Origin of the sequence: Dentiradicibacter hellwigii (genome assembly GCF_041770905.1) — a bacterium.
Classification (GTDB): domain Bacteria; phylum Pseudomonadota; class Gammaproteobacteria; order Burkholderiales; family Rhodocyclaceae; genus Propionivibrio; species Propionivibrio hellwigii.
Genome location: NZ_JBEUWX010000002.1, coordinates 1,820,791 through 1,878,461, shown reverse-complemented (window position 1 = coordinate 1,878,461; position 57,671 = coordinate 1,820,791). Strand labels below are relative to the sequence as shown.

General features: G+C 54.7%; 48 protein-coding genes (2 of these 48 only partly in view). 31 read left to right on the top strand and 17 right to left on the bottom strand.

Annotated features, from left to right (window positions below):
• The 4 genes from ABCS64_RS10785 to ahpC all read right to left on the bottom strand — a co-directional run.
• Positions 1–599: the 5' portion of a nucleotide-binding protein gene (locus ABCS64_RS10785; RefSeq protein WP_418891837.1), read on the bottom strand. The gene continues 43 nt to the left of window position 1, outside the view; only the first 599 of its 642 coding nucleotides appear in the window; the start codon lies at positions 597–599; its stop codon lies off the left edge, out of view.
• Between the two features lie 21 nt (positions 600–620).
• Entirely contained in the window at positions 621–1,595 is a 975-nt protein-coding gene (locus tag ABCS64_RS10780) for a quinone oxidoreductase family protein (protein ID WP_418891836.1), read from the bottom strand.
• Between the two features lie 253 nt (positions 1,596–1,848).
• Positions 1,849–3,408: an alkyl hydroperoxide reductase subunit F gene (ahpF, locus tag ABCS64_RS10775; protein ID WP_418891835.1), complete on the bottom strand. Its 1,560-nt coding sequence runs from the start codon at positions 3,406–3,408 to the stop codon at positions 1,849–1,851.
• Between the two features lie 216 nt (positions 3,409–3,624).
• Positions 3,625–4,194: an alkyl hydroperoxide reductase subunit C gene (gene ahpC / locus ABCS64_RS10770; RefSeq protein ID WP_479686660.1), complete on the bottom strand. Its 570-nt coding sequence runs from the start codon at positions 4,192–4,194 to the stop codon at positions 3,625–3,627.
• Positions 4,195–4,421: 227 nt separating this feature from the next.
• Here ahpC and ABCS64_RS10765 point away from each other — a divergent pair, with 227 nt between their 5' ends.
• The 12 genes from ABCS64_RS10765 (at position 4,422) to frdD (ending at position 17,908) form a co-directional block, all read left to right on the top strand.
• The gene (locus ABCS64_RS10765) at positions 4,422–5,336 is read left to right on the top strand and encodes a hydrogen peroxide-inducible genes activator (RefSeq protein ID WP_418891834.1); all 915 of its coding nucleotides are present in this window, start codon (positions 4,422–4,424) and stop codon (positions 5,334–5,336) included.
• 472 nt (positions 5,337–5,808) lie between these two features.
• Positions 5,809–7,086, top strand: coding sequence for an adenylate/guanylate cyclase domain-containing protein (locus ABCS64_RS10760; RefSeq protein WP_418891833.1), 1,278 nt, complete (start codon positions 5,809–5,811; stop codon positions 7,084–7,086).
• 805 nt (positions 7,087–7,891) lie between these two features.
• Positions 7,892–8,758 carry a CsgG/HfaB family protein gene (locus ABCS64_RS10755; protein WP_418891832.1) on the top strand — a complete coding sequence of 289 codons (867 nt, stop codon included), beginning with the start codon at positions 7,892–7,894 and terminating at the stop codon, positions 8,756–8,758.
• Positions 8,759–9,227: 469 nt separating this feature from the next.
• Complete coding sequence (gene gmk / locus ABCS64_RS10750; protein ID WP_418891831.1) at positions 9,228–9,839, top strand: guanylate kinase; 612 nt, start codon at positions 9,228–9,230, stop codon at positions 9,837–9,839.
• A 45-nt stretch (positions 9,840–9,884) separates the two neighbouring features.
• On the top strand, positions 9,885–10,091 hold the full coding sequence (gene rpoZ, locus ABCS64_RS10745; RefSeq protein ID WP_418891830.1) for a DNA-directed RNA polymerase subunit omega: 207 nt from the start codon (positions 9,885–9,887) through the stop codon (positions 10,089–10,091).
• Between the two features lie 32 nt (positions 10,092–10,123).
• Entirely contained in the window at positions 10,124–12,325 is a 2,202-nt protein-coding gene (locus tag ABCS64_RS10740) for a RelA/SpoT family protein (RefSeq protein WP_418891829.1), read from the top strand.
• 9 nt (positions 12,326–12,334) lie between these two features.
• Positions 12,335–13,588, top strand: coding sequence for a D-amino acid dehydrogenase (locus ABCS64_RS10735; protein WP_418891828.1), 1,254 nt, complete (start codon positions 12,335–12,337; stop codon positions 13,586–13,588).
• Between the two features lie 23 nt (positions 13,589–13,611).
• Positions 13,612–14,418, top strand: a complete 807-nt coding sequence (locus tag ABCS64_RS10730; RefSeq protein ID WP_418891827.1) for a TatD family hydrolase — start codon at positions 13,612–13,614, stop codon at positions 14,416–14,418.
• 176 nt (positions 14,419–14,594) lie between these two features.
• On the top strand, positions 14,595–16,391 hold the full coding sequence (gene frdA / locus ABCS64_RS10725; RefSeq protein ID WP_418891826.1) for a fumarate reductase (quinol) flavoprotein subunit: 1,797 nt from the start codon (positions 14,595–14,597) through the stop codon (positions 16,389–16,391).
• Positions 16,384–17,148 carry a succinate dehydrogenase/fumarate reductase iron-sulfur subunit gene (locus tag ABCS64_RS10720; protein ID WP_418891825.1) on the top strand — a complete coding sequence of 255 codons (765 nt, stop codon included), beginning with the start codon at positions 16,384–16,386 and terminating at the stop codon, positions 17,146–17,148. The genes frdA and ABCS64_RS10720 overlap by 8 nt, the downstream gene beginning before the upstream one ends.
• A complete protein-coding gene (locus tag ABCS64_RS10715) occupies positions 17,145–17,543 on the top strand; it encodes a fumarate reductase subunit C (protein WP_418891824.1) in 399 nt (132 codons plus the stop codon). The genes ABCS64_RS10720 and ABCS64_RS10715 overlap by 4 nt, the downstream gene beginning before the upstream one ends.
• Positions 17,540–17,908, top strand: a complete 369-nt coding sequence (frdD, locus tag ABCS64_RS10710; RefSeq protein WP_418891823.1) for a fumarate reductase subunit FrdD — start codon at positions 17,540–17,542, stop codon at positions 17,906–17,908. The genes ABCS64_RS10715 and frdD overlap by 4 nt, the downstream gene beginning before the upstream one ends.
• Positions 17,909–18,110: 202 nt before the next feature.
• Here the strand turns inward: frdD and ABCS64_RS10705 are convergent, their stop codons facing one another.
• Together ABCS64_RS10705 and thrH are read right to left on the bottom strand one after the other, a co-directional pair.
• On the bottom strand, positions 18,111–20,069 hold the full coding sequence (locus ABCS64_RS10705) for an ABC-F family ATP-binding cassette domain-containing protein (RefSeq protein ID WP_418891822.1): 1,959 nt from the start codon (positions 20,067–20,069) through the stop codon (positions 18,111–18,113).
• 97 nt (positions 20,070–20,166) lie between these two features.
• Positions 20,167–20,775 carry a bifunctional phosphoserine phosphatase/homoserine phosphotransferase ThrH gene (thrH, locus tag ABCS64_RS10700; protein WP_418891821.1) on the bottom strand — a complete coding sequence of 203 codons (609 nt, stop codon included), beginning with the start codon at positions 20,773–20,775 and terminating at the stop codon, positions 20,167–20,169.
• 146 nt (positions 20,776–20,921) lie between these two features.
• On the opposite strand from thrH, the gene ABCS64_RS10695 reads away from it, so the two are divergent.
• The 6 genes from ABCS64_RS10695 to ptsP all read left to right on the top strand — a co-directional run bounded on the left by ABCS64_RS10695 (position 20,922) and on the right by ptsP (position 27,501).
• Positions 20,922–21,560 carry a hypothetical protein gene (locus ABCS64_RS10695; RefSeq protein WP_418891820.1) on the top strand — a complete coding sequence of 213 codons (639 nt, stop codon included), beginning with the start codon at positions 20,922–20,924 and terminating at the stop codon, positions 21,558–21,560.
• A 186-nt stretch (positions 21,561–21,746) separates the two neighbouring features.
• Positions 21,747–23,015: an Eco57I restriction-modification methylase domain-containing protein gene (locus tag ABCS64_RS10690; RefSeq protein ID WP_418891819.1), complete on the top strand. Its 1,269-nt coding sequence runs from the start codon at positions 21,747–21,749 to the stop codon at positions 23,013–23,015.
• A 75-nt stretch (positions 23,016–23,090) separates the two neighbouring features.
• On the top strand, positions 23,091–24,392 hold the full coding sequence (gene gshA, locus ABCS64_RS10685) for a glutamate--cysteine ligase (protein WP_418891818.1): 1,302 nt from the start codon (positions 23,091–23,093) through the stop codon (positions 24,390–24,392).
• Complete coding sequence (gene gshB / locus ABCS64_RS10680; protein WP_418891817.1) at positions 24,392–25,339, top strand: glutathione synthase; 948 nt, start codon at positions 24,392–24,394, stop codon at positions 25,337–25,339. The genes gshA and gshB overlap by 1 nt, the downstream gene beginning before the upstream one ends.
• Positions 25,340–25,475: 136 nt before the next feature.
• On the top strand, positions 25,476–25,745 hold the full coding sequence (locus tag ABCS64_RS10675; protein WP_418891816.1) for an HPr family phosphocarrier protein: 270 nt from the start codon (positions 25,476–25,478) through the stop codon (positions 25,743–25,745).
• Positions 25,746–25,752: 7 nt separating this feature from the next.
• Positions 25,753–27,501, top strand: a complete 1,749-nt coding sequence (gene ptsP / locus ABCS64_RS10670; protein WP_418891941.1) for a phosphoenolpyruvate--protein phosphotransferase — start codon at positions 25,753–25,755, stop codon at positions 27,499–27,501.
• A 172-nt stretch (positions 27,502–27,673) separates the two neighbouring features.
• Here the strand turns inward: ptsP and mnmE are convergent, their stop codons facing one another.
• The 5 genes from mnmE to rpmH form a co-directional block, all read right to left on the bottom strand.
• Positions 27,674–29,032: a tRNA uridine-5-carboxymethylaminomethyl(34) synthesis GTPase MnmE gene (gene mnmE / locus ABCS64_RS10665; protein WP_418891815.1), complete on the bottom strand. Its 1,359-nt coding sequence runs from the start codon at positions 29,030–29,032 to the stop codon at positions 27,674–27,676.
• Positions 29,033–29,127: 95 nt separating this feature from the next.
• A complete protein-coding gene (yidC, locus tag ABCS64_RS10660; RefSeq protein ID WP_418891814.1) occupies positions 29,128–30,807 on the bottom strand; it encodes a membrane protein insertase YidC in 1,680 nt (559 codons plus the stop codon).
• 19 nt (positions 30,808–30,826) lie between these two features.
• A complete protein-coding gene (gene yidD / locus ABCS64_RS10655; RefSeq protein WP_418891813.1) occupies positions 30,827–31,036 on the bottom strand; it encodes a membrane protein insertion efficiency factor YidD in 210 nt (69 codons plus the stop codon).
• A gap of 4 nt (positions 31,037–31,040) precedes the next feature.
• Complete coding sequence (gene rnpA, locus ABCS64_RS10650) at positions 31,041–31,424, bottom strand: ribonuclease P protein component (RefSeq protein ID WP_418891812.1); 384 nt, start codon at positions 31,422–31,424, stop codon at positions 31,041–31,043.
• Positions 31,425–31,472: 48 nt separating this feature from the next.
• Positions 31,473–31,607, bottom strand: a complete 135-nt coding sequence (rpmH, locus tag ABCS64_RS10645; protein WP_418891811.1) for a 50S ribosomal protein L34 — start codon at positions 31,605–31,607, stop codon at positions 31,473–31,475.
• A gap of 201 nt (positions 31,608–31,808) precedes the next feature.
• Between rpmH and dnaA the strand changes: the two genes are divergently transcribed.
• The 3 genes from dnaA (at position 31,809) to gyrB (ending at position 37,094) form a co-directional block, all read left to right on the top strand.
• Positions 31,809–33,218 carry a chromosomal replication initiator protein DnaA gene (gene dnaA, locus ABCS64_RS10640; protein ID WP_418891940.1) on the top strand — a complete coding sequence of 470 codons (1,410 nt, stop codon included), beginning with the start codon at positions 31,809–31,811 and terminating at the stop codon, positions 33,216–33,218.
• Between the two features lie 226 nt (positions 33,219–33,444).
• A complete protein-coding gene (dnaN, locus tag ABCS64_RS10635) occupies positions 33,445–34,563 on the top strand; it encodes a DNA polymerase III subunit beta (protein ID WP_418891810.1) in 1,119 nt (372 codons plus the stop codon).
• A 68-nt stretch (positions 34,564–34,631) separates the two neighbouring features.
• A complete protein-coding gene (gene gyrB, locus ABCS64_RS10630) occupies positions 34,632–37,094 on the top strand; it encodes a DNA topoisomerase (ATP-hydrolyzing) subunit B (protein ID WP_418891809.1) in 2,463 nt (820 codons plus the stop codon).
• Positions 37,095–37,355: 261 nt separating this feature from the next.
• On the opposite strand, the gene ABCS64_RS10625 is transcribed toward gyrB, so the two are convergent.
• From ABCS64_RS10625 to ABCS64_RS10605, 5 genes are all read right to left on the bottom strand, one after another.
• A protein-coding gene (locus ABCS64_RS10625) for an IS5 family transposase (protein ID WP_418890083.1) occupies positions 37,356–38,149 on the bottom strand; the annotation gives its coding sequence in 2 pieces (ribosomal slippage) (positions 37,356–37,873 and positions 37,873–38,149; 795 coding nt in all).
• Positions 38,150–38,321: 172 nt separating this feature from the next.
• Positions 38,322–39,439, bottom strand: a protein-coding gene (locus ABCS64_RS10620; RefSeq protein ID WP_418891808.1) for an IS3 family transposase whose coding sequence is annotated in 2 segments (ribosomal slippage) — positions 38,322–39,187 and positions 39,187–39,439 — 1,119 coding nt in all. Because the reading frame shifts where the segments join, the coding sequence is not laid out codon by codon here.
• Positions 39,440–39,702: 263 nt separating this feature from the next.
• On the bottom strand, positions 39,703–42,261 hold the full coding sequence (locus ABCS64_RS10615) for a DNA topoisomerase III (RefSeq protein ID WP_418891807.1): 2,559 nt from the start codon (positions 42,259–42,261) through the stop codon (positions 39,703–39,705).
• Between the two features lie 214 nt (positions 42,262–42,475).
• On the bottom strand, positions 42,476–43,615 hold the full coding sequence (gene dprA / locus ABCS64_RS10610) for a DNA-processing protein DprA (protein WP_418891806.1): 1,140 nt from the start codon (positions 43,613–43,615) through the stop codon (positions 42,476–42,478).
• 30 nt (positions 43,616–43,645) lie between these two features.
• A complete protein-coding gene (locus tag ABCS64_RS10605; protein ID WP_418891805.1) occupies positions 43,646–44,701 on the bottom strand; it encodes a LysM peptidoglycan-binding domain-containing protein in 1,056 nt (351 codons plus the stop codon).
• A 227-nt stretch (positions 44,702–44,928) separates the two neighbouring features.
• Here ABCS64_RS10605 and def point away from each other — a divergent pair, with 227 nt between their 5' ends.
• The 3 genes from def (at position 44,929) to htpX (ending at position 47,344) form a co-directional block, all read left to right on the top strand.
• Positions 44,929–45,432 carry a peptide deformylase gene (gene def, locus ABCS64_RS10600; protein WP_418891804.1) on the top strand — a complete coding sequence of 168 codons (504 nt, stop codon included), beginning with the start codon at positions 44,929–44,931 and terminating at the stop codon, positions 45,430–45,432.
• Positions 45,429–46,397 (top strand): methionyl-tRNA formyltransferase, encoded by a 969-nt coding sequence (fmt, locus tag ABCS64_RS10595; protein ID WP_418891803.1) that lies wholly within the window; start codon positions 45,429–45,431, stop codon positions 46,395–46,397. The genes def and fmt overlap by 4 nt, the downstream gene beginning before the upstream one ends.
• A gap of 92 nt (positions 46,398–46,489) precedes the next feature.
• On the top strand, positions 46,490–47,344 hold the full coding sequence (gene htpX / locus ABCS64_RS10590) for a zinc metalloprotease HtpX (RefSeq protein ID WP_418891802.1): 855 nt from the start codon (positions 46,490–46,492) through the stop codon (positions 47,342–47,344).
• Positions 47,345–48,478: 1,134 nt separating this feature from the next.
• Here htpX and ABCS64_RS10585 read toward each other — a convergent pair.
• The gene (locus ABCS64_RS10585) at positions 48,479–49,423 is read right to left on the bottom strand and encodes a cation diffusion facilitator family transporter (RefSeq protein WP_418891801.1); all 945 of its coding nucleotides are present in this window, start codon (positions 49,421–49,423) and stop codon (positions 48,479–48,481) included.
• Positions 49,424–49,465: 42 nt separating this feature from the next.
• Between ABCS64_RS10585 and rsmB the strand changes: the two genes are divergently transcribed.
• The 7 genes from rsmB to ABCS64_RS10550 form a co-directional block, all read left to right on the top strand.
• The gene (gene rsmB / locus ABCS64_RS10580) at positions 49,466–50,863 is read left to right on the top strand and encodes a 16S rRNA (cytosine(967)-C(5))-methyltransferase RsmB (RefSeq protein WP_418891800.1); all 1,398 of its coding nucleotides are present in this window, start codon (positions 49,466–49,468) and stop codon (positions 50,861–50,863) included.
• A complete protein-coding gene (locus ABCS64_RS10575) occupies positions 50,850–51,773 on the top strand; it encodes a DUF4390 domain-containing protein (RefSeq protein ID WP_418891799.1) in 924 nt (307 codons plus the stop codon). Before rsmB ends, ABCS64_RS10575 begins: the two co-directional genes overlap by 14 nt.
• Positions 51,770–53,926 (top strand): sensor histidine kinase, encoded by a 2,157-nt coding sequence (locus tag ABCS64_RS10570; protein ID WP_418891798.1) that lies wholly within the window; start codon positions 51,770–51,772, stop codon positions 53,924–53,926. The genes ABCS64_RS10575 and ABCS64_RS10570 overlap by 4 nt, the downstream gene beginning before the upstream one ends.
• A gap of 2 nt (positions 53,927–53,928) precedes the next feature.
• Complete coding sequence (locus ABCS64_RS10565) at positions 53,929–55,194, top strand: sigma-54-dependent transcriptional regulator (protein WP_418891797.1); 1,266 nt, start codon at positions 53,929–53,931, stop codon at positions 55,192–55,194.
• Positions 55,195–55,260: 66 nt separating this feature from the next.
• Complete coding sequence (locus tag ABCS64_RS10560; RefSeq protein WP_418891796.1) at positions 55,261–55,644, top strand: DUF6394 family protein; 384 nt, start codon at positions 55,261–55,263, stop codon at positions 55,642–55,644.
• 12 nt (positions 55,645–55,656) lie between these two features.
• The gene (locus tag ABCS64_RS10555) at positions 55,657–57,531 is read left to right on the top strand and encodes an NAD-binding protein (protein WP_418891795.1); all 1,875 of its coding nucleotides are present in this window, start codon (positions 55,657–55,659) and stop codon (positions 57,529–57,531) included.
• 119 nt (positions 57,532–57,650) lie between these two features.
• Positions 57,651–57,671 carry the beginning of an IS1380 family transposase gene (locus ABCS64_RS10550; RefSeq protein ID WP_418891741.1) on the top strand. The gene runs 1,359 nt beyond the window's last position, so only the first 21 of its 1,380 coding nucleotides appear in the window; the start codon lies at positions 57,651–57,653; its stop codon lies off the right edge, out of view.

Below are 57,671 nucleotides of genomic sequence, written 5' to 3'. Positions count from 1 at the left end.
TCTTTGGCGATGCGGGCGGGCGGCAGATCAAACAGCGTCATGCCGTTGGCGGCAGCCTGGATATACAGTTGCGTATCACGCAGATAGGTCAGCGGCGGCAGGCCATACACGGAAAGAAAGCGCGTCAGTTCGCCCGCTGCACGCGTGCGCGCATCTACACGCATACCAACGATGGCGACACGGAGGCGCCCCTTGCGCACCCGTTCCATACTCAGCAGGGTTTCGAGAAATTGTCGCGTCGCCAGAATGTCGAACAGCGAGGGTTGAATCGGCACGATGACGTGCCCAACCTGACTGAGCGCATTTTCCAGCGCACGGCCATGCAAGCCCGCCGGCGTATCAAGGACGGCGCGCGTTGTACTTTCTGACGCAGGCGCCGGGTATCCCTTCTTCCCCATGGATGCTTTGCCCGGGTGCCAGTCGAGGATGGGCGGCAGTGTCGGCGGACGGATCGTTAGCCAGTCGCGTGTCGAATGCTGGTTGTCGATATCGCCGAGCATGGCGCAATAGCCGCGATGCGCGAAATAACCTGCCAAATTGGTCGCCAGCGTCGATTTTCCCGACCCCCCTTTCGGGTTAGCAATCAGAAAAGACTTCATGGTTTTCGTCCTGGTTAAATATTAGGGAAGCAGGACGGTCGATCCGGTCGTCCTGCGTGCTTCAAGATCGCGGTGTGCCTGTGCCGCATCGGCCAGCGCGTAGGTCTGGTTGATTCGGATATGGAGCTTGCCGGTGGCCATGAAGCCGAACAGTTCATCGGCCAGCGCCAGTAACTCGCTACGCTGCGTCATATAGTCCGCCAGCTTGGGGCGCGTCAGAAACAAGGAACCTTTTTGCGTCAGTAGCAGCGGATCAAATGGCGGCACGGCGCCAGACGCATTGCCAAAAGTTACCAGCATGCCGCGCCGGCGCAGGCAATCGAGCGAAGCCATGAAAGTGGCCTTACCCACACCGTCATAGACTACGGAGACGCCCACACCATCGGTGAGCGCACGCACCCGCGCCACGATATCCTCGCGGCCGTGGATGATGACATGGTCGCAACCGTGCTGGCGTGCCAGATCGGCCTTGAATTCGGTCGATACCGTACCGATCACCGTTGCACCCAGCGCTTTCGCCCACTGGCAGGCAATCAGCCCGACACCGCCGGCCGCCGCATGAATCAATACGGTATCGCCCGGCTGGACGCGGTAGGTATGGCGCAACAGATAAGCACTGGTCAGCCCTTGCAGCATCATTGCCGCGCCGGTGCGGAAATCGATGCGATCCGGCAGTTTCAGCAACACCCAGGCCGGCAAACAACGCGCCTGGCAGTAGGCGCCGACCGGCCCGCCTGCATAAGCGACGCGATCCCCCACTTTAAACTCGCTGACGCCTTCGCCGACGGCTTCTACGACCCCCGCGCCTTCTTGCCCCAGCACAGCCGGCAAAGGCAAGGGATACAGCCCGGAGCGCTGATAGGTATCGATGAAATTCAGGCCGACCGCTTCGTGGCGAATTCTGACTTCGCCAGGCGCCGGATCGCCAACGGTAACGGCCTCCCAGCGCAGCACCTCAGGGCCGCCGGTCTGATGAATGCGGATGGCAAAAGACATCAATTTCTCCGGAAAGGTTGCGGACACCCAGTTTACAGCCGTTCAACCGCCAAAGAAATATGACTGGAATCAAAAATAGTCGATGAATCTCCCGCTCGAGCGCATTGAGTCAAGCGACCGTGCGGGCAATACGGTTTGCCGCCGTACCGCCTTATGGGGAAAGAATTTCACCGACCATCAAGCTTTCCCCAGTCTTTTCGGGCAAGCTGACTCTGCACGGCAAGGTGCGGCTCGGAAGAACCGCCAAACCGGGTCAAGCCGTTGCTGCAGGAGAGCGGATCAGATGATCGAACGCCGCCAGCGATGCCTTGGCGCCTTCGCCGATGGCGATCACAATCTGCTTGAACGGCACCGTCGTACAATCGCCCGCAGCAAAAACACCGGGGAGCGAAGTCTGCCCTTTCGCGTCGATCTCGATTTCCCCGTTCTTCGACAGGGCAAGCGTGCCCTTGAGCCAGTCGGTATTCGGCAGCAGGCCGATCTGCACAAAGACCCCGGCAACATCGATGCGGTGTTTTTCGCCGTCGGCACGATCGCTGTAGACCAGCCCGTTGACCTTGCCGTGATCGCCGGTTACTTCCTCGATCTGCACCCCGGTAATCACCTCAACGTTCGGCAATTCGGCCAGGCGTTCGCACAACACGGCATCCGCGCGCAGTTTACTGCGCACCAGCAAAGTGACATGCCCGACAACACCCGCCAGATCAATTGCCGCTTCGACGCCGGAATTACCGCCGCCGACAACAGCAACGCGCTTGCCCTTGAACAGCGGGCCGTCACAGTGTGGACAATAGGCGACACCATGGCCGCGGTATTCTTTCTCTCCCGGCACGTTCATTTCGCACCAACGCGCACCCGTCGAGATAACTACACTGCGGCTCTTGAGCACACCGCCGCCTGCCAGGTGGATTTCCGCCAGGCCGTTGTCGCGTACGGTCAGGGACTTGGCCTGTTGCAGGTTCATGATATCGACACCGTAATCACGTACGTGCTGTTCCAGGCCAGCGGCCAGTTTCTGGCCATCAGTTTCTTTGACGGAAATAAAATTCTCGATAGCCTGCGTTTCGAGCACCTGTCCGCCGAAACGCTCGGCCACAACGCCCGTCCGCAATCCCTTTCGCGCCGCATAAATGGCTGCCGAGGCCCCGGCAGGCCCGCCACCCACGACAAGAACGTCAAAAGTCTCTTTTGCCGAAATTTTTTCGGCTTCGCGCGCGGCTGCGCCAGTATCGAGCTTGGCGATGATTTCCTCAAGGCTCATGCGCCCCTGCCCAAAAGGCTGCCCGTTCAGAAAAACGGTCGGCACGGCCATGATTCTGCGTTCATCGACTTCCGCGCGAAACAGCGCCCCGTCGATCATGTCATGGCGGATACCCGGATTCAGCACGGCCATCAGATTCAGCGCCTGCACAACGTCCGGGCAATTATGGCAGGAGAGCGAAATGAAAGTTTCAAAGTGAAATTCACCCGTCAGCGCCTGAATCTGCTCGATGACAGACTTTTCAACCTTGGGCGGATGACCGCCCGTCTGTAACAGCGCCAGCACCAGCGAAGTAAATTCATGCCCCATCGGCAGACCAGCAAAACGAATTCTGGCCGTGTCTCCCGGACACCCGACGGTGAAGGACGGCCGACGTGCATCCGCACCGTCATGGCGTACGGCCACCCGTTCGGACAATGCGCCGATCTCGTCGAGCATGGTGCGCATTTCCACAGATCGATCGCTGTCATCGAGAGAGGCGACGAGTTCGATCGGGCGTTGGAGGCGTTCAAGATACGCCTTGAGCTGGGTTTTGATGGTGTCGTCAAGCATGGTTCGTTTTTCCTGAAACGTATCGATCAGGCCGCGCTATTTACGTGCTGCGCACGGTCTCTAGAAGTTTGTGCCGGATATGCCGGAATTGGGACATGAAAAAGCTTGGCAGCGGAAGGTCCAAATAATCGGAAACTGCCATCCCGGCAAAACCGGAATGGCAGTTCATTGGCGGCACAGGGCGACATATGGCCGCCCGGCTGTTGAATCTGACGCCTAGATTTTACCCACCAAGTCAAGCGATGGCGCCAGCGTTTTCTCACCTTCCTTCCACTTGGCGGGGCAAACTTCACCGGGGTGCGCAGCGACGTACTGCGCAGCCTTGACCTTGCGCAGCAATTCACTGGCATCGCGACCGATGCCGCCGGCGTTGATCTCGATAATCTGAATCTTGCCTTGCGGATCGATGACAAAGGTTCCGCGCTCCGCCAAACCGGCATCCTCGATCATCACGCCAAAGTTCCGCGAGAGAACGCCCGTTGGGTCGCCGACCATGATGTATTCGATTTTGCGGATCGTATCGGAGCTGTCGTGCCAGGCCTTGTGCGTGAAATGGGTATCGGTGGATACACTGTAGATTTCAACGCCCAGCTTCTTGAATTCTGCGTAGTTATCGGCAAGATCCCCCAGTTCAGTCGGGCAGACGAAGGTAAAGTCGGCCGGGTAGAAAAAGACAACGGACCACTTGCCGCGCAGGTCGTCATCGGACACTTCGATAAACTTGCCAGCATGGAATGCGGTGGCTTTAAAAGGAAGCACTTCGGTATTAATCAGCGATTTCATCATCGTTCTCCTTGGTTGATGAAGGGGGAAATTGGGTAGGCAAATATTACGGGAGCGCATAGAATTAATCCAATTTATTATTTTTATGGGGCCAATAGCCAATGGCTATTCTGTATTTAATATTTTGGATGCCATTGCTGTTTTCGGTCCAAAACGTGTATGCCACTACATCTGTTTTTCCGCGTTAACTCTACTTTGGAACACTTTTCGCGGCTTTCCGGTAACGAGCGATGACACTGACCGAACTTCGCTACATCGTCACGCTTGCCAGAGAGCGGCATTTTGGCCGTGCCGCCGAAAAGTGCCATGTCAGCCAGCCGACCCTGTCCGTTGCCCTGAAAAAAGTCGAGCAGCGCCTCGGCATTACGCTTTTTGAGCGTTCTTCGACCGAGGTCCGCCCCACTCCGTTGGGCGAACAGATTGCCTGGCAGGCAGAACGCGTGCTGGAAGAATCGGCGCGTCTCGACGAAATTGCCGGACAGGGTAAAGACCCCTTATCCGGAACGCTGCGCCTTGGTGTCATTTTCACGATTGCGCCCTATCTGCTGCCGCGTCTGATTCCGGCGCTACATGCCCGTGCGCCACACATGCCGCTTTATCTGCACGAGAATTTTACGGTTCGGCTAGCCGAGAAATTGCGCCGCGGCGAACTCGACGTCATCATCGTCGCCGATCCCTTCAGCGAGCCGGGCATCGTTGCCAGCCCGCTTTACGACGAGCCATTTTGTGTCGTGCTGCCTTCCGGCCATCCGCTGGCCAAACAAAAGCGCCTCCCGCCGGAAGCCATTGCCGCCGAAAACCTGCTTCTGCTCGGACAGGGTAATTGTTTCCGCGATCAGGTCGTACAGGCATGCCCGAAACTTTCCGAACCCGGCGGCATGAGCGGCGCGCTGGAGGGTAGTTCGCTGGAAACCGTGCGGCACATGGTAGCCAGCGGTGCGGGAATCTCTGTCGTCCCCTGTTCGGCAGCCGAATCCTGGCCGCAGGATGAGACGCTGATCGAATATCGCCACTTTGTCGATCCCGCGCCATTCCGGCGTGTGTTGCTGGCTTGGCGCGTCACGTTTCCCCGGCCCCAGGCCATTGATGCTGTGCGTGAAGCCATTCGCAGCGCATTGCCGCCAGGCGTCCGTAGCGTGCGCTGAAACCCGATGTCTGCCCATGCCAAGCCATCCCGGGTATTCCCGACTTTTTCTTGATGCTTATCTGCCCACCAACGACCCACTTTCCGCGTTTCTTCCAGGGACATGCCTTGTGCTTTCCGGCCCAGTGCACGTATTTGAAAAAGGAAGTTCGAAGGCATTGACTGAGCCTCTGGCGGTAATTTGCGCGCAATCGTAGTACCTTCTCATCCAACAGATCGTGCTATTCACCGCCCATGCCCATGCACCGGGGAATGGCGCACTGTCGGGCAGGTTTGGTAACACTTTATCGCGGTTTTTTCTGCAGATGTATTGCGCCCGGAAGCCACTTGCCACAAAGCGCGAAAACACAGGCAGCTTAAGGCGCGGATCGTGACTTGCTTCTTTATACGGGAATGCGCACAAAGCACTTGACCCTGGACTTGCTTTGGCGTCAAATCCTCGTGACTCTACGATTCCATCCATCATAAAAACCATGCAAGCTTCAGACGAGGGGATTCTCGCGCGCCTGCGCAACAGCGGCATCGAACCGGGCGACTCGGACGAAATCCGTCTGCAAAAATCGCTGCTGGTATTTGCCACCGGCCTGATCAGCCTGGCCTCGACGCTCTGGCTGTTCATTTACTGGCAGTTCGGCCCGCAATTCTCTGCGACGATTCCCGTTATTTTTCAGTTGCTGCTCATCGGCAACCTGCTGATTTATCTGAAAAGCCGGAAGTTCGACCGTTTCCGGCTGACCCAGCTTTTGACGATCCTGTGTATGCCCTTTGCGGCGCAATGGGGCATGGGTGGTTTCATCGACGCCAGTGGCATCAGCCTCTGGGGACTGCTGGCGCCAATTGGCGCGGCGCTTATCGTCGGTGCACGCCCGTCGCTGACCTGGTTCATGGCCTATATTCTGCTGGTCGTGCTCTCGGGTATTTTCGACTTCTTTCTAGCCGAGGGCGCTGCACCACCGACGTATCGCCTCTCGATGCAGACGATGGCGTTCTTCTTCACGCTCAATTTCATCTCCGTGTCGACGCTTGTCTATCTGATGATCCGTTATGCGACGGCGGAAAAGCAGCGGGTCAGACTCCTGCTCGAAGAAGCGCACCAGCGCCTGCAAAGCGCGCAGGCACGCTCTGAACGGCTATTACTCAACGTGCTTCCCAGCACTATCGCCGAACGGCTCAAGCATGAAAATCAAACGATTGCCGACGGATTTGCCGATGTCTCGGTGATGTTTGTGGATATCGTCGATTTCACCAGAATGGCCGAAGGCATGACACCGCAGCAGGTTTTTGCCATGCTCAACGACATATTCTCCCGTTTCGATGAATTGGCCGAAAAACATGGCATGGAGAAAATTAAAACGATTGGCGACGCCTATATGGTGGCGGGCGGCATGACCAATGACCGCTGCGGCAACTACACCGACGCGCTGGTCGATCTGGCGCTGGAAATGCGCAATCTGTTGCACGAGGACTCACCGACCCGCCAGATGCATCTAGAAGTACGCATCGGCATCAGTACCGGCCCGGTCGTCGCCGGCGTCGTTGGAAAAAAGAAATTCATCTACGATCTTTGGGGCGATACCGTCAATCTTGCCAGTCGTATCACTGATGAGGGAGGCGCGGGCATGGTGCAAGTCGATGAGGCCACCTACCGGCGGCTCCGGCAACGTTTTGATTTCGACGAACCGCGGACAGTTTACCTGCAGGGTAAGGGAAATACGACGGTTTATCGCGTGATTGGCCACAAATCGGCTTAAAAAACCCATAATTCTGGGCGTTCCCCAGACTTTTTATTATTAATTACCTCTATTCGCTCATCGCCAGTTCAATGCGGCGCGTGTAGCAGGCACAAAAGTACAGATGGGCTTGTATGAGCTTACGTAAGTAGCGCCGCGACGCCTGTTACGCTAGGAGAGCAAGGGCGGCATCTGATATTTTTGATTATGGCCGCTGGTCATATGGCATGTTAGCGCCTCAGGCAACTGGATACTTTACACTCTGTAACGGAACGTCTAAATCGAACAATAGACACTTAGGGCGGTTGGTCGCTATTCTTCGCGCCATCCTATGAGTGATGTTTTGCCATACTAGTAGAAAGGATTAGGCCATGTATTCAGTCGTATGTAAAAACACGGGGCAAGTCTTGGCAAAGAATTTGACGCTGGACGAAGTCGATCGATGGGTTGCAAAAAACGAAGCGAAATTTGGTAGTATTCGTACGGTCGGCATGACGATCTTTGTTACTAATTAGCACTAGCGTTCAATACACACTCTTTTTACCCGAATTTTCTTCATCAAATAAAGCCGCCTTTGCACAAAAGCAGGGCGGCTTTTTTGTTTTCACCACCATGATTAGCGGGTACGCCTGGTAGTTAGCGATCTCGTGTAGCGGAAAACTATCTATATTCCGTATAATAATAAATACAGTTAGTTATGGCAGGCGTGCCGAATTAGTCAAACTATGTCGTCTGCTGTTGCCAAGGGTTTTCCCATACTTACTGTTTTACTGTCTGTTGGCTTTTACGCCAATCTTAATAAACTGAATTTGCCGAAAGGATTTCTATGCGTTTTTCTTCGCCTTTGCTTTTTACTGTCCTGGCAGCAGCGCTTGGACTGTCCGGCTGCGCCAATATGCAGATGGGTTCAACATCGGCCAAAACCGAAGCTACCGGATCGGCAGGAGGCGCCAATAGCCAGAATGCCAACAAACAGCTGGAACATTGTAGCGCGCCACTGGGCACCATAGCCGTTGTGGAAGATACCAATGCGCCTTGGTATGGCATCCTGACCGGCCAATATCATTTAGGATCGACGGTTCCTGTCCTTCGACTGCTGATTCAGCAATCGAACTGTTTTGTTATCGTCGAGCGTGGCAGAGCTATGGACAATATGATGGGTGAACGTCAGCTGGAACAATCCGGTGAACTGCGCAGACGTTCCAGTTTTGGTAAAGGCCAGATGGTTGCTGCAGATTATTCGCTCTCGCCATCCATTACCTTCACAAACGATAACGCTGGCGGTATTGGCGGAGCATTGGGCGGATTGCTCGGTGGTAGCCTGGGCGCAGCAATCGGCGGTAGTCTGAACGCCAAGGAAGCCAGCACCCTCCTGACATTGATCGACAACCGTTCCGGCGTTCAACTGGCTGCCGCCGAGGGCAGCGCCAAGAACTGGGATTTTGGCGCGGTTGGTAGTCTGTTTGGCGGCCGCGGCGGTGGCGGATTGGGCGGATACTCGAATACGGCGGAAGGCAAAGTGATCGTTGCCGCCTTCATGGACTCGTACAATAATATCGTCAAGGCGGTGCGCAACTATAAAGCACAGCATATCGAGGGAGGGCTAGGTACGGGTGGTCAGCTTGGTGTCCAAGGTGACGATGATGCAACGCCTGCGGTGCAGAAAAAGAGAACGTCGCGCAGGAAACGCTGATTTAGATTTGGTGTACCCATGCATGCAGCACATTAGGTGCAATATGCAGGCATAGAGAAGCAAGCAACATTAGCGCGCAGACCTGACACAAGGTTTGCGCGCTTTATCGTTTCTGTTCCCTCAAAAATCTCGTAATCGATGTAAAACACCGCGATCGCCCATGAACCTTACTCGTCGGCGATAGATTCAATTTTACTTTACCGGATCATGCCATCAGCGCAGTGCTATTTTCGGCTCACGCTTTGTAAAGCACTGGGCAGTTTTTCCGGTAATAGATTCACAGCTTGCACGCTTGACACAAATTAGGGTGTTTGGGATAGATATTTCATGGGAAAATGTATCTGGCCCTAGGGCGCGGCATTATGGTGCATACACCTGGAAAGAAACTTAAAAAACTTCAGAGAGAAGCCAAGATGCTGCCCAAAAATGGCAAAACGGCTTTAAACGGAAAATCATTGCGATTGTTGTTATGAGCGGTCATCTTTACATCGTCGCCGCCCCATCAGGTGCGGGCAAAACGACACTGGTCAGCATGTTATTGGCCAGTGACCCACGTATCTGCCTATCGATTTCAAAAACTACGCGCTCACCCAGACATGGCGAACAGAATGGGCGCGACTACCATTTTATTGACGTAGCCACCTTTCTTGCTGAAGTCGAAAATGGCGAATTCCTGGAATGGGCGCTAGTCCACGGCAATTATTACGGCACATCCCGACGGTTGATCGAAGCGCGTATGGCGGCGGGCTACGACGTTCTCCTGGAAATCGACTGGCAAGGCGCGCAGCAGGTGCGCAAAGTTTTCCCCGAAGCAATCGGCATTTTTATACTGCCCCCTTCGCTGGTGGCCCTGGAAGAACGCTTGGCGCATCGCGGAACGGACTCAGCCGAAACGGTAACGCGCCGGCTGGCCGCCGCGCGTGAAGAGATGCGGCATGTAAGCGAGTTTGGCTATGTTATTATCAATGACGATTTGCAACAGGCATATCACAGCCTAAAATCGATCATCGCCGCTTCGCGTTTGCGCTACAAGAACCAGAAAAAGTGCCACGCCGCACTATTTTCTGCATTGCTTGGGTGATGATACTGATACAAGATTTAAGAATTATTGTTATAGGACTTGCATATGGCACGAGTCACCGTAGAAGATTGCATCCATGCAATCCCAAACCGCTTCCAAATGACGCTGGCTGCGACTTACCGCGCTCGTCAGATTACCTCCGGCGCAACCCCCATGGTTGAGGCCGATCGGGACAAGCCGACCGTCATTGCCTTGCGTGAACTCTCCCAAGGTTTATATGGACTGGAAATGCTCAACCGCAGCAAAACCTGAATCTCGGAGCGCGAGATTAACCGGGAGCAGCCATGTCTGAGGATGCCAGAGGGCACGCCTCTATCAAGGCTTCTGCACCGCCCGGCCGGACAGGTGCGTCGGAATATCATCCCACAGATCCGGCGGTGCGCAGTTTTATAGCGTCCCTCTCCTATCTCAAACCGAACGAGGTTTCCCAGGTCATCGAAGCCTATCGCTTCAGCGAAAAGGCGCACGCGGGGCAAAAACGGATTTCCGGCGAACCGTATATCACGCACCCCCTGGCTGTCGCCAAAACCCTGGTGGAATGGCATATGGATCTTCAGGCCATCGTTGCCGGATTGTTGCACGATGTCATGGAAGATACCGCCGTCACCAAAAATGAAATCGCGGCGCGATTTGGCAAGCCAGTCGCCGAACTGGTCGACGGGCTGTCCAAACTCGAAAAAATTGAATCGCAAACCTATCAGCAGGCACAAGCAGAAAATTTCCGCAAAATGCTGATGGCGATGATGCGCGATCTGCGCGTCGTGCTCATCAAACTTGCCGATCGTTTGCACAATATGCAAACCATGAGCTTTTTGCGTCCGGACAAGCGGCGGCGCATTGCCAAGGAAACATTGGAAATTTACGCGCCCATCGCGATACGGATCGGCCTGAACCATGTCGGACGGCAACTCCAGGATTTATCGTTCCAGCACATTTATCCTCGCCGCTTCCAGGTACTGACCAAGGCGCTCAAAGCCGTGCGCGGCAACCGGCGCGAACTGCTGGCAAAAATCCTCAATGGCATCCGCAATAAACTGCGTGAGGCAAAAATCGAGGCGGGCGTTTTTGGCCGGGAAAAAAGTTTGTACTCAATCTACCACAAAATGGTCGAGAAGCACCTGAGTTTTTCACAAGTCCTTGATATTTATGGATTCCGTATTATCGTCAACGATACGCCAACCTGCTATCTGGCGTTAGGCGCGCTGCATAGTCTGTACAAACCCGTTCCTGGAAAATTCAAGGATTACATCGCCATTCCCAAAGAAAACGGCTACCAGTCCTTACACACGACACTGATCGGTCCTTACGGTACGCCGATCGAAATACAGATTCGCACACAAAGCATGCATCATGTCGCCGAGGACGGCATTGCTTCACACTGGCTCTACAAAGATAGCGAGGAAAGCGGTGCGGAGCTGCAAATCAAAACGCACAAGTGGCTGCAATCCCTGTTCGAACTGCAAACCTCATCGGGCGACTCTTCCGAATTCCTGGAACACGTCAAGGAAGATCTCTTTCCCGACGAAGTGTACGTTTTCACGCCGAAAGGGAAAATTCTGTCTTTGCCACGCCAGGCTACGGTCATCGATTTTGCCTATGCCGTGCATACCGACATCGGGCATCGTTGTGTAGCCGCTATGGTTGGTCATGAGTTGATCCCGCTGTCCGCCGAGCTCTCCAACGGTGACCAGGTCGAAATCATTACGGCGCCGAATGCCACTCCGAATCCGGCCTGGCTCGGCTATGTCAAAACCAGCCGCGCGCGAAGCAAAATCCGGCAGTTTCTCAGAACCCAGCAACAGGAAAGCGCCAGCCTGCTGGGTAAAAACCTGCTGGGTCAGGCGCTACGCGCGCACGGCATTTCTCAGGACAAGATTCCGACGGCCGCCTGGGACGATCTGGTCAATAAGGCAGGGAAAAAATCAAAAAATGATGTTTATGCCGACATCGGGCAAGGCAATACGCCGGCCACCGTCTATGCACAACGCCTGGCCAACCACGAACAGGTATATGCAGACGGGGAAAGAACGCCGGCGTCATTGGCCATTCGCGGCAATGAAGGTGCGGCCATTCAACTGGCGCCATGTTGCTGCCCGATTCCTGGCGACCCGATCATCGGCCTGCCGCACAAGCACAGCGGACTGATCGTTCATAGCCACACGTGCCCCGAGATTCGCGGAGTACAAGGCAACGAAGCCAACGACTGGATTCAGATGAGCTGGGCGCCCGAACCTGGGATCCTGTTCGATACACGCATCAAGGTCACGATCCGCCACCTCAACGGCATGCTGGGACGTATCGCCACCGCCATCTCACAAGCGGGTGCCAGCATCGAGCAGGTCAATATGGACAACCAATATCACGGCCTGACTTCGGATCTGCATTTTCTCATTCAGGTAGCAAACCGCCAGCATCTGGCTCGACTCATACGCCAATTGCGCCGCATCCCCGAAGTTATCCGCATTGCCCGCGAACAACAGGAGTAAAGAGACGGCATGAAAGTTCTGGTTCTCGGCGCGGGAGTCGTTGGCGTCAGCAGCGCCTGGTACCTCGCCCGCGCAGGACACCGCGTCACGGTGATCGACCGGCAAGCGGGAGCGGGGCTGGAAACGAGCTTTGCCAATGGCGGCCAGATTTCGGTTTCCCACGCCGAACCCTGGGCCAACCCACATACCTTGCGGCGCGCGCTGGGCTGGCTGGGGCGTGAAGATGCGCCGTTGCTTTTCCGCCTTCGCCCCGATCGAAAGCTGTTTGACTGGAGCTGGCGTTTTCTGCGCGAATGCACGTCTGCCCGGGTGCGCGCCAATGTGCGCGACATTCTTGCGTTGGCGATCTACAGCCGTCACAAGCTCGGCGAACTGCGCCGTGAAACGGGCATTGAATACGAACAGCGCGAGTGCGGCATTCTGCACGTCTATACCGACGCCCGTGAATACGCGGCAGCGATCGAAGCCGCCAACGTCATGCGCGCGTTCGGCTGTGACCGGCGTCCGGTTGATGCCGACGAATGCGTTGCCATCGAGCCGGCACTGCATGCGGCGCGACCCATGCTAGTCGGCGGCGACTATACAAAAGAAGATGAATCTGGCAATGCCCTGCTGTTTACCCAGCGCCTGGCACAGCGATGCGCCGACGCAGGCGTCGAATTCCTTTTCGATGCGCGGATCAGCGCGCTGCAAACCGGGCGCGACGGCAATCTGCGCAATACCGTCCTGCAGACGGCGGACGGCAATGCAGAAGCGCTTGCTGCGCAGGCTTACGTCGTTGCCTGCGGCAGCTACTCGCCGCCATTGCTCGCGCCGCTGGGCATCCGTATCCCCGTCTATCCGGCCAAAGGCTATTCGGCAACCGTCCCTTTGTCGGCGGACAGCGTTGCGCCCCAGGTTGCCATGACCGACGACGGCCATAAAATCGTTTTTGCGCGCCTGGGCCAGCGTTTGCGCATTGCCGGCACGGCCGAATTCAATGGCTACAATATCGAACTCAACAAAGCGCGCTGCCAGGCGCTGATACGGCGCACGCAAGCCCTGTTTCCCCAACTCAACCCGGCAGGAGAGCCGGAATTCTGGTGCGGTCTGCGCCCGGCAACACCCTCTAGCGTACCGTTAATCGGGCGCACGAAAATCTCCAACCTGTTCCTCAACACAGGGCATGGAACACTCGGCTGGACGATGGCCTGCGGGTCGGGACAAGTACTCGCGGACATCATTAACGGCAAAGAGCCGGCCATCCCTTTACGCACGATCTAGCTGACTCCTGTTCGCACAAACCGATGTGGTTCGACACGCATTGCCATTTGGACGCCCCTGAATTTGACGCCGACCGTTCCGACGTCGTCGCAGCGGCGAGGGCAAACGGCGTAAGCCGTTTATTGATTCCCGCCGTCAGTCGGGATAATTTTCTTGCCGTGCGGGCATGTTGCCGCCGTTTTCCCGGATGCTCGCCCGCCTACGGCATTCATCCCTTATACGTTCATCAGGCGCACGAAGCGGATCTACCGGCGTTGCGCGACTGGCTGCGTACAGAATCTCAGGGTGATTGCCCGGCAAGAGCCATCGGGGAAATCGGACTGGATTTTTTTGTGCCAGACTACGATGCCGAATGGCAAACCTATTTTTTTGCCAGACAACTGAATATCGCCGAGGAATTCGGCCTGCCCGTTATCCTGCATGTGCGCCGCTCGATCGACACCGTACTCGGATATATCCGGCGCTCAGGCATCCGGCGCGGCATCGCTCACGCTTTTAATGGCAGCCGGCAGCAAGCCGAGCAGTTCATCGCCCTTGGCTTCAAGCTCGGTTTCGGCGGCGCCATGACTTATCCGGGTTCAACTCGCATCCGCGCATTGGCCGCCAGCCTGCCGCTTGAAGCGATCGTACTGGAAACCGACGCGCCCGATATTCCGCCCGTCTGGCTGAGGGACGCCCACTCATCCGACACGCCGGCCAAGCCGCGCAACTCGCCCGAACAGATACCGCGTATTGCCGGCGTATTAGCTGAACTGCGTCACGAACCCGCCGCCCATATCGCCGCCGTGACCCGCGCGAATGCGAACGCCGTTTTTGGCTTTACCGCGTAATTTTGGAAAGCGGGCGTTTTTTCGCAAAAACCATCGCAAGATGGTTGTCGGGAAAATGAGAAAGCGCCATAATTCATGCGGTTTTCCGAATGCTACCGAGTCTCCCCAAGACCGTCCCGACAACGGGGTAGCCGCAAGTTCCGACACAATCCCCTTTTCACACGAAAGGATCATGCGTGAATACCTATAAAGCAGACGTGGTTGTTGTTGGCGGAGGAGGTGCGGGATTACGTGCGGCAATCGCCGTCGCCCAGGCCGATCCCGCGCTGAAAATCGCACTGGTATCCAAAGTCTATCCGATGCGCAGCCATACCGTATCCGCCGAAGGCGGGGCGGCAGGCATCAAGAAGGAAGAAGATAACCTGGACCACCACTTCCACGACACTGTCGGCGGCGGCGACTGGCTGTGCGAGCAGGATGTTGTCGAATATTTCGTTGAGCAAGCACCCATTGAGCTGACACAGCTGGAGCACTGGGGATGCCCATGGAGCCGTACGCCGGAAGGAAAAGTCAACGTCCGCCCCTTCGGGGGCATGAAGATCGAGCGGACGTGGTTTGCCGCCGATAAATCCGGCTTCCACATCCTGCATACCCTGTTCCAGACATCGATCCAGTTTCCCTCAATCAAACGTTTCGACGAATATTTTTGTATTGATATTCTGGAAGACGAGGGGCGCTGCCAGGGGATCGTCGCCATTGAAATGGCAACTGGCGAATTCACCCTTATCCAGGGAAAATCGGTCATTATCGCCACCGGCGGCGCAGGACGCATCTTCCGCGAAAGCACGCTGGGCGGCATCGTGACCGGAGATGTGCAGGGTGCGGTTTTCCGCCACGGCGTACCCTTGCGCGATATGGAATTTGTGCAGTATCACCCGACCTGCATGCCAATCACCGGCCTGCTGTTCACGGAAGCCTGCCGCGGCGAAGGTGGTTATCTGGTCAACAAGGATGGTTACCGCTATTTGCAGGATTACGGTCTGGGTCCCATGCAGGACAAACCAAAGAATAAATACATGGAACTTGGCCCGCGCGACCGACTCAGCCAGTCCTTCTATTTCGAGATGCAAAAGGGGCGCGTTTTCGATGATCCGGTACTCGGCAAACACGTACATCTTGACCTGCGCCATCTCGGCAAGGCGCGCCTGCATGAGCGTTTGCCGCTGATCTGCGAAATGGCCGCAACCTTCTTGGGCATCGACCCGGCCATCCAGCCGATTCCGGTACGCCCGGCAGTGCATTACACGATGGGTGGCATTGCCACCGACAACAAATGCCAGACAAAACTGCGCGGCCTGTACGCTATCGGGGAATGCTCGAACGTCGGCCTGCACGGCGCCAACCGGCTTGGCTCCAACTCGCTGACGGAGCTCGTCGTCTTCGGCAAACTGGCAGGTGTAGAAGCCGCGGAAACCGCCAAATCATTCGAATTCGGGGATACCAATACGCTGCTCAAGCAGGCCGAAGCCGCCCGTAACCGCGTGCTTGCGTTCAAGACACAAACCGCCTACGGTGCTAAAGAGCGCGTTGCCAACATCCGCAAGGAAATGGTGCAGGCAATGGAAGAAGGCTGCGGCATTTACCGCGAACAGGCCACCATGCAGAAAACCTGCGACAAGCTGGCCGAACTGCGTGAGCGTTTCCGGAACATTGAACTGGACGATAAGACCAGCGTTTGGAACACCGACTGGCTGACAGCGATCGAACTCGACCACCAGCTCGACGTGGCGCAATCCATCGTCTATTCAGCCATCAACCGCAAAGAGTCGCGCGGCGCCCACCAGCGGCTGGATGGTTATGGGCAGCGCGATGACGTTAACTTCCTCAAGCATTCCGACGCATACTATGTGCCCGGCGCCGCACCGCGTCTTGAATACACCGACGTGAAGATTACCAAATCACCGCCTGCTGCGCGCGTTTACGGTGCGGCAGGCGAAAAAGCCGATGCGGAAAGGAAGGCTGCCTATGTCTGAACAGAAATTCATTGAAATCGAGGTGCTCCGCTACCTGCCGGAAAGCGACGAAGCGCCGCATTCCGAAGTCTACAAGGTGCCTTTCACCAACGATATGTCGGTATTGCAAGGCATCCAGTACATCAAGGACAACTTCGATGGCACGCTGACTTTCCGCTGGTCGTGTCGCATGGCGATCTGCGGCAGTTGCGGCATGATGATCAACGGCATTCCCAAACTGTCTTGCGAGACTTTTATCCGCGACTATTACCAGGAAGGCCAAACCAACCGGATTACCGTCGAGGCACTTTCACATTTCCCGATCGACAAGGATCTGGTCGTCGATTTTTCAGGGTTCATTGACAAACTGGAAAGCGTCCATCCTTACATCATCCCCAAAGAACCCAGAACGCTTGAGGAGGGGGAATATATCCAAACACCCGCGCAGGTGCAGGAATATATGCAATTCACTTCGTGCATTAACTGTACGCTGTGTTATGCCGCCTGCCCGCAGTACGGCCTCAACCCCGACTTTATCGGCCCTGGCGCGATTGCGCTGCTGCACCGCTACAACATGGATTCACGCGATGGCGGTAGCAAGCAGCGTATGGAGTTGCTTGCATCCGAGGAGGGCGTTTATGTATGTAGCGCCGTCGCCTACTGCTCAGAGGTGTGCCCCAAACACGTCGATCCGGGCAATGCCGTCAATCTCAACAAGATCGAAGCCGCAAAGGACTACTTCCTGCGCTTTCTGTCGCCGAAAGGGGGTGCCCAGTGAGCAAACGCAAACCGTATGTTCGTCCGATGGAGGGGTGGTGGAAGAAGAATCCCTTCTACGTCGAATATGTGATCCATGAAAGTACAGCGCTGTTCGTCATTGCCTACGCTATCGTCCTGCTGGTTGGGCTGGTGCGCCTGAGTCAAGGCGAAACCTACTGGAATGATTGGCTGGCCGCGCTGAAAAGCCCGGTATCGATCATTTTTCACCTGATCTTGCTGGTTGCGATTGCTTACCATGCCTATACATGGTTCAAGATCATGCCGATCACCATGCCGCCCGTTCGGATCGGCGGTAAAAAGCTCGCGCCCGGCACCATTATCGCAGGCGGGCTGACGGCCGCGGTTGTCGCCGCTCTCGGACTGATCGCCCTGGTTGGGAGGATTGCTGCATGAAAAAAATTCGTAAGCGTTCCAATGCCCCCATTTTCTGGGGACTCTTCGGTGCCGGCGGCATGCTCTCTGCACTATTCGGCCCGGCGCTGGTTTTCATTACCGGTATTGCTGTTCCATTGGGCATCCTGTTACCGCAGGATACGATGAGCTACCCAAAGGTCCTGGCTTTCGTCCAGAACTTTTTTGGCAAGGGCTTCATCTTTGCCGTCATTTCCCTGTTCATGTGGTTTGCCGTACATCGCACCTACCACTCGCTCCACGAGTTTGGCATCCATGCCGGCATGGGCGCCAAGCTGCTTTGCTACGGATCGGCGTTCATTGCAACCGTCATTTCGGGCGTGGTATTGCTGAAAATCGGTTTCTGAAACAGAAATGATTCCTTCCAATTTCTATCAGCAAAAACAAAAAAGCCAATAACACACCTGCCCGCCCCGCGTAGACCCGCACGGGGCGGGTATTTTTATAGACGAAGCAAGCAACTATTTCTACAGGGCGCGCAAGCGATGATCGGCTTGCATGCGGAATAGCGCAGCGTGTCTTGGCGGTAAGTGCGCTGCATACGCTTTCCTACGATGACGCCGCCTCAATTCGCTCGATTTCTTCGGCAAGTGTTAGCCAGCGCTCTTCCTGGGCATCGAGCGCTTCATTCAGTGCCTTGAGTTCATTGCCCAGTACGGTAATTTCATCGACCGGCAGGCTTTCTTCAGCAAAACGGGCTTCAATCGCCTGTTTGTGCATTTGCAGGGTATGTAACTGACTGTCGAGTTTTTCCTGCGCGCGCTTGAGCGACCGCAGCTGCGCCGCGGTCTGACGAGCCGCCGCATATTCCCGTTTTCGCACCGCTGACGTTTGCTCTGCCTGCCCGTTTTGCATACGCGCCCGTTTTTCCGCCTCACGCTGCCGGCGCGCGTCATCAAGGAGAAACTGCTGGTAATCGTCGAGATCACCATCGAACGGGGTAACGCGCCCATGCGCCACAAGCCAGAACTCGTCACATACCGCACGCAATAGCGCACGGTCGTGGCTGACCAGAATCATCGCCCCTTCGAATTCGTTCAGTGCGACGGACAGCGCCTCGCGCGTGGCCAGGTCGAGATGGTTGGTCGGCTCATCAAGCAGCAGCAGATTCGGCCGCTGCCAGGCAATAAGCGCCAGCACCAAACGCGCTTTCTCACCGCCGCTCATCGTACCGACCGGCTGATACGCCATATCGCCAGTAAAACTGAACGTGCCCAGATAATTGCGCAACGCTTGTTCACGCCTCGATTCCCCCTCAGGCAATACGGTGTGAGCAAGCCGTGTCAGATGTTCGATCGGTGAATCCCGTGGCCGCAGCACATCCAACTCCTGCTGGGCGAAGTAGCCGATCGACAGCTCCTTGCCTTCGACCCGCCCACCCGACAGCAGCGGCAAGGCGCCGACCAGTGTTTTGACCAAAGTCGATTTACCTTGCCCGTTGGCGCCGAGGATACCGATGCGCTGACCGGCGGCGATCGTGCAACTCACCTGGCGCACGATAAGGCTCGGCGGTGTGTCTGCCGAAGCACCTACCGGCGGCAGATAACCGCAGTCGACATCGCGCAGCACCAGCATCGGATTGGGCAGTCCGGTCGGAGTATTGAATGCAAAGGAAAATTCAGCCTCGGCCAATACCGGCGCGAGGCGCTCCATACGTTCGAGCGCCTTGACCCGGCTTTGTGCCTGGCGCGCCTTACTCGCCTTGGCTTTGAAGCGGTCGATAAATTTCGTTAGGCGGGCAATCTGTGCTTGCTGTTTCTCATAGGCCGCTTGCTGCAACAGCATCTGCTGTGCGCGCAAGGCCTCGAAATCGCTGTAGTTGCCGCCATAACGCGTCAGCTTTCCGCGCTCGATATGCAAGGTGACGCGCGTTACGGCATCGAGGAACTCACGGTCGTGGCTAATGACGAGTAGCGTGCCTTCGTAGCGCTTGAGCCAGCTTTCCAGCCAGACCAGTGCATCGAGATCGAGGTGGTTGGTCGGCTCATCGAGTAGCAGCAGGTCGGATGGACACATCAGCGCCCGCGCCAGTTGCAGGCGCATACGCCAGCCGCCGGAAAAACTATTGACCGGCCGGTTCAGCTCGTCCATGCGGAAGCCCAACCCCAGAATTAACGCCTGCGCCCGGGCATGCGCATCGTGTGCGCCTGCGTCGGTCAGCGCCGTATAGGCATGCGCCATGCGTTCGCCATTACCGGAAGCCTCCGCAGCGTGCGCCTCGGCCTGCGCCGCCATCAGGAACGCATCCCCGGCAATGACGAAATCCGTCGCGCTCTGCGCTGTTTCCGGCATCTCCTGGGCAACTTGCGCTAGCCGCCAGACAGACGGTACCAGGCATTCACCGGCATCTTCGTGCAGCGTACCGGCAAGCAAAGCGAACAACGAGGACTTGCCCGCACCGTTGCGGCCAACCAGGCCAATCTTCTCGCCGGGGTTAATGACGGCAGAAGCCTCATCAAGCACCCGCCTGGCGCCACGCCGTAACGTAAGATTCCTGAGGACGATCATGGAAGCGGCGCACAGCCTGCACCGATACGCAGCAAAAATACAGACGAGACGTCCGAAAATTCAGGGCAGGGCGAGAAACACAACGACAATCCCAACCTCAAATGCGCGCAAATGCTTTATCGATTTCGGCACGCAGCGCATCATAGTTTTCAGTGACCGGATATTGCGGAAATTCGCGCACAACATTTTCCGGCGGATGAAACAGGATGCCCGCATGCGCCACACCGAGCATTGCCGTGTCGTTATAGGAATCGCCCGCGGCGACGACGGTGAAATTCATCTCACGCAGGCGCACCACCGCTTCCCGTTTTTGTTGCGGCATACGCAGGCGATAGCCGGTCAACATGCCGTCAGCGCCCGCTTCCAGGCTGTGGCAGAAGAGCGTCGGCCACGCCAGCTGGCGCATCAGCGGATGCGCAAATTCATAAAAAGTGTCGGAAAGAATGATGACCTGGTAATCCTCACGCAACTTATCGAGAAATGCCCGCGCCCCCGGCATCGGCCCCATGCTGGCAATGACATTCTGGATATCGGGCAAACCCAGCTGGTGCTGGCGCAGCAGATCGAGGCGGTATTTCATGAGCTTGTCGTAGTTCGGCTCATCGCGCGTCGTCCGCCGCAGTTCAGGGATACCGGTACGTTCGGCAAACTCAATCCAGATTTCTGGAACCAGCACGCCTTCCAGGTCGAGACAAACGATTCTCACAACACACTCCGAATCAAAAAGAAATGAACGAAACGAACGACAAGGCGCCATTCTAACAAACGCGCCGCCGCGCAACAGGCCTCTTGACGCCATTTACGGCCATTCCATGAGACAATTCGCCCTGTGCCATAAAGGGGAGATACTTTATGAGGTTTGAGCAGCATCGATCTCAACGAAATGCATCTGGTCATTTATCCGCCCTGCCGCCGGCACTGCTGGGCATACTGGTGCTACTGGTTACGGCCTGCTCACCAGCGGTTAAGCAAAAAGAAGCCGCGACCATTCCGCAAACGACGGAACAGGCCAACGCCCAGCGCGAACGCGCCGCGGCGATGCAGCAGGCGGCAGAAGAACGCCTGGAGGCCGAGCAGGCGGAGTGCTACAAAAAGTTCTTTGTCAGCGACTGTTTGCGAGACGCCAAGACGCGTTATACCGAAACCATTCTCCAGGCGCGCGACATCGACATTCCAGCGCGCGATTTTCTGCGCAACGTCCAGCGCATGGAAATCGAGCGCAGGGAGGCCGAGCGAAATACCAATAATCAGGCGCGCGAAGCAGAACAACAAAGACAAGCAGCAGAATACCGCCGCAAGGAACAGGAACGCGCAGCCGAACGCGAACGTCGGCAGGCCGACAAAGCCGCCCAGGCAGCCGCCTATCGCCAAAAAGCCGCCGAAGAAGGGCGTAGCCGGCAGGAGCGGCAGGCACGTCACGCCAGACGCGATGCCGAGCGCCAGGCTGAGCGCAAACGGCGGCAGGCCGAACGCGAAACACGCGTACAATGAATGGGCAGTTGACCGCGCTTCGGGCCAGGCCGGACACGGCGCCGAATGCGTTCCTGCGCTTTGCCATTCCTGTCATTCCTGTCACTCCCGCCATTTCCACCATTCCCCACGCTTCTCCATTCCGCCTAGACCGGGCATCCGGACGCCAGTCAGCCGACGTGCATCAGTGAACGAAAAGCCGCCGCCATGTCCCGCACTTTCGTCAAACGCTTGCCCAACGATACCGAAGGTTTTGGACTCGGCCAGTTTTTCACGCCGCCTACCATCGTCGACTGTATGCTGAAACTGGTACGCAATCACGGGCGCGTACTGGAACCTGCCTGCGGCAATGGCGCTTTTCTCGCGCATCTCCCCGGCGCCGTCGGCATCGAGATCGATCCCGATTTCGCGCCACCCGGAACACGGGTCATGGATTTTTTTGAACTCCCGGAAGAAGAACGCTTCGCCACAATCATCGGCAATCCGCCATACGTCCGTTACCAGGATATTCCACAGTCCACGCGCTACCTGACACGCAACAGCGTACTCGACGGCCGCGCCAATCTTTACCTCTTTTTCATCGAAAAATGCCTGTGCCATCTGGCACCGCGTGGCGAGCTGATCTTCATCACGCCACGCGATCTGCTCAAAGCCACCTCGGCCATCCCACTCAACCGCCGGCTTTATGAAGCCGGCACAATCACCGACTTCATCGATCTGGGCGATCTGCACCTGTTCGATGAAGTCACGCCAAACTGCGCTATCTGGCGCTTTGAACTTGGCAATTACGATCGGCGCACGCGCTACAGCGCGCTTGGCGCCGGGCAGCCGGCCACTTGCCTTGCGCAATTGCAGCGGGAAATACGGCGTTTTGCCGAAAACAACGGCCAGCTGCTTTTTACCCGAAACGATTATCCCCTGTCGCTGCGCGACATCGCCTTCGTCAAAGTAGGCGCCGTCTCGGGGGCCGATGCGCTCTACGCCAGCGAAACGCACGGCAACCGCGATTTCGTCTGCTCATCCACCGTTGCCGACGGCAAAACGCGCCGGATGATCTGGTGCGCACCGGACGCACCGCCGCCCGCCCTGCTGCCGCACAAGGCGCACCTGCTGGCCCGGCGCATCCGCAAATTCGACGAAAGCAACTGGTGGCACTGGGGGCGCGGTTATTATCAATCCGCCCTGCCGCGGGTTTACGTCAATAACAAGACACGCCGGCAGCAACCCTTTTTCGTGCATGATTGCCCGCATTATGATGGGGCGGTATTGGCAATTTTCCCGCATCGGCCAGAAACCGACGTCCGGCAGCTGGCGTCAGCGCTTAACGCCGTCGATTGGGCGGATCTGGGCTTCGTCTGCGACGGTCGCTTTCTCTTTACGCAACGCAGCCTGGAACAGGCGCCGTTGCCTGCGTTCTTTCGCACCTTTCTGCCAAATGACAGCGAAACATCGGGACCGGAAAAATCGAAGTCATGAAAGACATTCAAGCGCAAGCGCATTTTCCGATTTCGTCCGCCCCTCCCGTGGATTAGAAAAGAGACAGGAGAAATCATGGTACCCCACCTCACCACCGCATTGAACGGCCCGCTGCTTGAACTCGAAAAACGTTTTCTTGATGCTGCGCCCGACATCGAGCGCTGGTTGCGCAGCCAGTGGCAGGAACATACGCCGCCTTTTTACGGCTCGGTCGATCTGCGCAACGCCGGCTTCAAGCTGGCGCCTATCGACATGAACCTCTTTCCCGGCGGCTTCAACAATCTGTCGGCCGATTTCATGCCGCTGTGCGTGCAGGCGGCGATGAGCGCCATTGAAAAAATCTGCCCAAACGCCAAAAGTCTGTTGCTGATTCCCGAAAACCACACGCGCAACCAGTTCTATCTACAAAACGTGGCGCAGCTCGTCAACATTTTCCGCATGACTGGCCTGAACATCCGCATCGGTACGCTGATTCCGGACATCCAGGCGCCAACGCCGGTCGAGCTGCCCAACGGTCAGTCGCTATTGCTGGAGCCGCTGGTGCGTAGCGGCAACCGCCTGGGGCTGAAAGATTTTGATCCCTGCGCGATTTTGCTCAACAACGACCTGTCCGCCGGCATTCCCGACATTCTGAAGAATCTCGACGAACAATTCGTGCTGCCGCCCGTACATGCAGGCTGGGCAATGCGTCGCAAATCCAATCATTTCGCGGCTTACGACGAGATCGCGGACGAATTCGCCCAGCTCATCGGTATCGATCCCTGGCGGATCAATCCGTATTTCTCCGTTTGCAAACACATCGACTTTCACGGGCGTCAGGGCGAAGAATGCCTGGCCGATAGCGTTAATGTCGTCCTGGCGCTGATTCGCCAGAAATATCAGGAATACGGTATCGAGGAGACGCCGTTTGTCATTGTCAAAGCGGACGCCGGTACTTACGGCATGGGCGTCATGACGGTCAGGAGCGCCGACGAAGTGATCGGCCTCAACCGCCGTCAGCGCAACAAAATGTCGGTCATCAAGGAAGGGTTGAACGTCAGCCAGGTCATTATCCAGGAAGGCGTGCATACCTTCGAGCGCGTCGAGAAGGACGGCAAGGCCGGCGTTGCCGAACCGGTGGTGTATATGATCGACCGCTTTGTCGTCGGTGGCTTTTATCGCGTTCACGGCGAGCGCGGCATCGATGAAAACCTCAACGCGCCGGGCATGCATTTTGAACCGCTGGCTTTTGAGACCTGCTGCTCGCTGCCCGATTGCCAGCAGACCCCGGATGCACCGCCCAACCGTTTTTACGCCTACGGCGTCGTCGCGCGGCTGGCTTTGCTGGCGGCCGCGCTGGAAATCGAACGTACCGAGCCGTCGGAGGAGGCACTCTGATGCGCATCGCCTTCATCATCGACCCGCCGGATACACTCAACCCGGCCAAAGATTCAAGCATCGCCATGATGCGCGCCGCACGCAATGCGGGGCACGCCGTCTGGGTCATCGAACAGCCCGCCCTGTATGCCGCCGTCCCGCATGGCGTCTGCGCCGAGGCCGCCCATCTGGAAATTTCCGACAACGACGCCTGCTGGTATCAAGAGATCGCTCGTGAGACGTTATCGCTGCATGATTTTTCCGCCGTACTGATGCGCAAGGATCCGCCTTTTGACATGGAGTACGTTACCGCCACCTGGCTGCTCGAACGCGCCGAGGCAGAAGGGGCGCGCGTATTCAACCGCCCGGCCGCCCTGCGCGATCATTCGGAAAAGCTTGCCATTCTGGAATTTCCGCAGTTCACCGCCCCGACGCTGGTTGCGCGCGAAGCCGCGCTGATCCAGGCGTTCATCGACGCACAGCGGGATTGTGTCCTCAAACCGCTCGACGGCATGGGCGGCAGCCAGATATTCCGCGTGCGCGCCGACGACCCGAACCGTAATGTCATCATCGAAACACTGACCCGGCTGGGACGGCGCACGATCATGGCACAACGCCACATCCCGGAAATCAGCCAGGGCGACAAACGTATCCTAATCGTCGACGGCCAGGTCGTCCCGTACTGTCTGGCGCGTATCCCGAAAGCCGGAGAAACGCGCGGCAATCTGGCGGTCGGCGGGCGCGGCCTTGTACAGCCGCTCAGCGCGCGTGACCGTGAAATCGCCGAGGCACTGGCGCCGATGCTCACCGCACGCGGGTTACTGTTCGTCGGCATCGACGTGATCGGCGACTATCTGACCGAAATCAACGTCACCAGCCCGACCTGCATGGTCGAGATCGCCCGGGATAGCGGCTTCGACGCCGCAGCACTGTTGATCGCCGCACTGGAGCGCCACTGCACCCCATAGAACGACATCATGGTATCGGCAAGAATGCAATCCCTGAGTAGAATAGCTTTGGCTGGCGCGTCGTCAATGGCGACGCACAGGAACAGGAGCGGATATCACCACCGCGCCAATCACCGATACGAGGACATTTGTAAATATGGCACGCGCTGAAGTTCAGATCATCAACAAACTCGGGCTGCACGCCCGTGCATCAGCCAAGCTGACGCAACTGGCGTCCGGTTTCAGCGCCGACGTCTGGATGGAGAAAGGCACCCGTCGCGTCAACGCAAAAAGCATCATGGGCGTCATGATGCTGGCAGCAGCTAAAGGCTCGACCGTCATCATCGAAACCATCGGCGAGGATGAACAGCCAGCGCTTGAAGCGATCATCAAGTTAATCGGCGATAAATTCGGCGAAGGCGAATGACGTGACAATCAGCTTTACTCTGCACGGCCTGGCTGTTTCCAGCGGGATAGCCATCGGGCGAGCACACCTGGTTTCACAGGCGACACTGGAAGTGTCGCACCTGTTCATCACACCGCGCCAGATCGACAAGGAGATTGCCCGTTTTGAAGCGGCAATGGCCAAAGTACGCGCAGAACTCGAATCCTTACGCGAGGACGCCGGCAACATGACAACCGACGTCAGCGCCTTCGTCGATCTGCACGTGATGATTCTTTCCGACGCCGACCTGTCGGAAGCGCCCAAGCAAATCATTCGCGAGCGCCGCTGTAACGCCGAATGGGCCATCGTCCAGCAGATGGAGCTGCTGGTCGAACAGTTCGATGCCATCGACGATCCTTACCTGCGCGAACGCCGCTACGATGTCTGCCAGGTCGTCGAGCGCGTCGTGCGCGAACTGACCGGCCGCAATTCGGCCAGCAACCGTATCGCCAAGGCGAATCGCAGCGAGCCGCTGATCGCCGTCGCTCATGATCTCTCGCCGGCGGACATCGTGGCCTACAAGGATCACAATTTCGTTTCCTTCATCACCGATGTTGGCGGCGCTACGTCTCATACTGCCATCTTGGCGCGCGGCATGAGCATCCCGGCGGTACTCGGCCTGCACACGGCCCGTCGATTGATCCGCAACGGCGAGCAATTAATCATCGACGGTGAGCGCGGCGTCGTTATCGTCAATCCTGATTCGCGCATTCTCGAAGAATATCAACTCAAGAAAAGCGGGTTCGAGATCGAACGCGCCCGGCTCAAACTGCTCAAGTCAGCACGCGCCACCACGCTCGATAAGGTCAAGATTGAGATGTTGGCCAACCTCGACGAGCCGGGTGAAGTCAATGCTGCGCTGGATGTCGGCGCGGAAGGCGTCGGCCTGCTGCGCACGGAATTTATTTTCCTCGGGCGCGGCGGCATGCCCAGCGAGGAGGAACAGTTCGAGGCATACCGCAAAGTCGTCAAGGGTATGGATGGGAGACCGGTGACGATCCGCACCTTCGACCTAGGCAACGACAAGCATCTGGATTCGCCGCAAATGACGATCGGGCGAAAACACATCAACCCGGCATTAGGGTTGCGCTCGATCCGCCTCTCACTGGCCGAACCAAAATTCTTTCATGCTCAGTTGCGCGCTATTCTGCGCGCCTCAAAATACGGCAAGGCGAGAATTCTGATTCCGATGCTTTCGCACGAACACCAGATCAACCAGTCCCTGGCGGCCGTCGAACAGGCCAAAGCGAGCCTGCGCGGCGAACGAATCGCTTTTGACGAAACCATCGAAATCGGCGGCATGATCGAAGTGCCAGCGGCAGCGCTGACTGCCAGCCTGTTCCTGCGCAAGCTGAATTTTCTCTCCATCGGGACCAACGACCTGATCCAGTATACGTTGGCCATCGATCGCAGCGACGAGCAGGTTGCCCATCTTTACGACCCGCTGCATCCAGCCATTCTCCGGCTATTGGCGTATGTCATCGGCAGCGGCAATAAAGCAGGGGTGCCGGTATCGATCTGCGGCGAACTGGCGGGCGATCCGCACATGACACGCCTGCTGCTCGGCATGGGGCTGCGTGGATTTTCGATGTTCCCGGCACACATCCCCAGCGTCAAACAGCGGATCAAACAAAGCGATGCCGGTGCATTGGCGCACAGCGTCCGCCGCATTCTCAGGCTAGACGAAACCTCGAAAATCCGCGAACAGGTCGATCGCCTTAATACCGAATCCGTCTGACCCTAAAGCGATGCCAATCCTATGTACAGCGCTGATTTGATCGGTACTCGTAAATAGATTGAGTATCACCCGGTACGCAATTTTCTTGGCGAGACCTTACCATTAATGCGGAAATTTCTTCCTCCCATGGAAAATAACTTCCAAGAACTATCGAAACACAATGGAAGGTCGCCTATTTTCCGATACAGAATTGGCTAAATATTTTGCCCAACAGATCGTCGGTGGTAAAAGCGCCAGTGATCGAAGCGAGTGCGCGTTGGGCAAGGCGCAGTTCTTCCGCAAACAGTTCGAGTTGCGGCAATTGGCTGCATGCCTGGGCAAGATGTTCCCGGGTTTGGGCCAGCGCCTGCAAATGGCGTTCGCGGGCAATGAAAACATTTTCGGCTGGATGCCAGCCGGCAATGCGCAGTAGCTCGCGGCGCAGCAATTCGACGCCCTCTCCCGTTTGGGCGGAAAGAAACAATGAGACGCTATTGCCGTTTTCCTGACGTTCGGCACGGCAATCGTCTTTTTCGACAAGATCGATCTTGTTGTGAATGATCAAATGCGCAGGTTGCTGCGGCAGGCGCGCAAGGATTTTTCGGTCGCTTTCGCTAACGCCCGATCGGCTGTCGACAAGCAGGATAATGGCATCGGCACGGTTGATTTCTCGCCAGGCGCGGTCAATGCCGATCCGTTCGACTTCATCATCCGTATCACGCAGGCCGGCGGTATCGATGATATGCAGCGGAATGCCCTCGATATGCAGAGTTCCACTGACGATATCGCGCGTGGTGCCGGCGATTGGCGTAACAATGGCCAATTCGTCGCCAATCAGACAGTTGAGTAGACTTGATTTACCGACATTCGGCTGGCCAACGATGACAACATGTAATCCTTCTTGCAGCAAACGGCCTTGCCGGGCGCGGTCAAATACGGCATCGAGGTGATTTTGTAACTCTTCGAGCTGGCCAAATGCATTGGCAGACTCCAGAAAATCGATTTCCTCGCCGGGAAAATCAAGCGTGGCTTCGGTAAGTGCTTGCAACCGGGTTAGCGCGTCGAGTAATTCATCAATTTCCCGTGAAAATTCGCCTTGTAAAGAGCGTGCGGCGCTGCGGGCGGCGGCGGCACTGGCGGCGTCGATGAGATCGGCAACCGCTTCGGCTTGCGTTAAATCGATCTTGCCATTGAGGTAGGCGCGTCGCGTAAATTCTCCCGGCTCGGCAAGCCGGGCGCCCAGATCCAGGCAGCGCCTCAGCAGCAAATTGAGGACAATTGGCCCACCGTGACCGTGCAGCTCAATGACATCTTCGCCGGTAAAGGAATGCGGTGCGGGAAAATAAAGTATCAAGCCGCTGTCAATCGGCGATTGATCAGCGGCACGAAAGCTGGTTAGTGCCGCCATACGCGGCGACGGGAGACTACCGCACAGTTGCCGGGCAAATTCGGCGAGATTCTGCCCGGATATCCTGACGATACCGACACCGCCCCGCCCGGCAGCGGTTGCAATGGCGGCAATGGTTTCGGACGGATAGCGTAGGGTGTTCATGCATCTTTGTCAGTACAAAAAAACGGGCGGCTAAAGCGATGCTTCAACCGCCCCGATTTTTTCACCATACGTTCCAGAACAGCCGTCCCGCTGCTTCAGGCCTTGGTATCGTTGGCCGCCTTGTTGCCGCTTTCGATCATCCGCGTGATCTGCCATTGCTGGACAATGGAAAAAATGTTATTGACGACCCAGTACAGAACCAGCCCAGCCGGGAAGAAAAGGAACATAAAACCAAATATCAGCGGCATCATCAGCATGACCTTGGCTTGCATCGGGTCAGGCGGCGTCGGGTTTAGTTTGGTCTGGATAAACATGGTGACAGCCATGATGATCGGTAGAACGTAGTACGGGTCTTTGGAAGAGAGATCCTTGATCCAGAAAATCCACGGCGCATCTCGCATTTCAACCGCGCCCAGGAGCGCCCAATATAGGGCGAGAAATACCGGAATCTGGATCAGGATCGGCAGACAGCCGCCCAGCGGATTAATTTTTTCGGTACGGTAAAAATTCATCAGTTCCTGGTTGAGGCGCTGTTTGTCATCGCCATAGCGCTCTCTGAGCGCATTCATACGAGGTGCCACCGCCTTCATTTTAGCCATCGACTTATAACTTGCCGCCGAGAGCGGGAAGAACAGCAGCTTGATGATGATAGTCAGGATGATGATTGCCCACCCCCAGTTGCCGACCAGTTTGTGGATCATTTCTAGACACCAGAAAATCGGGGCGGCGACGATGGTTAGCCAGCCGTAATCGACCACCAGCGCCAAACCTTTTGCACCGATACCGCCTTCTGCAACCGGCTTGGCAAGCTGATTGAGGATGGACTGAATCTGCGGCCCGGCGTAGAGCGAAACTGATCGGCTAGTTTTTTCGCCCGGAGCAACCTGCGGCATCGGCACGATCACGCCTGCTGAAATATCGGCGCCCAGCTTGCGAACGAAATATTCGCGGGGTAGATTTTCTTGCGGAATCCACGCTGAGACAAAATAATGCTGGACCATGGCAATCCAGCCGTCATTGGCTTTCTCGATAAATTTTGCCTTGCCTTTTTCGATGTCTTCAAAACTGATTTTTTGGTATTTTTCCTGCTCGGAATACACAGCCGGGCCGGTAAAAATTTTCGCCATGCCGCTCTCCCCATCAGGCGTCACCGTATCTCGCTGTAATTGATAGTAAGCATGAGCGGAAAGTGTTTTTTGGCTGCCATTGTCAATTTCTTGCGTGACATCGATCAGGTAGCTGCCACGAGTAAAGGTGTAAATTTTGGTGACCTTAACGCCGCCTGTTGTCGCTTCCAGACGCAGTTGCACGGTTTTATCATCAGCACCCAGCTCGCGTGGCCCGGCAAGCGCTGAGAATTGTGTTTTGTGATTCGCCAGTCCTTCACCGATCAAGCCACTTTGTGCGACGTAGTGATGTTTCGGCTCAAACAACGCAAATACCTTGTTTTTATCGTCGACAGTTTTATAGTCGTTGAGTAGAAGCTCGACAATGTCGCCGCCTTGAAGAGAAATTTTAGCCGTCAGCAAGTCAGTCTTGATGGTAATCGCTTCCGATACTTTATTTTCACCGGCGGGCAAAGCTTCGGGAATGGCCTCGGGCGCCGGATTCCCGGACGGAGCAGATGGCGTGGGCACAACACTACCTTGAGTTGCCGTTTGCGTTTGCGCTTGCGTTACCGGCGCGGGAAGACGATTTTGCTTTTGCCATGCATCCCACAACATAAATAGGGAAATAAAAAAAATCACTAATAAAATCAGTCTCTTATTATCCATTGAGGTCTATTTTCGGAAATCATGGAACAGGGTCGAAACCACCCGGATTCCACGGATGGCAACGAAAGATACGGGCGACTCCCAAGCAAATTCCTTTAAAAACGCCATGCTTTTCAATGGCTTCTGATGTGTATTCAGAACAGCTTGGAACAAACCGGCAACGTTGTCCGAGCATCGGACTGACGACCAGACGGTAAAAACGAATCATGAGCAGAATCATGTTTTTCATTGGTTTACCAAGAATTCGACATGGTTTTTTGCATCAGATTGCGAATCTCCTTTGCCAGCGCTTTTCGATCGAGCGAGTCGGGGCGATTTACCAATCGTAAAACCAAGTCTCTTGGCATCAGACGGGGACGCAGCACACGGAAGCTTTCTCTTGCAAGACGCCGTATTAGATTACGATCAATGGCGCGACGTAACAATCGCTTGGCAACAACCAGTCCGAGCCGGGCACCATCTCCCACATCGGAAGAAGAACGGATCCGGTAATGCAACAGGAAATGCTGACTTTTCAGAGCTTTCCTGAAACCAAAAACGGATGAATATTCATCCGTTTTTGTCAATCGATACTGTCGTGGAAAACCCAGCCTGTCTGGGGCTAAGGATGGGACCATAGCTTCCGATTTTGACTCGTGCAGTTGTTTGATCCGCAGATACTAAGCCTAGACCGCTAGGCGATGGCGCCCCTTGGCGCGCCGAGCGCGGATGACAGCCCGACCGCTGCGGGTTGACATGCGGACAAGAAAACCATGAGTGCGTTTACGGCGGATGACAGATGGCTGATAAGTACGTTTCATGAGCAAACCTTCAGTTTTCGTTACAGTGAAAGTTTCGCATTAAACATTGATAGTTCATTGTTTGTCAAGAATTATTTAAAAATCCTAAATTTTTTACCATGTCACCTTGTGGATAACTATTTTCTAACAGGTTAAAATAATAGGACTGGTTTGGATACCCCAGCCGAGTTATCTCGTGGACCAAGAAAACACTTATCCCTAATGCATGCGATTAATAGTTTTTGGGCTTTTTGTTTGAATCAGTTCGAACAAGAACTTCCTCCCCAGCAATTTAATACCTGGATACGTCCGCTTCGTCTCGAAGGCGAGGGGGAGCCTGAAAATGGTTTACGCCTATTAGCGCCAAATGGTTTCATTCTCAAATGGACAAAGGAACGTTACCTTACTCGCATTGAAGAATTAGCCCTGACTTTTTTCTCTTCCCCCGTTTCAATTTCCTTACTGGTGGCAGAAAACTCCATCAGACCACCATTGCTAGAAAAACATATAGTATCTGATACTGCTTCCACCATTAAATCTACTATCGTTGATGTAATTACGACAGAAAAAAACGAAAAAATGTCTGTTGAAAAACTGGCTTTTTATGAAAAAACCCGTTTAATTCTTAATTTTACCTTTGAAAACTTAATTGTTGGCAGAGCAAATGAACTGGCACGTGCAGCTGCAATACAAGTTGCTCGTAATCCAGGTGATTCAACATATAATCCATTATTTATTTATGGTAGCACTGGTTTGGGTAAAACCCATCTTATGCATGCCATTGGTAATTATATTTTACAATATAGCCCACAAACTATTGTACGTTATGTACATGCGGAAGATTATTACTCTGATGTAGTTCGTGCTTATCAGAAAAAATCTTTTGATAGTTTCAAGAAATATTACCGCTCACTTGATGTTTTACTTCTTGATGATGTTCAATTCCTAAATGGAAAAAACCGGACACAAGAAGAACTTTTCTTTGTTTTTAATACACTGATTGAATCTCATAAACAAATTGTTATTAGTTGTGATACTTACCCAAAAGATATTTCAGGCCTTGATGATCGGCTGATTACTCGCTTTGACTGGGGGTTGACTGTTCAAATTGAACCACCAGAAACTGAAATGCGGGTAGCAATTTTAAAAAAGAAGGCAGAAATTGATAAGATTACTTTGAGTGATGATGTTGCTTTTTACATCGCTAAACATTTACGGTCTAACGTCCGAGAACTTGAAGGTGCTTTAAAAAAAGTAATTGCATTCGCTTCGTTTCATATGCGAAAAATTGATCTTGATCTAGCTAAAGAGTCACTTAAAGATTTAATTGGTGCAGTTAATCGGCAGATTACTATAGAAAATATTCAAAGAACAGTTGCTGAATACTTTAAAATAAAAGTTTCTGATTTATTTTCATCAAAACGTTCACGCTCAATTGTTAGGCCAAGACAAGTAGCCATGTGGCTTGCTAAAAATCTTACCTCAAAAAGCTACCCATCAATTGGTGAATCTTTTGGTGGTCGTGATCATACGACCGTATTACATGCTGTCCGAACAATCGAAAGTTTACGTACAGAAGATAATAATCTAAATCATGATTTACATGTTTTACAACAGATATTGAAAGGATAAATAAAAAATTATGCACTATGTGAATAAGCTAATACTTTAGTATGTGTATAACATGTTAATATAGAAAAAATTATTCAAAAAAATATATTTATCCAATATTTATCCACAGTAATATACATGAGTTTTTCATGTTTATATCTAGTTTATAACTAATTGAATTATAATGTATATATTTAGATATTCACAGTTTTTACCGATACTTAATTAATATAGGATTTATATATATATGTTACTTATCAAAAGTCAGCGTGATATGCTTTTATCTCCATTATTGTCTGTTTCTGGTATTGTTGAAAAACGGCATACTTTACCTATACTTTCCAATGTTTTACTGGAAAAAATAGGAGATCGATTAACTTTTTTAGCAACAGATATAGAAATCCAAATAACAACAATAATGAATGGGGCAATAGGAGAAAACGACGGTGCTGTGACAGTTAGCGCTAAAAAACTTCAAGATATTCTTCGTTTACTCCCAGAAAATAGTGAGGTTAGTTTAAGTCTTGATGAGAATCGTTTGTTGATCCGAACAGAGAAAAGTCGTTTTAGTTTACAAACATTGCCTGCATCAGACTTTCCGCGTATGGTAATTTCTGAGGATAACTCCAAGAAAATTACAGTAACACAGAAACAATTTCGCCATTTACTTGGACAAACGCAATTTGCTATGGCGACCCAGGATGTTCGCTATTATCTTAATGGTTTACTATTGCTTATTGACGGAAAGAATTTACGGGCTGTGGCGACTGATGGTCACCGCTTAGCTTATGCTAGTATGGTATTAGATATTGAAGATGAATTTGAGTTACCTTACAAAGAATTTATTTTGCCGCGTAAAACAGTGCTTGAACTTAGTCGTCAGCTTGATGATTCTGATGAACTTTTACATATTGAACTGGCAAGCAACCAAATTCATTTTCAATTTAAACAAATTGACCTTGTTTCTAAATTAATTGATGGAAAATTTCCTGATTATGAACGTGTAATTCCTGCTTCATTAAAAAGTACAATTGTGCTTAATCGTACTGAGTTATATCAGTCAATGATTCGTGCTGCTATTTTGACTAATGAAAAGTTTCGTGGAATTCGTCTTTTACTTTCCAATGGCCTTTTAAAAATAGTTGCAGCAAATACTGAACAAGAAGAAGCTCAAGAAGAAATTGAAGTTGAGTTTAATGGGGACTCGCTAGATGTTGGTTTTAACGTTGGATATTTGCTTGATGTTCTTAACAATACAACCGAAGAAATGATTGAATGGGGGTTTAATGATGCTAATTCAAGTTCATTGATTACAATTCTTGGTAACGATTATTTTAAATATGTTGTAATGCCTATGAGAATTTAGCTTTTTATGTAATCAAGTAAAATCTTACGTGAAATGATTTAGATAAAGGTATAAAAGGAATAGAAGATATGAGTCGGCAAGATGCTTACGATGAGTCAAGTATTCAACAATTGGAAGGTCTTGAAGCCGTTCGAAAACGTCCTGGAATGTATATTGGCGATACTTCGGATGGTACGGGCTTGCATCATATGGTGTTTGAAGTTGTTGATAATTCTATTGACGAAGCGCTTGCTGGTTACTGTGATGATATTGTTATCACAATTCATGCCGATAATTCAATTTCTGTGGCGGATAATGGGCGTGGAATTCCTATTGGCATTAAGTTTGATGATAAACATGAACCGAAACGTTCAGCGGCAGAAATTGTTATGTGCGTATTGCATGCAGGGGGAAAATTTAATCAAAATTCTTACAAGGTTTCTGGTGGTCTGCATGGTGTTGGTGTTTCTTGCGTTAATGCGCTTTCCAGATGGCTGCGTTTGACAATTGCTCGGGAGGGTAAAAAATATCAGCTTGATTTTGAACGGGGTGTGGTTGCTGATCGATTGATTGAGATTCAAAATGGTGTTGAGGTATCTCCTCCCCGTATTCTTGGCGACACCGAAAAACGTGGTACAAAAGTGCACTATATGGCTGATGAAGCGATTTTTGGTCCAATCGAATATCACTACGAAATTATTGCTAAGCGTTTACGTGAACTTTCATTTCTTAATAATGGGGTCAAAATTCGTTTGATTGATCAACGCACAAGAAAAGAGGAGAATTTTGCATTTTCTGGCGGTGTCAAGGGCTTCGTTGAGTACATTAATCGTGCTAAAACAATAATTCATCCAAATATTTTTTATGCTTTTGGTGAATCTGTACTACCAGATGGCGGCATAATTATTGTTGATGTGGCTATGCAATGGAATGATACTTATGCTGAGCAAGTTTTGTGTTTTACGAACAATATTCCACAAGCAGATGGGGGAACACATTTGACAGGTCTGCGCATGGCGATGACCCGTGTCATCAACAAATATATTGATGAAAATGAAATTGCTAAAAAAGCAAAAGTAGAAATTACAGGTGATGATATGCGCGAAGGTTTAGCCTGTGTGCTATCGATTAAGATGCCAGATCCAAAATTTGCTTCTCAGACAAAGATGAAGTTGGTTTCATCGGAAGCGCGCCCAGCAGTTGAGGAGGTTGTTGCTCAGCGTTTGTCTGAGTTTCTTGCTGAAAGGCCGGCAGATGCTAAGGTCATTACTGGAAAAATTATCGAAGCAGCGCGTGCTCGGGATGCAGCTCGTCGAGCACGTGAAATGACGCGGCGAAAAGGCTTACTTGATGGTGTAGGTTTACCTGGAAAACTGGCAGATTGTCAGGAAAAAGATCCTGCACTTTCTGAACTTTATCTTGTTGAAGGAGATTCTGCAGGAGGTTCGGCGAAACAGGGGCGTGATCGGAAGTTTCAGGCGATTCTTCCGCTGCGGGGCAAAGTGCTTAACGTTGAAAAAGCGCGTTTTGAGAAACTTATCTCTAGCGAAGCTATTGCTACTTTGATTACTGCTTTAGGGACTGGTATTGGCAAAGATGACTATAAACCGGAAAAACTGCGTTATCACCGCATTATTTTAATGACCGATGCGGATGTGGATGGGGCTCATATCCGTACTCTGCTTTTGACATTTTTTTATCGGCAGATGCCGCAGTTGATAGAAAACGGGCATATTTATATTGCTCAGCCACCACTATATAAAGTTAAGCATGGCAAGAGCGAAAGTTATCTTAAAGATGATCAGGCATTGAATCAGTATATGCTTAATATTGCCCTTTCTGAAGTTAGACTGATCCCTAAAGCAGGTTCTTCGGAAATCGTAGGTAAAGCCCTTGATACACTGGCGCGCGAATATCTGCTTGCTATGGCCATTATTAACCGTCTTTCGCATTTTATAGACTATGACGTACTTCATATTCTAGTCGATGCCGATATTGATATTGTTTTAGGAAGTCGAGAAAGTGCTGAAAATACCGCACAAATGCTTTCGCAGGCGCTTAAAGAAAAATCTGGCATTCGGGTTTTTGCTTATTACGATGAAACAAAAGAATCTTGGCAGCTTTGTTCGGAAAGAAATCATCACGGAAATCTTAAACTTGGCTTTATTGATGAAGATTTTCTAGCGAGCGGAGATTATCGTCATTTACGCAAGATTGCGAAAATGTTATCCGGGCTATTTGGAAAGGGCGGGTATGTTGTACGTGGCGATAAAAAACAACTTGTTTCAAATTTTTCTGATACGATGCGTTGGCTGCTTAATGAAGTAGAGCGTAGTATTAGTAAGCAACGCTATAAAGGTTTGGGAGAAATGAACCCAGAACAACTTTGGGAGACGACAATGGATCCTAAAGTGCGAAGGTTGTTGAGAGTCAAGATAGAGGATGCTATTGGCGCAGATGAAATCTTTGCAACTTTAATGGGTGAATCTGTAGAACCGCGGCGTAATTTTATTGAGGTTAATGCTTTATCAGCGGGGAACATTGACGTATAAGACTCTATTTTGCTCCTAAAAATCCTAAAAACCGAGATTTTATGATTAGTTTCACATTGATCCTAAAACTAAAGTTTGCGCCTGCTGCTTTATATGTGTAGTGAAATGATACTGTATGTTTCACGTGAAACATACAAGATATAAGTTAGTTTTTGTTGGCAGATAAATTAAATCTTAAAATTGGTTGTAGTCTCTTAACAGGTTTTCCTGTCAAAAGCCGGGATACTGGGTAAAATATATGCGAAGGTTCTTAGAACGTGTTCATAGTCTTCGTAGCAGGATTCCCAAGAAAGCCAAAACTACCATTTGCAGACTGGTACTCAACTTACGCTCGCAGTTTTTCCAAAGCCGTCTGTTCTTTTCCAACCAGGAAAAACTGCGCTCTACTACCCATCGCTTTGGCAATACCGCAAAACGCTGCAATTCGTTTCGTTTGGCAATCTCTACTTCCGCACCAATCAACTCCTGTACCGACGAAGCAAATGCCTGACCCGTGTAACCTCCGTCGGCAAGGACTTTTTGTACCGCACCAAGATTATCTCTGTCACGTTCCAATGCCACCAGGCCGCCTTTTCTATCCGTAACATCCGCCGTCGTTACCGCAAGGGCATGCGGCAAACCTTGCGTGTCAACCGCTATATGTCGCTTGATACCGCTAACCTTCTTGCCCGCATCGTAGCCTTTTTCCATGGCGGTATCCGTGTTCTTCACGCTCTGCGCATCAATAATCAGGAAAGTGGTTGCTTCATGGCGTCCCTGCTTGCGACGTGCTGCGGCCACCTGATTTTTTTTAACGCTTCCTCAAGGAGACTGATGCCACTTTCGCGGGGCTCACTCCATCTTTGGAAGTAGGAATGAACGGTGCGCCATTTGGGAAAATCGCCCGGTAAGGCACGCCAGGCACAGCCGTTGCGTAGAAGATAGAGAATGGCACAAAAGACATCGTACAAGTCCACTTTGCGCGGTGCTGTGCGTCTGCGAGCACTTTCCAAAAGAGGAAGAAGAGTAGCAAATTGTGTGCGACTTATATCGCTTGGGTAGGCTTTTCTGTTCATAACGATACTTTACAGCAGAGACTATGAACACGTTCTTAGTAAGCAAACGTGTGTTCAACACATGCTAACTTCCTGAGATGCCAGACAAAAACAAGTACTACCGCCATTCAAAGATCAGTGAGGCTAAGTTTCGATATCTTTTGCGCCTCTTGGCCATGCGTAGCCTTCCCCGTCAAGTAGACGGTTGTAAAGGAGAGTTTTCCCGTTCGCATTGTTGGTGGAAGACACTCGGTGGCAGGTTGCCGAGCGACTCATGCGGGCGTTCTTCGTTGTAGCTTTGCAGCCAAAGGTCGGTGATGTCACGCACCTGCTCAAGATCCTCGAACAGGTGCGCGTCCAGCACTTCGGTGCGATAGGTTTTGTTGAATCGTTCAATGTAAGCATTTTGGTTCGGCTTGCCCGGTTGGATGTAGCGCAGCTCGACGTGATGCTTGCGACACCATTCCACCAGGCTTTGTGCGGTGTATTCAGGGCCGTTGTCACAACGAATGGCCTGAGGCAGGCCACGCCATTCCTTTAACTGCTCCAGTGCACGAATCACGCGCTCGGCCGGCAGGCTGGTGTCAATCTCAATGGCCAGGGCTTCGCGTACGCCTTCGTCCAGTACATTGAAGGTGCGGAAGCGACGCCCACTGTAGAGCGTGTCGGCCATGAAATCCATCGACCACAGGGCATTGGCTTGCATTGGCGCCTCCAGTGTCTGTCGCTCCCGCATCGGCAGGCGCTTCTTCGTCCGCCGTGGCAGATTGAGTTTGAGTTGGCAGTACACCCGCCAAACCCGCTTATGGTTCCAAAGGTGGCCATCCAGCCGCAGGCGCCGGAAGCACTTCCAGAAGCCCCATCGCCCATGCCGTGCGACCAGCCCTTGCAATGCCTCAATGACTTCAGCATCCTTCGTAATCGTCTCCGTCACCGGCCTATACCACGAGGCCTTTGCCAGACCGCTGGCGCGGCACGCCCGTTGCACCGACAAGCCATGCTCGACCACCAGAGCCTGCGCTAGCTCGTGCCGCTCTAGCGGTCCCAGTGCTTTTTTGCGATCACATCCTTCAAGGCATGAATCTCCAGCGCCTGCTCGGCATACAAACGCTTGAGTCGGCTGTTCTCGGCCTCAAGCTCGCGCATCCGCGCCAACTCCGCAACATCCATGCCGCCATAGCGGCTCTTCCACTTGTAGTACGTCGCCACACTGATCCCGTGGCTGCGCACCAGATCATTGATGGCAATGCCTGCATCGCCCTCCTTCAGGATCCCCACAATCTGGGATTCGGTGAACTTGCTCTTGCGCATCAGAACTCTCCTTCAGTCATCTTCATAGACTGCCAAAAGTTCTCCTTTAAAAATGTCTCAACTCAGGGGAAGGCTACGCCTTATGGAGCTTAAGCTTAACAAAATTGTTAGCTAACTTGTTGAAATAAATAGAAATAACAGATACTCAAACTATTTTTGGATTACGTAAAAAACTCTTCCCTAGATTCTGCACTACTTTTCACTAGCCTTTTTGGCTCCAGATATAGGTATTGGCTTGCATTCAATCAAACGCTATATCTAGATCAAACTTTAAGTGCCTTACTCTTTACGTTTTTCGCATTTTTTTCTTTATCAGCTAGTAATGGCGCTTTAGTTTTTTCCTTCTTTTCAAACTCAAAACCAATTTTACCGTCAGTACCGCGTACCAGATACGCAGAAAATTTCCGTCGTGTACGTGCGGAAATAAAATTTTTGAGTAAATCAGTGCGCCCTGTTGTAAGTAGTTTATGCATCTGTTCTGGGGCAATGGGCTGTTGCAATATGACTTTTCCTGAGCGGAAATCACATGTCCGATTTTTTCCTATCGATTTTTCACAAACGTAAGCTGTGCCGTACTCGAATATATTGGCATTACATTTGGGGCATATGCCAAGACTTGTCTGGTTAGAAAAATCAACGGGTTCAGCGTTTTCATCATCTTTATTGCCAGTTTGCCCAAAATCAAATTCCGGTACGTTATCAGCGTTCAAGCGAATTGTGGCGTTGAACGGTCGTCCCATCTTGTTGCGGAAACCCGTCAATGGGCCAATAACGCGCGCAGTGATCAATATTTCAATTTCATCAGGCTCGAACTGGCGCCCGGCGACAATTTTCCACAAAGCAAAATCACATTCCTGGCACTGAAACTTCTTGTATGTTTCTTTGATATGCCCACCGCACTTAGGACAAGGTGCGCTCAGTTCCCCAAAGTCGCCGGGAATCGTGTCGCTGTCATAGGTTTTAGCGCGTTTGACGATCAATTCTGTCATCGCAGAAATTTCTTTCATGAAGGCTGGGCGCGACATTTCGCCGCGTTCCATGCGCGCAAGCTTATATTCCCACTCTCCAGTCAATTCGGCAGCGGTCAGTTCTGGAATACCCAGGCCATTAAGCAGCGTCATCAACGAAAATGCTTTAGCTGTTGGCTGTAGTTCCCGCCCTTCACGGTGAACATATTGTTCGATTAGTAAGTTCTCGATAATTTGGGCACGCGTTGCAGGCGTACCCAGACCGCGCCCCGCCATGGCGGCTTTCAGTTCTTCATCATCAACTGTTTTGCCTGCACCTTCCATGGCCGAAAGTAAAGTGGCCTCAGAATAACGGGCGGGCGGGCGCGTTTGATTCGAGTTAATACTAACTTCGTTAGTGCGTACGATTTCCTTGGCCTCAACTGGAGCCAGGTTACCATCCTCCCCTTCCTGACGATCCCGACCATAAACCGTAAGCCAACCAGGCGTAACCAATACTTTGCCTTCACTTTTAAACGGTTCGCCTTCTACGCGGGTAATCCGGGTGGTCAGCAAATACTCGGCCGCTGGATAAAAAACTGCGAGAAAACGTTTGACGACAAGATCGTAAAGTTTTTGTTCTGGTTCAGAAAGGTGTTTGGGTGCCTGTGTTGTCGGAATGATGGCAAAGTGGTCGGAAATTTTTGAATTATTAAAGATACGTTTGTTGGGTACTACCCAATTTCGCGCCAGAATCTGGTGTGCGAAGGGTGCATAGCGAGCAATTAATGCTTCGTCATGGCTTTTACCAACCCCTTCTCCAGTAAGCGTTATCAGCGTATTTTTGACGGTTGCTAAATAATCTTCGGGCAAGGCGCGTGAATCCGTGCGTGGATAGGTCAGCACCTTGTGTTTTTCATACAAGGCCTGCGCCAACGCCAGTGTTGATTTAGCAGAGAAACCGAAGCGGCTATTCGCGTCACGCTGTAGACTGGTCAGATCGTAAAGTAATGGCGAGAGTTGGGTCGATGGTTTGGATTCTTCGCTAACCTGGCCAGATTTACCTTCACATTTCTTTTGCAGATCAAGGGCTTGAGTTTCATCCCACAAGCGATCAGCACGCGCATGTTCGTCGTTTTCCTTCCCCTTGAATGCCTCGGAAAACCATTTTCCCCGGTATTCGCCAGCCAGACAAACAAAGGTCGCCTCAACCTCCCAGTAAGCGCGTGGCTTGAATTTACGGATTTTTGCCTCGCGGTCAACCAATAGCGCTAACGTCGGCGTCTGTACGCGACCCACCGTCGTCAAATGAAAACCGCCTGTTTTGGAGTTGAAAGCCGTCATGGCACGAGTGCCGTTGATGCCGACCAGCCAGTCGGCCTCAGAGCGGCAAGCAGCCGCGTCCGCCAGTCCGCGCATATCAGCGCCCGGACGCAATCTGGAGAACCCGTCGCGGATCGATTGTTGCGTCATGGACTGTAGCCAAAGCCGTTCGACAGGTTTATTCGTTTTGCTATAGCGGACGATATAGTTAAAAATTAGCTCGCCTTCGCGGCCTGCGTCACAGGCATTGACAAGGCTCGTTACATCCTTGCGCTTGATCAGTTTGATAAGCAGTTTGAGACGGGATTCCGTTTTATCGATTGGTTTGAGATCAAAATGTGGCGGAATGACTGGCAAATGGGCAAAAGACCATTTGCCGCGCTTGACCTCATAATTTTCTGGGCAAACCAGTTCGAGCAAATGACCAACCGCCGAGCAGATGACCGCCGTCTCGCTTTCATAATAATCATCGCGCTTAGTGAATCCACCGAGTGCTCGGGCGATATCGCTGGCAACCGAAGGTTTCTCGGCAATAATCAGTTTTTTAGTCATGGCGTAAAGCTGCTGCGCAAGAAAATATAGAATGCATTCATCATGTCGGTACGAACAGACCGCATGATAAGAGCGGACGATAGCGATTGGCAAGCGCTGGAAATCTGGGGCTTTCGGATTGCTGGCTTCACCTAGGCTTCCATAAAACTAGAGAGTGGCAGTGCATGTTTACAAAGTGTTTACACGGATTTTCTGACCGTTGAAAAAAGCGCCACTATGCCGATATGCGCTGAAATCGTCCGCCGGGCAAATTGGCGAGATGGCCATCAAGTTCGAGCTGTAGCAATCGCTGCGAAAGTATTTCGATAGACAAGCCACTCCGTGCGGCCAGTTCGTCGATGCTGCATGGATCAAAGCCAATGAGCGCCAGCAGTTCATCTGCATCTGTCTGTGCTTCCTGGCCCGTAGCTGTAACTGTAACCGAAGGCGTCAGGGGAGGAGAAGCGCTTGCTTGGCCTTTCTCGCTGGGCTGATAGTGCCAATCCAGCTCCTCCAAGATATCCTGCACCGTTTCGACAAGCTTTGCGCCTTGTTTGATAAGTTTATGGCAACCACGCGCTTGGGGAGAGTGGATCGATCCGGGAATGGAAAAAACCTCTTTACCTTGTTCGCCTGCCAGGCGTGCAGTGATTAATGAGCCGCTCTCAGCCGCAGCTTCGACGACAAGTACGCCGCGTGCCAAACCGGAAATTAGGCGATTACGGCGAGGGAAATTGTGGGCCACAGCGGGCGTTCCCAAGGGAAATTCCGAGATAATGCATCCTTGTTTGACGATCCTTCGGGCAAGGTCAAGGTTGCGCGCCGGATAAATGCGGTCGATCCCCGTGCCGATGACTGCAATCGTATCCCCTTGAACAGAAAGCGCGGCCAGATGTGCTGCCGTGTCGATACCCAGTGCCAGACCGCTGACAATGATCAGTCCTGACTGCGCCAGGGCGGCAGAAAAATTCTCGGCATTTTTGATTCCTTGCGGCGTTGGGTTACGGCTGCCCACAATCGCTAATGCTGGGCGTTGCAGCAGGTCCAGCCGACCACGTACATAAATCAGTGTTGGTGGATCGCCAATGTCAAGCAATGCACGGGGGTAGGCGGTATCGGCCAACGTCACAATATGCTGGTCGGATGCCTGTGCCCATTGACGAGCAGCGGCAACTGCCTGGCTATTATCGGCCTCAAGCAATAGACGGGCGGTTTTGCTGCCGACGACAGAACGCAAAGCATCGTACCTGGCAGAAAAAACCGCCTCCGGTAACCCGAAGGCGGTGAGCAGTTTGCGCTGTGATTCGCTGCCGACGCCAGGTATAAGTGTTAAGCGCAACCAGGCGTCGAGCGACGGATCCTCAACGAGCGTCATCGGCGCACAGAATCCATAAAGCAGCGCTGATTATGGCGTTCTGACAAAATCGTTCTGTTCGATGATGCCATCAGACTGCATTACCAGCGCATACGAAATATGTGCAAATGTACGGAAGATAAAGATTAACCCAGTTCGCGTTGCCGGAATTTGAACGCTGACTTTATTGTCGTTTTCATCGCGCTCCGTAAAGGTCAGATTGCGTTCGAGCGCCAGTACATGACCAATTTCTAGGCCGTCGCGTGCGCCGCGATTGATGGCAATAATCGAACCTTGTCCGCCCGTGCCCACGCCGCCATAAACAGAAATGATGCGGCCTTCAATCTGCACATCCGGCCGGTGTGGAACATAATCAATAAATGGTGGCCTGGTTGCCGGCGCAAGGCGATCACTGACCCCGATTTCCTGTTTGATTGTCTGGATCTCAAGCGTTGCCGGTTCCCCGGGACGTACCTGCTTGGCCGTGCCCAGGTGGAATGCTTCGTAGCCAAGTACGGTTTTTCCATCTTCTGGATCAAACAGCGGCCGGCCTTTGCGGTAGACATTCCACATCGCTGTGTCGGGATCGATATTGTTGGCGTAAACCAGATCGCCATTGCCGACATTGACGCGCTCGTTCTGAGTTGCAACGATACGCGGCGCATTGGTGAGCTTGTCGATTTCGTCAGCCTCGACGACCAGCGGTGCGGCCAAAAACGGTTCGATGACGTGTGCCGGAATGGGCGGAATTGCGCCCGAATCATTGGGGGTTTCATAGATTTTGGGCCTTAGCTTGACCGTTTCCCTGCGCAGATACGGTCTGCCGGAAGCATCTCGACTCAGAATGATGACATCCCCCGGATAAATACGATGTGGGTTGCGGATCTGTTTACGGTTCATCCGCCAGATTTCCGGCCAGCGCCAAGGGTGTTTAAGGAATTTTGCAGAAATATCCCATAATGTGTCGCCCTTAACGACAACATATCGTCGGGGCGCCGCTTTGGCGAGTTCGATCGGTTTGTCAGCCGGTTCGGCTGGTTTTCCCTGAGCCACGCACAGTGTGGCGGTCGCAGCGAGCAGGAGCGCAGATATAATGCGGCGTATCATCGTGTTATCCTCACTAGACAATCGGCAATATCTTGAAAACCCTCAATGCCTTTATTCGCTAGCCCATTCCTTTGAAGTTTCCCCTTTTGAACAAATGCCTATGAAATTTTCGGCGATTTTTGGGGAGACTCCGGTGGAAATCTGGAATCCGGCAAATATGGCAGATGTCATTCTTAGATATTCCATTGGATTCTGCACGCAATTATTTATTTGAGCAAGCTTTTTATATGGCCTTACTTCCCATTCTTCGTTTTCCCAATCCCCGACTCAAGAAAATCGCAGCGCCCATAACGCATTTTGACGAAGCACTTCGCCGCCTCGCAGAAGATATGGCCGAGACGATGTACGAAGCGCCGGGTATTGGCCTCGCGGCAACGCAGGTCGACGTGCATCAGCAGCTTATTGTCATTGATGTTTCCGAAACGCGGGACCAGCTTCAGGTGTTCATCAACCCCGAGATTCTTTCCAGCGAGGGCGAACAGATCGGCGAGGAAGGTTGCCTGTCGATCCCCGGTGTGTACGAACAGGTCAAACGCGCCGAACACATTGTTGTTCGCTATTTTGACCTCGACGGTCAGGCGCGGACGCTGGCGGCCGATGGTCTGCTTGCGGTCTGCATCCAGCATGAGATCGATCATCTGAAAGGCATCCTATTCATTGAACGCCTCTCGCCGCTCAAACTCGGGCGCATCAAAACCAGATTGGCTAAACAGGCGCGAATTACCGCATGAATCTGATTTTTGCCGGTACACCAGAATTCTCGGCGCATGCGCTGCGCGCTATCGAGGCTGCTGGGTACCAGATCGCACTGGTGCTGACCCAGCCAGACCGACCGTCCGGTCGAGGAATGGCCGTGCAGGCCTCGCCGGTCAAGCGCTTTGCACTTGAACAGGGCATCGAGGTTTTCCAGCCGGTGAGTCTGCGCGATACCGCTGCGCAGGAGCAGCTTCGTACCGTGGGCGCCGACGTTATGGTGGTTGCCGCCTATGGGCTGATTCTGCCGCAAGCCGTGCTTGACATTCCGCATTTCGGCTGCCTCAACATTCACGCTTCGCTGCTGCCGCGCTGGCGTGGCGCAGCACCCATTCAGCGCGCGATTCTTGCAGGCGATACAGAAACCGGCGTCTGCATCATGCAGATGGAAGCCGGCCTGGATACCGGCCCGGTGCTGCTTTCGGAGGCTTTGACCATTGCGCCGAATGATACTGCCGGCAGTTTGCACGACCGTCTGGCCGATCTGGGCGGGCGTCTGATCGTCGATGCCTTGGCGCATTTGCCTATGGCAATGCAACCGCAGTCCGGACACGGTGTGACCTATGCCGCCAAGCTGGAAAAGTCAGAGGCTGTGCTTAATTGGCGTCTGCCCGCCGTAGAACTTGCCCGCCAGGTGCGCGCCTTTAATCCGTTTCCCGGTGCGCTGACGCATCTGGACGGCGTTCCGATCAAGATTTGGCGCGCAGAAGTCCGCACTGCGGCGGATGTGGCGGAATGTGCCCAAGGCAGCAGTCATGGGGTGGTGCCTGGCACGGTGCTGTCTGCCGATAAGGAAAACGGCATCCTCGTGGCTTGCGGCGAAGGCGCGTTGTGTTTGCTGGCGCTGCAAAAGGCCGGCGCAAAACGCCTGTCCGCCGCCCAGTTTCTGGCCGGGACGCCGGTAGCGCGCGGCGCAGTATTTTCGTCGCCCGCCCTTTCATAAGCCGTCCTCCGAATCCCTTGAATTTTTGAAGTTTCCCCCCATTTTCTGACAGGTGCGGCAGATTCCGCCGCTTGAACGACGGAGAAAAACACATGTTTGGCAACTGGCTGAAAACCTCGATCCTGATGGCGGCGATCATGGCGCTGTTTGGCATCATCGGTGGTTATGTCGGCGGCTCGCAGGGCATGCTGATGGCGCTGCTGTTCGGCGGCGTGGCGAATATTTTTGCTTACTGGTTTTCCGACAAAATGGTGTTGCGTATGTACAACGCCCAGGAAGTCGATGAAGCCTCGGCGCCGCAGTTTTACGGCATCGTGCGCGAACTTGCCCATAACGCCGGATTACCGATGCCGCGTGTTTACCTGATCAACGAAGCGCAGCCCAATGCTTTTGCCACGGGCCGCAATCCTGAGCATGCTGCAGTGGCGGCGACGACCGGCATCCTCCAGCTGCTCTCGGCACGTGAGCTGCGCGGTGTCATGGCGCATGAACTGGCGCACGTCCGCCACCGCGATATTTTGATCTCGACGATTGCCGCAACGATGGCTGGCGCGATCTCAGCGCTGGCCAACTTCGCCATGTTCTTTGGCGGGCGTGATTCCGAAGGACGCCCGGCCAATCCACTGGCCGGCATCCTGGTGGCATTGCTTGCGCCGATGGCGGCGAGCCTGATTCAGATGGCGATTTCGCGCGCCCGCGAATTCGAGGCCGACCGCGGTGGCGCGGAAATCAGCGGCGATCCCAATGCCCTGGCCGACGCGCTGGCCAAGATCGATGCCTATGCCCGGAATATTCCCATGCCGACGGCTGAAGAGCACCCCGCAACGGCGCAGATGATGATCATGAACCCGCTCTCCGGCGGCGGCATCAGTGGGCTGTTCCGCACCCATCCGGCGACAGAAGAGCGCATCGCTCGTCTGCGAGCGATGGCTGCCGGCGGCCACTGAGGGGTGCGCTGGAGCCCGCATGGATAAAGGAACTCAGAGCATACCTCGCTGAGAAGCCCTAAATACGCGGGCTAGCGGGTAGGCGCTCGGAAGAACCTAAAAACAAGGATTGAAAGGATTGTTTAACTGTAGGCGCTGGCTCCGCCCGCGAGGCTTCTTTGGGCGGTGGCTGCAATGCTGTGCTGCCTCCATCCACGAAACTTCTCTTGATGCCGTTGCGCTGTGCGGCAGCGCGCCCCGCTGACTTTCTTTGCCTAGCCAAAGAAAGTCAGCAAAGAAAGGCGACCCTGAGGCGCAGAAAACTCCTTGTCGCGGGTTGGAGTGGCACTTGTGCGGTGGGCTTGATTAACTCGCTGCGCTCAAACAATCAAGCCCTTGTTTCCGCCAAGCTGCCCCGCGCCTACGGCTGCGCCTAAGGGGTTTTTGGGCGCTTCGTGGTTATCGAATATGCAACTGGGCATGCTCGGAAATCCGCACAAATAGACCAGAAAACATAAAATGCCCTAAACCCCTCTAAATACGCGGGCTTCAGGGCATCAAAAAACATAAACCAAAAAATAGCGTCTTCCTTTGTGAAAATACGGCGTTGCTGTGTTGGCCTGGCCTTGCCGTACTAGGCGTACTGTCTGTGGCGCGCCGCCTTGTCTTTTGGCAAAGTCGAGCCGCTATAGATATAGATTGTCTGGCTTTAAAAAGGGCTGCCCGCAACCCCTTGTGGATAGGGCGTTTCCAGGCAGTCTCCTCTGGAACCCTTATAAATAAAGGGCTTCAGGGCAGGGGTGCCGGAGATGCCCTGTTTACGCGGGTTTGCGGGTAGGGTGCCCGGAGATGCCCTAAATACGCGGGCTTGCGGACAGCCCTCTTTTGGGGAAGGCGTCACGGAACCGTCGCATCGGCGGTCGATGGTTTTTAATTCTCCCCCTGTCGGGGAGATGCCTCGAAGGGGCAGAGAGGGAAACACACCGAAGGCTTGGCTTTTGTTATTTCAGATGGAATTTGATTTTCCCCTGTGCTCTTTTTGCTTTTTTATCCTCTCACCAAATTCCTCTCCCAAAGGGCGAGGGGCTTTTCGGGTGCTCCGAACCCCGCGTGGATTGGGCGTTTGCGGGGCGTCTTGATACAGCTGGCACGGTCTTAGCGGTCAAGCCCCTGGTCGATGTGCGAGGCGGGGTCTTCAAACGGCTCGAAATGCGTGATAACCGTCGTCTGCGGCAATGCGGCGCGGATTTCGGCTTCTAGGCGCTCGACGTATTCATGACCGCGCAGAATCGTCCACGCGCCCGGCATGAGGATATGCACCGAAACAAAACGACGCGCCCCCGATTCGCGTGTGCGTAGGGCGTGGTAATCGAGCCCCTCGCTGCGATAGCTGTCCAGAATGGCGGTGATCTTGGCGTATTCCGCCGCCGGCAGAGACTGATCCATCAATCCCTGGATCGCTCTTCGGGTTAACGTCCAGCCGGTGCGGATGATATTGGCGGCGACCAGGAGCGCAATGACCGGATCGAGCCATAGCCAGTGCGTCAGGCTTACGGCGCCGACGGCGGCAATGACGCCGGCCGAAGTCCAGACATCGGTCAGCAGATGCCGGGCGTCAGCTTCCAGCGTCAATGAGCGGTATTTGCGTCCGGCGGAAAGCAGCGTCAGCGCCGTTGCCAGATTGAGTACGGAGGCGATGGCGGAAACGGTTAGACCGAGCCAGGCCTGCTCGAGCGGTTGCGCGTTGCGCAGGCGCTCGACGGCGCCCAGGGCGATAGCGACCGCTGCGGCCAGGATCAGCAAGCCTTCAAAACCGGCGGAAAAATATTCCGCTTTGCCGTGACCGTAGGCGTGCGCTTCGTCGGCCGGCTGTTCGGCAAGCGAAATCATCGCCAGCGCCATCATTGCACCGGCCAGATTGACCAGCGATTCCAGCGCATCGGAAAGCAGGCCGATCGAACCGGTGAGCCACCAGGCCAGGGCCTTGAGCAGGATGGTGATGAACGCTGCGGCGATCGATAGCCAGGCGAAATGTTTGGCGGACGAGAACATCATGCCGCTATTATCGCCGCCGGAATGCCGTCGTGTCATTTCCGTCATGCTAAACTTCCCGTGTCGAAACAATGTTCAGGATGACGAACGTTGTCCTCACTGCCGAGAAAATTCAAGATCATCAAGGCGGCTGCTGTCGCTGGGATGTCGCCGCGGACGGGGGGAAAAACATGCACGCTGGCGCCGGATTCGCTTGCGTGCAGCCTGTGGTTTGCGGCACAGGCCCTGGTTGGCGTCAGCGGCGGCAAGAATCTTACCGAAGCGCTGGCTGCCGTAACGGATGCGCCGCCGGCCGCGCGTGCGGCGGCCCAGGACATTGCCTACGGCGTGTTGCGCCGGTATGGCTGGGCCGAATTCCTGCTTGTCCGTCTGCTGCGAACGCCGCTTAGCCATGCGGGAATCGAGGCGTTACTGCGCGCTGCGCTTTATCGCCTGGAGACCCGTCCGGATGCCCGGCATACCGTTGTCGATCAGGCCGTGCAGGCGGCGGGCGAGCTGGCGGGCAGTCCTCTCAAAGGGCTGGTCAACGGCGTGCTGCGCAACTATTTGCGGCAACGCGACATGCTGCTGGCCGCCGCCGCGTGCGACGAAGTGGCTAAAAACTGGCATCCGCGCTGGTGGCTGCAACGCTTGCAGCGACGCTGGCCGGCGCAATGGGAATCCATTGTTGCCGCCGACAATGCGCCGCCGCCGATGACCTTGCGCGCCAATGGCCGGCGTGGCACGGCGGCATCTTATCTGGCGCGTTTGCAGGCGGCCGGGCTGACAGCGCACCTGCTGGGCAAAGCGGGCGGGAGCGCTTTGCGGCTGGAACGCCCCGTGCCCGTCGATGCGCTGCCCGGTTTTTTCGAGGGCGAAGTTTCCGTGCAGGATTTGGGCGCGCAGCGCGCTGCCGAACTGCTTGCGCCGACGGCGGGCATGCGGGTGCTCGATGCCTGCGCCGCGCCGGGCGGAAAAACCTCGCACCTGCTCGAACGGGCCGACCTCGACCTGCTGGCGCTCGATGCCGACAGTACGCGTGCAGCACGCATCACCGACAATCTGCGCCGTTTACAGCTTTCTGCCGAAGTGTGCGTCGGGGATGCCGCTCATCCGGCCGATTGGTGGGATGGCCGTGCCTTTGATGCGATTCTTGCCGATGTTCCCTGCTCCGCGTCCGGCGTAGTGCGCCGGCATCCCGACATCAAGGCGTTGCGCCGGGAAAGCGATGTGCGCCGCTTTGCCCGCGAGCAGGCGACCATTCTCGATGCGCTCTGGCCGCTGCTTCGGCCGGCAGGGCGTCTGCTCTATGCGACGTGTTCGCTGTTTGAGGAGGAAAATAAGGGGCAGGTCGATGCTTTTCTTTACCGTCATGCGGACGCGCGACAGCTGGCGGAAGAATACTGGCTGCCGTGCCCGGAAAACGATGGTTTCTACTACGCGCTGCTGGAGAAGCAACATGCGCCGGAAAATCAAGGTGTTCAGGAGGGCGCGCGTGAAACCGGCTGAGGGCGGGCGGCAATGCCGGCAGCAACATCGGCCACGGTATTGGCAATCGTGGCTGGCCGTGCTGATTCTGGTTTGGGCCATGTGCCTGATGCCGCAGGCGCAGGCCGCGGGCATTGCCGTGTTTACGCCGCGCATCAAGGCTGACGGCGAGGGCTACGGTCTTTCCGCCGATTTTATGATCGACCTGCCGCCGCGCATCGAAGAGGTCATTAATCGCGGCATCGAGCTCCATTTTGTCGTTGACTTTGAATTGACGCGCAGCCGCTGGTACTGGTTCGATGCGCGTATCGCCCAGCGCAGCCGCACGTACCGGCTCTCCTATCATGCCTTGACGCGCCGGTATCGTTTGTCTACCGGCGGGCTGCATCAGGGGTTTGCAACGCTGAACGAGGCTTTGCGCGTGCTGGCGCGGCTGCGTAACTGGCCGGTTGCCGATCAGGGCGATTTATCGCCGGATGTCGTTTATCTGGCGGCCTTACGCATGCGGCTGGATCTGTCGCAGATGCCCAAGACGTTCCAGGTCAGCGCGCGCGCCAAGTCCGAATGGAATCTGGATTCCGGCTGGCTGCGCTGGCACTTTCAACCACCGGCTGCCGATGTGGCCGGCGCACCGGCAGCGGACGCCGGCCCGATTCAAGGCGGCAAGGCGCCGATCCATGCCGATCAGGCCGCAGGTGCGGCGGAACTTGTCGGGGAAGCGACCAAGGAACCCGATAAAGTGCAGGACAAAACACTGCCTGCCGACCCGCCGACAGACGTTCCCGCCGTGCCTGCCGAGGCCGATTTTGCCGGCGCTGAGGCGCCTGCGGACGGCGCACGTTCTCCTGATCTGCCGCCTGCACCACAACAGGAACAGCAGGAAAAACAGGAGGCGCAAGAGACGCCGAAAATGCGGGAGAGCGCCCCATGAAAACGCTGATCATCCTTACCGCTGCATTCGGCGGCATTCTATTGTTCCTGCTTGCCTCGGCGAGCGCCGATACGGCGCTGTTCGTTCGCCATTATCCGTGGTTGCTGGGGCTGAACGCCATTGCCGCCCTTTCCCTGTTCGCGTTGATTACCTGGCAGGTATATGCGCTGTGGCGGGAACATCATGCCAAGGTTTTTGGCTCGCGCCTCAAGTTGCGCCTGATGCTGATGTTCGTCCTGATCGCCGTGTTGCCCGGCATGCTGGTTTATGGCGTGTCAGTGCAGTTCGTCACCAAAAGTATCGATGCCTGGTTCGATGCGCGCGTCGAAAAAGCGCTTGAATCCGGTCTCGACCTCGGGCGTGAGGCGATTGATGCCATTCGTGACGAACTGATCGAAAAGGCGCGCAGTATGGCGCTTGAAATGAGCGAATCGGGCGAAATGCAGACCCATCTGGCGCTTGGTCGTCTGCGCGAACAAGCCGCCGTACAGTCAGCGGCGCTTTATGCTGCCAATGGGCTGTTACTGGCAACGGCCACCAGCGAGCTGGCTTCGCCGCCCTTGCCGCAGCCGTCCGCCGAACTGATCAGCCGCGTGCGCAACGGCCGCGTGTATAGCGAAACAGAATCGGGCGAGCGCGACAGCATTCTGATTCGCGCCTACGCGCCGGTTAGCGCCAATGGCCTGGGTGGGGAAACACGCGTGCTGCTGCTCATGCAGAGTGTGCCGGAGGGACTGGCCAGCAACGCCGGGCAGGTGCAGGCGGTTTACCGCGACTACCAGGAACTCTCCCTGGGCCGCCAGGGATTAACGCGCATTTATGCGCTGACGCTGACGCTGACCGTGCTGCTCGCCTTATTCACGGCGATTGCTACGGCGTTTGTGCTGGCGCGCCGGCTGTCGGCGCCGTTGTCGATTCTTGCTGAGGGCACGCAGGCCGTGGCGTCCGGCGATTTTACGCCGCGCCAGGCCATTTACAGCCGCGACGAACTGAGCGTGCTGACCCAGTCTTTCAGCCAGATGACGCGCCAGCTCAACGATGCGCACCGGGAAACGGAGCGCCACCGCGCCGAACTCGAATCGGCACGCGCCTATCTGGAGTCCATCCTGTCGAACCTGTCCGCCGGTGTGCTCGTTTTCGATGCGCATTTTCTGCTGCGCACCGTCAATCAGGGGGCGAAAACGATTCTGCGCGATAGTTTGGACGATCTGTACGGTAAGCCGGTCGATGCCTGGACGCGGCAGTGCCCGCTGGGCGGGGCGATCCGGGACGCTTTTGCCAAACATGGACACGCGGAGTGGCAGACGCAGATCGAACTGGCCCGCCAGGGCGAGCTGCCGCAGATCCTGAACCTGCGCGGCACGCAACTGCCCGAGGATAGTGGCGGCGGCTATGTGACTGTTTTCGACGACGTAACCCGCCTGGTTGCCGCCCAGCGCAGTGCCGCTTGGGGCGAAGTGGCGCGCCGCCTGGCGCATGAGATCAAAAATCCGCTCACGCCGATTCAGCTTTCCGCCGAGCGCCTGCAACTCAAGCTGGACGGTAAGCTGACGGGCGGCGATGGCGATATGCTCCAGCGCTCGACGCAGACGATCATCAATCAGGTCATGGCGATGAAGCGGATGGTGAATGAATTTTCCGACTACGCGCGCCTGCCGCCGCCTGATCTGACGGCGCTTGATCTGAATGCGCTGATCGGCGAAGTGCTCGGGCTGTACGAAAATTCCGTAGCATGCATCGAGCCGGCGCTGGCCGGGGATTTGCCGCTGGTGCGTGGCGATGCGTCACAATTGCGCCAGATCATCCATAATCTGCTGCGCAACGCCGAAGATGCGCAGGAAGGCATGGAGAATCCGTGGATCGGCATCCAGACCTGCTGCGACGGTTCGATGGTCGAGTTGAGAGTAGCGGATAATGGCGCGGGTTTTCCGCCGGAAATCATGGCGCGTATCTTTGAGCCGTATGTGACGACCAAGGCGCAGGGAACAGGATTGGGGCTGGCTATCGTCAAGAAAATCGTCGATGAACATGGCGGTGTGATCCGCATCCAGAACCGGCGGCCGTCGGGCGCACAGATCAGCATTCTGTTACCCTTGGCTTCGTCGGCGGAGGCGAAAGCTTTTATTGGAACTGAAACATCCATAGAGAATTGAATATGGCGCAAATACTGGTTGTTGATGATGAAATGGGCATCCGTGAGCTGCTCTCGGAGATTCTGGCCGACGAGGGGCATAACGTGACGCTGGCAGAAAATGCCGCCGCCGCACGCAGCGTCCGCGCCGAAAAGCGTCCGGATCTTGTTTTGCTCGACATCTGGATGCCCGATACCGATGGTATTTCGCTGCTCAAGGAATGGTCAGCCGCCGGCTTGCTGACGATGCCGGTCATCATGATGTCCGGGCATGGCACCATCGATTCGGCGGTGGAGGCGACGCGTGTAGGCGCCGTCGATTTTCTGGAAAAGCCGATCGCCTTGCAGAAACTGCTGGCGACCGTCAAAAAAGCGCTCAAGCACGATGTGTCGCCCAATCGGCAGCCGCTGACGCTGGAAGCGTTTGCCCGATCGTCCCTGCTCAAGGATTTCCGGCGGCGGCTCGAACAGGCGTCCGGAAAAACCTCCGTGCTCCTGCTCAAAGGAGCTTGCGGCAGCATGGCCGAAATCTGCGCGCGTACGCTCCATGCGCCGAAAACGCCGTGGCTCGACCTTTCCTCGTCGAGCGCGCCGCTGACGCAGGAAATGCTCGAGGACGCCAGCGGCGGCATTCTTTTCATTGCCGACCTGATGCTGCTGGGCAAATTGCAGCAGAAGAATCTGAGCTTTGCGCTGGAGCGGCTGGAAAAATACCACCTGCAACTGGTTGCGGCGCTGGCGCGCCCGCTGTCCGCGCTGACCGAAGCTGGCTGGGATGCGGCGCTGGTTGCCCGCCTGGGCGAAGTCTGGCTGGGGCTGCCGCCGCTGGCCGGCCATACGGACGAAGTGCCGGAAATCGCCGCGCTGCTGCTCACCCATATGGTTGAACGCAATGAGGTGCCCGCCCGCACGTTTTCCAGCGGCGCGCTCAACGCACTGCGCCTGCACCGCTGGCAGGGCGACTGGGTCGAACTGCTGGCGACCGTGCGGAATCTCGCGTTGTCGGCGCTGGATGAAGAAATCACGCAGAATGACGTGGAACCGCTATTGCAGCGCGAAGCGGGCGAGGCGCCGGAGCCGCTGCCCATCATGCCGCTGCTCGATCAACCGTTGCGGGAAGCGCGCGAGGCCTTTGAACGCCTGTATTTCGAGCATAATCTGAAAATCGAGAACGGCAACATGACGCGCGTCGCCGAGCGCACCGGCCTGGAGCGCACGCATCTGTACCGCAAGCTCAAGCAACTCGGCCTGAATCCGGGGCGGCGCAACGAGGAGGCGCAAGAGGCGTAATTTCACTGGATAGCCGCCGCGTGGCGGTTCCGGGACGCCGGAAAATGTGTTGGGAGGGAACGATCCATGAATCTGGAAAAAGTGGTTTTCGGTTTTGTCATTATCCTGGCCTGTACGCTCAATTTTGGCTTTTTCATCGGGGGAGTCGACAGCATTCATGAGCATGATGCCGGCCATCTGTTCGGCGCCGTCGTGGTTAACCTGATCGCGCTGATCATGAAATTCGGCGATCGCACGCATCTGGGCGCTACGCACCTGGCCACCAGCCTGGTGGCCATGCTGCAATTGCTGGCGGCCTCGCTCGTCTGGATGTGGCACGTCAATATCCAGCATCTGACAATGACCGGCGAAACCATGTCGAGCATTGTTTCGCTGAGCGGCGGCGCACTGCTTGCCAACGCCATTTCGGTCATTCTTCTGGTCAGCGAAACCCTGTACCAGTCGCGCTGATCCGGCGGGCGCATGAACGAAGTTTCCTTCGTTATCCTGCGGCGTTTGCGCCGTCCACTCATTGCGCTGGTCATCGCCTATGCGATTTCCGTGTGGGGGATGGTGGTCATCCCTGGCATTGATGAAAACGGCCTACCCGATCATCTGAGTTTCTTTCATGCCCTGTACATCGTCAGCTATACCGCGACGACCATCGGCTTCGGCGAAATTCCCCATCAATTTACCGATCTGCAGCGCGCCTGGATCATCGTTTGCATCTATCTGTGCGTCGTGGCCTGGGCCTATACGCTTGGTAGCGTCTTCCACCTCTCGCAGGATCCCACCTTTCGCCGGGCGATCAGCCGCCGGCGCTTCATGATCCGCGTGCAGCGCCTACAGACGCCGTTTGTCCTGATTGCCGGTTATGGCCAGAGCGGCATCATGCTGGCGCGCATGCTTGATCGCATGGGTTACCGCATCGTCATCATCGAACAGCGGCACGAACGCGCGTCGCGCATCGAGATCGATGAATTCGAGCGGCGCCCGATCTTCTGGGACGGCGACGCCCGCCTGCCCGACGTGCTGGTCGACGCCGGCGTGACGCATCGCCACTGCATAGCGATGGTGGCGATGGCCGGCAACGACGAAACCAACCAGTCGGTGGCCATCGGCGGCACGGTGCTCAATCCCTCGCTACGCATCATCGCCCGAGTGCACACGCCGATGGCGCAGGCAAACCTGAAGTCTTTCCGCAACATCGAGCTGATCAATCCATACGAAACATTTGCCAGCAATATACGCCTCGACATGGGATCGGCGACAAAGCTGCGCGCCATCGAATGGCTTTCCGGACTGCCGGGCGGCGAATGCCCCGAATCGCTGAATCTGCCGAAAGGATACTGGGTCGTCTGCGGGTCGGGCGCCTTTTCGCTCTATGTCGCCGCAGCGCTCGAACAGGCCGGCGTCAGCTATTCGCTCATCAACATCGATACGGCGCACAAAACCGAGGATGATCTCGTTCGGCTGACAAGCTTGCAGGAGATGGAAGACGATGAATTGCACCAGGCCGGCATCGAAAGAGCCGTTGGCTTGGTGGCCGGCACCGACTCCGTCGCCGTTAACCTGGCGCTGATCAACCGCGCCCGTCTGGTCAATGACAATCTCTATGTAGCAATTCGCCAGACGCATGTCGTCAATGCCAGCCTGGTGGACGCTTCAATGGCTAATCTGCGCTTCGTCAAAGCCGAAGTCGTCGCCCATAAGGCGCGGCAGTTGCTCACCTCGCCGCTGCTGATTCGCTATCTGCGCCATCTTGAGTGCGATGACGATACCCTGGCGCAGCGCACGATCGAACTGCTGCAAACGCAAGTTGGCGAGAAGGTCCCGTTTATGTGGGCGTTTAACTGTTTTGCTTCCTATGCCGGATTGCGCGATGCACTGTCGCCGGATATTGATCCGCCGTTATCGATCGCCGACCTGCTGTCGCATCCGACAACGCCCGCCGAGCGCCTGCCCGCCTTCGCCTTGCTGCTGCTGCGCAACCAGACGGAAATCCCCCTGCCGCCGGAAGACACCGTGCTGCGCTCCGGCGATCGTATTCTGTTCGCCGGCCAGCGCGGCGTGGCGGACTTGCAGCGCCGCTTCCAGATCGAACCCGGCGTGCTGGAGTTTGTCCGGACCGGCGTTGAAGTGCCGCGCAGCTGGCTGTTCCGTTATTTCCGTTCGGCGAAAGAACGGCGGCTTCGGTGGGAACGCCTGCAACAACGCCTTGCCGCAGCGCGGCGCGCCAGTGCTGAAAATGCTGAAGACCCAGAAGAAACTGGTGAGGCCAATGACGCCGATTTTACCGATGAGGATCGCCGCAGCGATGGGGCGGAATCTTCCGGGCAGAGCGCGGACGATCGCTGAGTATCCTGGCGCAGCCCGGCCTAGCCCGCATTTCTCACAGATAGAAGGTGCATCGCGGCCGGAGATATAAGAAAGTTTTTTTGCGAGAACGACTTAACCATATCTCTGAGGAAGCCGCGATGCCGACACAGTGTACCGTA

Excerpts from the sequence above, each read along its gene's own strand:
- ABCS64_RS10560 (WP_418891796.1), top strand. The coding sequence starts at position 55,261 with ATGAATCTGGAAAAAGTGGTTTTCGGTTTTGTCATTATCCTGGCCTGT.
- mnmE (WP_418891815.1), bottom strand. The coding sequence starts at position 29,032 with ATGAACACCCTACGCTATCCGTCCGAAACCATTGCCGCCATTGCAACC.
- dnaA (WP_418891940.1), top strand. The coding sequence starts at position 31,809 with ATGCATGCGATTAATAGTTTTTGGGCTTTTTGTTTGAATCAGTTCGAA.
- ABCS64_RS10730 (WP_418891827.1), top strand. The coding sequence starts at position 13,612 with ATGTGGTTCGACACGCATTGCCATTTGGACGCCCCTGAATTTGACGCC.
- rpoZ (WP_418891830.1), top strand. The coding sequence starts at position 9,885 with ATGGCACGAGTCACCGTAGAAGATTGCATCCATGCAATCCCAAACCGC.
- ahpF (WP_418891835.1), bottom strand. The coding sequence starts at position 3,408 with ATGCTTGACGACACCATCAAAACCCAGCTCAAGGCGTATCTTGAACGC.
- frdD (WP_418891823.1), top strand. The coding sequence starts at position 17,540 with ATGAAAAAAATTCGTAAGCGTTCCAATGCCCCCATTTTCTGGGGACTC.
- ABCS64_RS10675 (WP_418891816.1), top strand. The coding sequence starts at position 25,476 with ATGGCACGCGCTGAAGTTCAGATCATCAACAAACTCGGGCTGCACGCC.
- gshB (WP_418891817.1), top strand. The coding sequence starts at position 24,392 with ATGCGCATCGCCTTCATCATCGACCCGCCGGATACACTCAACCCGGCC.
- rpmH (WP_418891811.1), bottom strand. The coding sequence starts at position 31,607 with ATGAAACGTACTTATCAGCCATCTGTCATCCGCCGTAAACGCACTCAT.
- gmk (WP_418891831.1), top strand. The coding sequence starts at position 9,228 with ATGAGCGGTCATCTTTACATCGTCGCCGCCCCATCAGGTGCGGGCAAA.
- gyrB (WP_418891809.1), top strand. The coding sequence starts at position 34,632 with ATGAGTCGGCAAGATGCTTACGATGAGTCAAGTATTCAACAATTGGAA.
- ahpC (WP_479686660.1), bottom strand. The coding sequence starts at position 4,194 with ATGATGAAATCGCTGATTAATACCGAAGTGCTTCCTTTTAAAGCCACC.
- ABCS64_RS10760 (WP_418891833.1), top strand. The coding sequence starts at position 5,809 with ATGCAAGCTTCAGACGAGGGGATTCTCGCGCGCCTGCGCAACAGCGGC.
- yidC (WP_418891814.1), bottom strand. The coding sequence starts at position 30,807 with ATGGATAATAAGAGACTGATTTTATTAGTGATTTTTTTTATTTCCCTA.
- ABCS64_RS10555 (WP_418891795.1), top strand. The coding sequence starts at position 55,657 with ATGAACGAAGTTTCCTTCGTTATCCTGCGGCGTTTGCGCCGTCCACTC.
- ABCS64_RS10740 (WP_418891829.1), top strand. The coding sequence starts at position 10,124 with ATGTCTGAGGATGCCAGAGGGCACGCCTCTATCAAGGCTTCTGCACCG.
- ABCS64_RS10565 (WP_418891797.1), top strand. The coding sequence starts at position 53,929 with ATGGCGCAAATACTGGTTGTTGATGATGAAATGGGCATCCGTGAGCTG.
- ABCS64_RS10690 (WP_418891819.1), top strand. The coding sequence starts at position 21,747 with ATGTCCCGCACTTTCGTCAAACGCTTGCCCAACGATACCGAAGGTTTT.
- rnpA (WP_418891812.1), bottom strand. The coding sequence starts at position 31,424 with ATGGTCCCATCCTTAGCCCCAGACAGGCTGGGTTTTCCACGACAGTAT.
- gshA (WP_418891818.1), top strand. The coding sequence starts at position 23,091 with ATGGTACCCCACCTCACCACCGCATTGAACGGCCCGCTGCTTGAACTC.
- ABCS64_RS10585 (WP_418891801.1), bottom strand. The coding sequence starts at position 49,423 with ATGACGGAAATGACACGACGGCATTCCGGCGGCGATAATAGCGGCATG.
- yidD (WP_418891813.1), bottom strand. The coding sequence starts at position 31,036 with ATGAAAAACATGATTCTGCTCATGATTCGTTTTTACCGTCTGGTCGTC.
- ABCS64_RS10570 (WP_418891798.1), top strand. The coding sequence starts at position 51,770 with ATGAAAACGCTGATCATCCTTACCGCTGCATTCGGCGGCATTCTATTG.
- ABCS64_RS10780 (WP_418891836.1), bottom strand. The coding sequence starts at position 1,595 with ATGTCTTTTGCCATCCGCATTCATCAGACCGGCGGCCCTGAGGTGCTG.
- ABCS64_RS10720 (WP_418891825.1), top strand. The coding sequence starts at position 16,384 with ATGTCTGAACAGAAATTCATTGAAATCGAGGTGCTCCGCTACCTGCCG.
- fmt (WP_418891803.1), top strand. The coding sequence starts at position 45,429 with ATGAATCTGATTTTTGCCGGTACACCAGAATTCTCGGCGCATGCGCTG.
- ABCS64_RS10735 (WP_418891828.1), top strand. The coding sequence starts at position 12,335 with ATGAAAGTTCTGGTTCTCGGCGCGGGAGTCGTTGGCGTCAGCAGCGCC.
- ABCS64_RS10755 (WP_418891832.1), top strand. The coding sequence starts at position 7,892 with ATGCGTTTTTCTTCGCCTTTGCTTTTTACTGTCCTGGCAGCAGCGCTT.
- htpX (WP_418891802.1), top strand. The coding sequence starts at position 46,490 with ATGTTTGGCAACTGGCTGAAAACCTCGATCCTGATGGCGGCGATCATG.
- ABCS64_RS10605 (WP_418891805.1), bottom strand. The coding sequence starts at position 44,701 with ATGATACGCCGCATTATATCTGCGCTCCTGCTCGCTGCGACCGCCACA.
- def (WP_418891804.1), top strand. The coding sequence starts at position 44,929 with ATGGCCTTACTTCCCATTCTTCGTTTTCCCAATCCCCGACTCAAGAAA.
- dnaN (WP_418891810.1), top strand. The coding sequence starts at position 33,445 with ATGTTACTTATCAAAAGTCAGCGTGATATGCTTTTATCTCCATTATTG.
- ABCS64_RS10615 (WP_418891807.1), bottom strand. The coding sequence starts at position 42,261 with ATGACTAAAAAACTGATTATTGCCGAGAAACCTTCGGTTGCCAGCGAT.
- ABCS64_RS10695 (WP_418891820.1), top strand. The coding sequence starts at position 20,922 with ATGAGGTTTGAGCAGCATCGATCTCAACGAAATGCATCTGGTCATTTA.
- ABCS64_RS10705 (WP_418891822.1), bottom strand. The coding sequence starts at position 20,069 with ATGATCGTCCTCAGGAATCTTACGTTACGGCGTGGCGCCAGGCGGGTG.
- dprA (WP_418891806.1), bottom strand. The coding sequence starts at position 43,615 with ATGACGCTCGTTGAGGATCCGTCGCTCGACGCCTGGTTGCGCTTAACA.
- ABCS64_RS10765 (WP_418891834.1), top strand. The coding sequence starts at position 4,422 with ATGACACTGACCGAACTTCGCTACATCGTCACGCTTGCCAGAGAGCGG.